35 protein-coding genes and 2 pseudogenes are annotated in these 42,115 nt (G+C 65.8%); 25 read left to right on the top strand and 12 right to left on the bottom strand.

Annotated elements, in window-relative coordinates:
- Both D9X30_RS23565 and D9X30_RS23560 read left to right on the top strand, forming a co-directional pair.
- Positions 1-308, top strand: a pseudogene (locus tag D9X30_RS23565) (hydrolase); the annotation flags it as partial.
- A gap of 1,101 nt (positions 309-1,409) precedes the next feature.
- Positions 1,410-3,047 carry a phage integrase family protein gene (locus tag D9X30_RS23560; protein WP_249641069.1) on the top strand — a complete coding sequence of 546 codons (1,638 nt, stop codon included), beginning with the start codon at positions 1,410-1,412 and terminating at the stop codon, positions 3,045-3,047.
- Here the strand turns inward: D9X30_RS23560 and D9X30_RS23555 are convergent.
- Together D9X30_RS23555 and D9X30_RS23550 are read right to left on the bottom strand one after the other, a co-directional pair.
- A complete protein-coding gene (locus D9X30_RS23555; RefSeq protein ID WP_153950245.1) occupies positions 3,039-4,055 on the bottom strand; it encodes a ParB/RepB/Spo0J family partition protein in 1,017 nt (338 codons plus the stop codon). The genes D9X30_RS23560 and D9X30_RS23555 overlap by 9 nt on opposite strands.
- 5 nt (positions 4,056-4,060) lie before the next feature.
- Positions 4,061-4,717 (bottom strand): AAA family ATPase, encoded by a 657-nt coding sequence (locus D9X30_RS23550; RefSeq protein WP_249641068.1) that lies wholly within the window; start codon positions 4,715-4,717, stop codon positions 4,061-4,063.
- Positions 4,718-5,133: 416 nt separating this feature from the next.
- Between D9X30_RS23550 and D9X30_RS23545 the strand changes: the two genes are divergently transcribed.
- Positions 5,134-5,337 (top strand): cold-shock protein, encoded by a 204-nt coding sequence (locus tag D9X30_RS23545; protein ID WP_006159056.1) that lies wholly within the window; start codon positions 5,134-5,136, stop codon positions 5,335-5,337.
- 142 nt (positions 5,338-5,479) lie between these two features.
- Here the strand turns inward: D9X30_RS23545 and D9X30_RS23540 are convergent, their stop codons facing one another.
- Positions 5,480-6,574, bottom strand: a complete 1,095-nt coding sequence (locus D9X30_RS23540) for a replication protein RepA (protein ID WP_153950243.1) — start codon at positions 6,572-6,574, stop codon at positions 5,480-5,482.
- 1,602 nt (positions 6,575-8,176) lie between these two features.
- The gene (locus D9X30_RS23535) at positions 8,177-8,380 is read right to left on the bottom strand and encodes a cold-shock protein (RefSeq protein ID WP_029051093.1); all 204 of its coding nucleotides are present in this window, start codon (positions 8,378-8,380) and stop codon (positions 8,177-8,179) included.
- Positions 8,381-8,692: 312 nt separating this feature from the next.
- Here D9X30_RS23535 and D9X30_RS23530 point away from each other — a divergent pair, with 312 nt between their 5' ends.
- The 3 genes from D9X30_RS23530 (at position 8,693) to D9X30_RS23520 (ending at position 12,643) form a co-directional block, all read left to right on the top strand.
- The gene (locus D9X30_RS23530) at positions 8,693-10,051 is read left to right on the top strand and encodes an NCS2 family permease (RefSeq protein WP_153950242.1); all 1,359 of its coding nucleotides are present in this window, start codon (positions 8,693-8,695) and stop codon (positions 10,049-10,051) included.
- Positions 10,052-10,667: 616 nt separating this feature from the next.
- Complete coding sequence (locus D9X30_RS23525; RefSeq protein ID WP_153950241.1) at positions 10,668-11,141, top strand: hypothetical protein; 474 nt, start codon at positions 10,668-10,670, stop codon at positions 11,139-11,141.
- Positions 11,142-11,269: 128 nt separating this feature from the next.
- Positions 11,270-12,643: a sigma-54-dependent transcriptional regulator gene (locus D9X30_RS23520; RefSeq protein ID WP_153950240.1), complete on the top strand. Its 1,374-nt coding sequence runs from the start codon at positions 11,270-11,272 to the stop codon at positions 12,641-12,643.
- 162 nt (positions 12,644-12,805) lie between these two features.
- Here the strand turns inward: D9X30_RS23520 and D9X30_RS23515 are convergent, their stop codons facing one another.
- Positions 12,806-13,141 carry a hypothetical protein gene (locus D9X30_RS23515; protein ID WP_153950239.1) on the bottom strand — a complete coding sequence of 112 codons (336 nt, stop codon included), beginning with the start codon at positions 13,139-13,141 and terminating at the stop codon, positions 12,806-12,808.
- 357 nt (positions 13,142-13,498) lie between these two features.
- On the opposite strand from D9X30_RS23515, the gene D9X30_RS23510 reads away from it, so the two are divergent.
- Complete coding sequence (locus D9X30_RS23510; RefSeq protein WP_153950238.1) at positions 13,499-13,726, top strand: hypothetical protein; 228 nt, start codon at positions 13,499-13,501, stop codon at positions 13,724-13,726.
- Between the two features lie 333 nt (positions 13,727-14,059).
- Here the strand turns inward: D9X30_RS23510 and D9X30_RS23505 are convergent, their stop codons facing one another.
- Positions 14,060-14,284 (bottom strand): hypothetical protein, encoded by a 225-nt coding sequence (locus D9X30_RS23505; protein ID WP_153950237.1) that lies wholly within the window; start codon positions 14,282-14,284, stop codon positions 14,060-14,062.
- Between the two features lie 272 nt (positions 14,285-14,556).
- On the opposite strand from D9X30_RS23505, the gene D9X30_RS23500 reads away from it, so the two are divergent.
- From D9X30_RS23500 to D9X30_RS23480, 5 genes are all read left to right on the top strand, one after another.
- Positions 14,557-15,558 carry a YihY/virulence factor BrkB family protein gene (locus D9X30_RS23500; protein WP_153950236.1) on the top strand — a complete coding sequence of 334 codons (1,002 nt, stop codon included), beginning with the start codon at positions 14,557-14,559 and terminating at the stop codon, positions 15,556-15,558.
- Between the two features lie 134 nt (positions 15,559-15,692).
- Positions 15,693-17,285, top strand: a complete 1,593-nt coding sequence (locus D9X30_RS23495; protein ID WP_249641067.1) for a peptide chain release factor 3 — start codon at positions 15,693-15,695, stop codon at positions 17,283-17,285.
- A gap of 201 nt (positions 17,286-17,486) precedes the next feature.
- Positions 17,487-18,782 (top strand): MFS transporter, encoded by a 1,296-nt coding sequence (locus D9X30_RS23490; RefSeq protein WP_153950235.1) that lies wholly within the window; start codon positions 17,487-17,489, stop codon positions 18,780-18,782.
- Positions 18,783-18,916: 134 nt separating this feature from the next.
- Positions 18,917-19,813, top strand: a complete 897-nt coding sequence (locus D9X30_RS23485; RefSeq protein WP_153950234.1) for a helix-turn-helix domain-containing protein — start codon at positions 18,917-18,919, stop codon at positions 19,811-19,813.
- A 186-nt stretch (positions 19,814-19,999) separates the two neighbouring features.
- A complete protein-coding gene (locus D9X30_RS23480; protein WP_153950233.1) occupies positions 20,000-20,911 on the top strand; it encodes a mechanosensitive ion channel family protein in 912 nt (303 codons plus the stop codon).
- A 196-nt stretch (positions 20,912-21,107) separates the two neighbouring features.
- Here D9X30_RS23480 and edd read toward each other — a convergent pair whose 3' ends face one another.
- Positions 21,108-22,934: a phosphogluconate dehydratase gene (gene edd, locus D9X30_RS23475; protein WP_153950232.1), complete on the bottom strand. Its 1,827-nt coding sequence runs from the start codon at positions 22,932-22,934 to the stop codon at positions 21,108-21,110.
- Between the two features lie 328 nt (positions 22,935-23,262).
- On the opposite strand from edd, the gene zwf reads away from it, so the two are divergent.
- The 5 genes from zwf to D9X30_RS23450 are packed head-to-tail and all read left to right on the top strand — an operon-like array spanning position 23,263 to position 28,543.
- Positions 23,263-24,711, top strand: a complete 1,449-nt coding sequence (zwf, locus tag D9X30_RS23470) for a glucose-6-phosphate dehydrogenase (RefSeq protein WP_153950231.1) — start codon at positions 23,263-23,265, stop codon at positions 24,709-24,711.
- A gap of 52 nt (positions 24,712-24,763) precedes the next feature.
- Positions 24,764-25,453, top strand: coding sequence for a 6-phosphogluconolactonase (gene pgl / locus D9X30_RS23465; RefSeq protein WP_153950230.1), 690 nt, complete (start codon positions 24,764-24,766; stop codon positions 25,451-25,453).
- 28 nt (positions 25,454-25,481) lie between these two features.
- Positions 25,482-26,471, top strand: coding sequence for a glucokinase (locus D9X30_RS23460; protein WP_153950229.1), 990 nt, complete (start codon positions 25,482-25,484; stop codon positions 26,469-26,471).
- A 12-nt stretch (positions 26,472-26,483) separates the two neighbouring features.
- On the top strand, positions 26,484-27,209 hold the full coding sequence (locus D9X30_RS23455; RefSeq protein WP_153950228.1) for a response regulator transcription factor: 726 nt from the start codon (positions 26,484-26,486) through the stop codon (positions 27,207-27,209).
- Complete coding sequence (locus D9X30_RS23450; RefSeq protein WP_153950227.1) at positions 27,209-28,543, top strand: sensor histidine kinase; 1,335 nt, start codon at positions 27,209-27,211, stop codon at positions 28,541-28,543. The genes D9X30_RS23455 and D9X30_RS23450 overlap by 1 nt, the downstream gene beginning before the upstream one ends.
- Here D9X30_RS23450 and D9X30_RS23445 read toward each other — a convergent pair.
- The gene (locus D9X30_RS23445) at positions 28,540-29,475 is read right to left on the bottom strand and encodes a 2-hydroxyacid dehydrogenase (RefSeq protein ID WP_153950226.1); all 936 of its coding nucleotides are present in this window, start codon (positions 29,473-29,475) and stop codon (positions 28,540-28,542) included. The genes D9X30_RS23450 and D9X30_RS23445 overlap by 4 nt on opposite strands.
- Before the next feature lie 499 nt (positions 29,476-29,974).
- On the opposite strand from D9X30_RS23445, the gene D9X30_RS23440 reads away from it, so the two are divergent.
- Positions 29,975-31,729 carry an OPT/YSL family transporter gene (locus D9X30_RS23440; RefSeq protein WP_153950225.1) on the top strand — a complete coding sequence of 585 codons (1,755 nt, stop codon included), beginning with the start codon at positions 29,975-29,977 and terminating at the stop codon, positions 31,727-31,729.
- 10 nt (positions 31,730-31,739) lie between these two features.
- Here D9X30_RS23440 and D9X30_RS23435 read toward each other — a convergent pair whose 3' ends face one another.
- A complete protein-coding gene (locus tag D9X30_RS23435; RefSeq protein ID WP_153950224.1) occupies positions 31,740-33,128 on the bottom strand; it encodes an aminotransferase-like domain-containing protein in 1,389 nt (462 codons plus the stop codon).
- A gap of 145 nt (positions 33,129-33,273) precedes the next feature.
- Between D9X30_RS23435 and cyoA the strand changes: the two genes are divergently transcribed.
- Genes cyoA through cyoD form a run of 4 tightly spaced genes read left to right on the top strand, consistent with a single transcriptional unit; the run spans position 33,274 to position 37,333 of the window.
- Positions 33,274-34,254: a ubiquinol oxidase subunit II gene (cyoA, locus tag D9X30_RS23430; RefSeq protein WP_153950223.1), complete on the top strand. Its 981-nt coding sequence runs from the start codon at positions 33,274-33,276 to the stop codon at positions 34,252-34,254.
- 6 nt (positions 34,255-34,260) lie between these two features.
- On the top strand, positions 34,261-36,261 hold the full coding sequence (gene cyoB / locus D9X30_RS23425) for a cytochrome o ubiquinol oxidase subunit I (protein ID WP_153950222.1): 2,001 nt from the start codon (positions 34,261-34,263) through the stop codon (positions 36,259-36,261).
- A 2-nt stretch (positions 36,262-36,263) separates the two neighbouring features.
- The gene (gene cyoC / locus D9X30_RS23420; protein ID WP_153950221.1) at positions 36,264-36,959 is read left to right on the top strand and encodes a cytochrome o ubiquinol oxidase subunit III; all 696 of its coding nucleotides are present in this window, start codon (positions 36,264-36,266) and stop codon (positions 36,957-36,959) included.
- Positions 36,959-37,333, top strand: a complete 375-nt coding sequence (cyoD, locus tag D9X30_RS23415; protein WP_153950220.1) for a cytochrome o ubiquinol oxidase subunit IV — start codon at positions 36,959-36,961, stop codon at positions 37,331-37,333. The genes cyoC and cyoD overlap by 1 nt, the downstream gene beginning before the upstream one ends.
- A gap of 117 nt (positions 37,334-37,450) precedes the next feature.
- Here cyoD and D9X30_RS23410 read toward each other — a convergent pair whose 3' ends face one another.
- Positions 37,451-37,645: a DUF1059 domain-containing protein gene (locus tag D9X30_RS23410; protein ID WP_029051378.1), complete on the bottom strand. Its 195-nt coding sequence runs from the start codon at positions 37,643-37,645 to the stop codon at positions 37,451-37,453.
- 147 nt (positions 37,646-37,792) lie between these two features.
- Between D9X30_RS23410 and D9X30_RS23405 the strand changes: the two genes are divergently transcribed.
- Positions 37,793-38,458: a DsbA family oxidoreductase gene (locus D9X30_RS23405; RefSeq protein WP_153950219.1), complete on the top strand. Its 666-nt coding sequence runs from the start codon at positions 37,793-37,795 to the stop codon at positions 38,456-38,458.
- A gap of 9 nt (positions 38,459-38,467) precedes the next feature.
- Here D9X30_RS23405 and D9X30_RS23400 read toward each other — a convergent pair whose 3' ends face one another.
- Both D9X30_RS23400 and D9X30_RS23395 read right to left on the bottom strand, forming a co-directional pair.
- On the bottom strand, positions 38,468-39,544 hold the full coding sequence (locus tag D9X30_RS23400; RefSeq protein WP_249641066.1) for a porin: 1,077 nt from the start codon (positions 39,542-39,544) through the stop codon (positions 38,468-38,470).
- A gap of 629 nt (positions 39,545-40,173) precedes the next feature.
- Positions 40,174-40,821, bottom strand: coding sequence for a response regulator (locus D9X30_RS23395; protein ID WP_228771135.1), 648 nt, complete (start codon positions 40,819-40,821; stop codon positions 40,174-40,176).
- Between the two features lie 256 nt (positions 40,822-41,077).
- Between D9X30_RS23395 and D9X30_RS23390 the strand changes: the two are divergent.
- Positions 41,078-41,344, top strand: a pseudogene (locus tag D9X30_RS23390) (helix-turn-helix domain-containing protein); the annotation flags it as partial.
- Between the two features lie 40 nt (positions 41,345-41,384).
- On the top strand, positions 41,385-42,115 hold a 731-nt coding region (locus tag D9X30_RS23385), incomplete at its 3' end, for an IS30 family transposase (RefSeq protein WP_249641065.1).

The raw sequence follows: 42,115 nt of genomic DNA, 5'->3' as shown, positions 1-42,115 counted from the left end.
ATTACGAGATCTACATGGTGGCCGACGCCTCGGGCGGCACCACCAAGGAAGCGCACGACTACGCCATGCAGCGCATGATCCAGGCCGGCGTGGTACCGGTGACGTGGCAGCAGGTCCTGCTGGAATGGCAGCGTGACTGGAAGAACAAGGAAACGTACGACGCGGTGACGGGCCTGGCGAAGGAACACTCGGGCGCCTACGGCATGGGCATCGACTACGCCTACACGATGGTGCACAAGGCCGCCCAGCGCACGCAGAGCGCCCATCCGTCGATCGCCCCGGTGCATGCGCCGGTGATCGAGTACTGATCGAAGACTTCCAACAGCTCCCACAAAAGCGGGCACGTGAGCGCCATCACCCACCGGGGTGGCGCTCGCGTGCCCGTGTTCGTTCGACGCAATTTATTCGGTGGATTAGTGATGCGATCGCTCTGGAGCCTGTGAAAAATCATTCGAACGAATGATGCGTATTTTGCGGTTTTTTCCGTTGGGTGCGCCGTCACGGAACCGGGAGGCTAGGCGGTAGCGGAATGCGTATACGCGTATACGTATACGCCTGTTGCGTTGCGAGAGACGCGCTCGCCGCGCACTTCCATGCGTCGATAACCACGTCACCGGACCCAAAGCGTACTCACTGCTGCGTATGAAATTCCTTTTAAATCAACGCTGCGGAATGACAGGTGCAACGACATGTTTTTCTCCCCTGCAGGGCATTTAGGCAACCCGTGATCCATTACGGAAAAGCGGCTGCTGCGCACTCACAGTGGCCGCAACGACGCGGGTGTCTGCTGTAGGCGAAGCGCATTGCGCGGCGGATGTCTTGTCCCGGTCCTCGCAACGTTCGCATGCACCACGAATGAAGGGCGCCGCTGAAACCGGGCTCACATTCGTTAGCTGGATTTGAGGCGCACGTCCGGCATGCAGATATGTCCCGCCGGGGGCTGTGGGCGTGCCACAGGCATTTTTCCGGACCATGAAGGTGTCAGCTTGTTGTCGCGACGGCGCTCGGCCTTCCTGGCCGTGCTCGCGCCCTACGCAGCCGCTAAGGCGCCTTGGGGCCGCCTGGCTTCTGGTATCGTCCGAGCCAGGATCATTCGGCCATATGGGGCCTCAGCCCTTCAGAATCGGTCGCCGTGCTGCCTTCACCTTGTCTCCGCCGAAATTTCCCCATGTGCGCGGGCTTGCATTAAAATAATTTGCATTGCATTTTTATGTGCAGAATGGGCCGGCCAGGATTGGGGATGAAAACTTTTGGTTGCAAATCAGTCACTTACGTAGCTGATCCCATATGCGGCGGCTTCGGCGCTCCGTTGCGCCACGGGGCTGCTTCGGATGCCGTGGGAAGTCGACAACAGCGATCGATTCCAGGTCTAAATGTGCTCCTAACGGCACAGTATCTGGAGCCCAGGCGTGTCCGCTGATCATGACACCCTGGCGGCGACAAAGCTGACCCGCACCGAATTCGCAGTGGTGCGTGCGTATGCGCAGGGCATGCGCCCGATCGATATCGCCAACCGCTATCTGCTGGATCCCGATGACGATGATGACCTGACCGAGCATCAGGCGATCCAACGCATTCTGTCGCTGCGCGACCGGCTGGTCCAGTTCGCCCTCCAGCACGACCGCCCGGATATCGCCGAGATGTTCGAGGCGCTGCGCGGCCGGTCGGACACAGGCATGTCCCGCCGGGTCGAGGCGCTGTCGTCGATCGAACAGCTAGGTCAGGGGCGGCCTCTGCCGTCCCACCGTGTGACGCTGTGGTTCGGGCCTAGCCTGGCCCGCCGACTGATGGCCGCGGACATCCATACCATCGCCGATCTCATGACCTTGGCCAATCGGCGGGGAAGCAGTTGGTGGCGTCACGTCCCCCGAATCGGTAGGAGATCCTGCGAAACCGTGGTGCGCTGGCTGGCCGGTCAACAGGCAACGTCCGATATCAAGCTGCGGGATTTTGTACTTCTACCTGATGATTTTGTGGCGCGAAAGGCGCTTTTGTCTGCGCCGTTATCTCCGACCATGCGTGTGCCCGTCCCATTGGAACTGATGCGCATGGACGGCGGGCGCACTGCCCTCGAAAGGGAACTGGCCGAAGATCTGCGCTTGGTACGGCATTGGTTGAAGGCGAAGGAATCATCGCCGAACACGTGGAAGAGCTATCGGCGCGAGGCCGAACGTTTGCTGCTCTGGGCCGCGCGAAAGGGCAGTTCACTGCGCTCGCTATCCGCTGCAGACCTTATGGCGTACCAGTCGTTTCTCGCAGACCCCCAACCGGCTGACTTCTGGTGCGGCCCCGCCAGCGCACGCGACAAGGTGCATTGGCGGCCATTCGAAGGGCCTTTGCGTACCAGTTCCTGCGAAGCTGCCCTGCGCGTTGTCCGGTCTCTACTTGGCGCGCTTCTTAACGAAGTGCCGCGCAAACGTGGCCGGCAGCCGCGCGAGCGAGTTCCCTTGAATGCGCACGATGCGCTCACCCCGCCGCAGGCCTTGTCGGCAGACACCTCGGCGGCGGAGGTGCCGCCGACTTCGCCCGAAAAGCCGCGCGCAGTGTCGACGATTCCGGTCGATCGCTTCCTGGACTGGCTTGCGAACGACACGCCGTCGCCGCAGCAGCGCGCAGCGCGGGCCGCGGCCTTGCTGATTGCACGGCACGGACTGCGCGTGATCGAACTGTCGTCGCTTCGCATCGCGCATTTGGCGCCCGGTGTCGCCGGCGTCCATCTGGCACTGGAGGCAAAGAGTGCCGCAAGGGCGGGGGACATCTCACTGGACGCCGATGTGTGGCAGGCGCTGCTGATGCACTGGGGCGATCGCGAGCTGGAATGGGATGGAAGTTTTTCAGGCGAGCGTCCCGACGCCGCCTTGCTCGCGCCGGTTGATTTCCCTGACACCGAACGGGGTCGGGCTAAGCGGTCGCAGACGGCGGCCGGCTACTCTTCGAGCGGGCTGGAGCGGCTGTTGCGCGTCAGCTGGCGGCGCTTCGTTGCCGCGAACGATGATGTGCCGGCGGCGTTCACACCCCGCCAGCTCAGGCTCCCGAGATCAGAGTAGCGTCTTGTCCAGGCCGAAGCGGGCCTTCAGGACTTCCAGCAGATCTTCCCGGGCATTGCGATCGGTCAGCTGGACATCGAGCATGATGCGTCCGGAATCCCATTCCTTGATCGTCCCCAGCAGTTGACCTGCCTCGGTGCGAATCTTGTACTGGCGGCTGATTTCCTTGACCTTGCGAGACTTGCCTTCTTGCGCGTGTTTCCGGATCGATTCCACCTCGCGGCTCGACAGTCCGTCGTTCATGATGCGCGTGGCCAGCTCGCGGGTGCGATCCTCGCCGGCGATCTTGCAATAGAGGGTCAACTCGTAGCCGGCCGAAATGCCGATGGCGCTGGGCCGCTCGCGCATGACAGCGAGCACCGATTCAGGCAACTTCAGTAGTGCCAGCGTCTTGTTGACCGTGCCGGCGGACATCCCGGTCAGTTCACAGATCTCTTCTTCTTTCTGAACCTTGCCTTCGTCCAGCAGTTGACGCCAGGCAATGGCGTTGTCCAGTGCAGACTGGTCCGATCGCTGCTCGTTAAGCAGGAACGAGAGCCGGTAAAAATCGAGGTCGCTAAGATCGTCCTCGATAAAGCATTCCATCTCCAGCTTGCCAGCGGATGCCAGGGCGCGCTTTCGATAGTGCCCGTCGATCAGGATGTATTGCCCCGGCCGCGCAGGATCGGGGGCAGCCAGGCCCGGCGTCTTCTGGCCATGCGTGGCGATCGACGCGGCGCGCTCCTGCACCACGGCAGGATCGTAAATGCGTCGCGCGTTGAATGGGTTGTCGTGCAGGTTCGCGATAGGCACGCGAATCAGCATGCGCCCTTCCGCATTGGCGACCGTACTTTCAGCGCTGAAAGTCGCCGACGCCTGCGGGGGGCGCTGGTTCTGCAGAAGGCCGTTCGGATGCTCGGAGAGCGCGGCTTCCGCACGTGCGAACCGGTCGATCGCGTCGCTGCGGGTCTTTTCCGCGGCCATGCCGGCGAGCATGCCGGCCTTCAGGCTTTTCAGTTTCGTTGCCATTCGTATTACTCAATCAAGGACAGGACCTCGTCCACCATCATGTCGACTTCCTGGATCGCCTCCCGCGCACCCGGAACTCCATGGACCGTGCAGCCGATCGCCTGGCACTCGCGAAACGCCGAGCGCGAGCCGATCATCGAATTCAGCAGGGGCACTTCGCCGTCGTCGCCAAGAATCTCGATAGCCTGTCGCGCGATGGAGACGCGTCGTTGGACCATGTTCGCCATGACGCGAATCTGCAGGGTCTCGTTCTGTACCTGCGCATGCTGCGCCAGCGTCTTGGCCGCAACGGCGGCCCACAAATCGGGCGGCGACGGGACCACGGGAATAATCGCCAGGTCGGATATCAGCAGCGCGCTGGACGGAGCCGCCGAGTGTACGGCCGGCGGGCAGTCGACAAGAATGTAGTCGTAGTCATGCACGAACTTGCGGACTTCCCGATGCATGGCGCCGCCCGACGGCGCGAGCCCGATGACAGACGCCGGGAAGGGCCGTTCATCGCTGGCCTGCGCTGCCCATCTGGTGGCTGTGCCCTGCTCGTCCATGTCGACGAGCATCGAGCGCGCGCCACGGAGTCCCAATGTGCCAGCGAGATGCATGCTAACGGTGGTCTTGCCGCAGCCGCCTTTCTGGTTGAAAACGGTGATGATCTTTGCTGCCACTTGGGGCCTCACTTTCAGCGCTGAAAGCGCGAATGATGGTGTTCAATCAAGGCGAAACTTTAGCCAATCCCACAGTGCGCTACAACCCATTTTCGAAAATTTAAATAAATTGGAAACCTTGGGAAAAGAGGCAGCGAGGGCGTGTCGAAGCGCTAGAAATGCCAGGGTGGGAGAAACCCGCCTATATCAACTTTGGGGATTCTTCTTCTTGAAAAGCGGTACAGACTCCGCCTAAAGTAAAGGTAGTGCGCATTACGGCGCACATGACACCGCAACACAATGTGGTTATGATGCCCGTTACAGTCGAGTCAAGTCGTGTCAACTCGTTGACTTCCGTTCGGTATCTACGAGACCCCAGCGTGCTTGAACGGTTGTTTGCGTTGTGTAAAACGAACTTGCTTCGAAAGGACTTTCTTATGGCAACCGGTACGGTCAAGTGGTTCAACGAGACCAAGGGTTTCGGCTTCATTACTCCCGACGATGGCGGCGCAGACCTGTTTGCCCACTTCTCGGAGATTCAGGGCTCGGGTTTCAAGACCCTGAAGGATGGTCAGCGTGTGACGTTTGAAGTCAAGCAAGGTCCGAAGGGCCTGCAGGCTTCTGCGATCAAGCCGGCCTGAAGCGAACCGCTGCAGTTTCCCGGCGGTCGTCGAGATGACTGACCGGTAAGCAAGAAGGGCAAGCGCAAGCTTGCCCTTCTTGCTTTACAGCCGGCCCGTCCCGCCTGGAGCGCCACGCCGCGCTGGCCCCTGCCGCAAGCCCTTATCCGAGCTTGCGCACGCTCGTACGCGACGGCTGGAGGATCAGCGCCTTGGAAGAGTCCGCATCGACCTTCGCGCCAGGATAGACAACGAGCACGTCCTTGAGCGCCTTGCGGAACAGCGCCCGGAACTTGCGTTCGCTCTCCGTTTCGGTCCCGAACTGCATCTGCAACGCTTCCCACGGGATTTCCGTCCGGCGCTGGATCGTGAAGAACCGATAGGTGAGCCACGAATACACGTCGAGCGCGAACGGCGACTGCTTCAGCGCCTTGAGGGCGCGCATATCGACCGGTACAGGCCGGTTGACCAGTTCGTTGAAGAACGGCTCCGACAGCACGACGAAGCTCTCAAACATCGAGCCCTGCCCGGGCTGCATCGGGTCCCACCAGGTCGACAGCTGATCGGCCAGCAAATAGCCGACCCGATCGATCGACAGGGGTTCATGATTGGGTGCCTGATTCGGCACTGGCACCGACTTGTTCTGGACGATGGCGATCGTGGCCGAAAACAGCCGGATCATCTGCTGCCGAACCAGCGTCATCGTGCCGCGCTTGCCCCCCGTGGCCATCGGAATGCCAAGGTTGTACATGAACTCCGACAGCGAGTTGCCAAGCGAAATCCGACGGTCTTCCACCGTTCCGGTGAACTCGCCGCGCTTCTTCTTGGCCATGATCTCCTTGCCGATCCAGGCAAGCATCAGGCGCGGGTAGGAGCCGTACGGATATCCCAGCGACACGGTTTCCGAGACAAGCTTCTGCCGGCCATTCGACGCGCGCTCGGAGCGTTGCTGTGTGAAGTAACCAGGCTGAATCATCAGCGAGATATTGCCGCTGGTGCGTGTCCACACGGGCGGCGCACCCTTCGGTGCGCGATACGGAAGGGTGACCTGCACGCTTGCACGACTCAGGAAGCCTACTTCGCCACTTTGCCACGCGTCTTCGCGCTCCATGGCCTGGGCTTCGTCGAAAAGACGCTGGAATTTCTCGGACGGCGCGAGGGCGTTCTCGTTCCCGGGAATGATGATGCGGGACGGTTCCGCGTCCGCTTCCAGGACGGCACGTTCTCCCTCGGAGGCCATAGAGCGTTTGATCGACATATTGATGGGCTTCGGATTACCCGCCTTTTTACGCGATCACGTATACGTTGTCACGCAGAAACGGGTACGTATACGTGTTTATCTGGCGAGGATGCCGTTTGCCGTTCCCTGCGCGTCGGGCGGTACGTCGCTTGGCCAACTAGTGGCCCGTCCTGCAGCTGGTTGTGTTGACTGGCCTGTTATCTGGCGATTGGTGAGATGGCGGCCGCACGGTGGGCAACCCGCTAGGGTTGTCCACGGTTGGCTGCTCATCCACTACAAGTAAACGATACCGATACGGGTTAACTACTCGTAAACCGTATACGGAGCGCCAAGGCCATTGATTGCAAAGCGTTTTTCGACCCCTTCCGTACCCGATTCTGCGGGCATACGTACTCGTTTCTGCGTAGCCCCGAACCCGAATCTGCGACCAGGCGAACCCGTTTCAGCGAAATCGGCGAACCGAAATCTGCGGGGATAAGTCACTGATCCCACAGGCTTTTCCACAGAAAGCCGAGCACAAAGCGTACCCGTTTCTGCGCAGCATGCGCCGAACCGGCAGTCACCGCGGCTTGTCCGGGGCGATTGAAGGCCTTATCCCCGCAGAATCAGGTACGCCTTGGCGGCCTCGCGCCAGGTTCGGGGTGCCTTGCGTACCCGTTTCTGCGTCTGGACGGCAAGAAAACGAACCCGATTCTGCGTATACAGGGTTGGAAGCCGCCATGATGCCTTGTCGAACCTGTTTCTGCGACGTACCCAAATCTGCGGACGTTGACTTCCAGGCGCCCCTTCCGCCAAAGCGTACCCGTTTCTGCGTTCTGCAAAGCAGTCCGTTTCTTGCCGGCCGTACCCAATTCTGCGGGCTGCCCGCGTGGTGATACGGTGACCGAGCGTATACGCCAACGCTGTATCAACGCGTATACGCAAAGCCAGCCCACACTTTGCACACCTCCTAATCAAGCATGCTGAGGCAGCCTGCGTACCTGTTTCTGCGTGACTGGAGGCCATCGAGCGAACGTGGACGGACAATCGGCAGTGCCTTCAAATCCCTTGCGTACCCATTTCTGCGGCCTCCGGTGGCCGTAAACCGTACCCATTTCTGCGCCGCGCCCGCGTCCCAACCACGTATACGTGGGCGCCCGATCATGCGAACCAGATTCTGCGGGGAAAACTGCCTTGCCTAAACATTAGGCGGGATAAGTGCCCATGCCAGGTGCTGCAAAAGCCATGCGAAGCGAAAAAGCGTACCTGTTTCTGCGTTGCACAAAATGTTGTAATCCGGTCACAAGGAAGGCGTGGCGGTGCCGGTCCGTACCCATTTCTGCGCGACGCCTACGACGGGCGTACCCGTATCTGCGGCGGGTCTGAGGGGCCCTCGGGAACGCGTACCCGTTTCTGCGAGCCGCAGCCGACGGGAGCGTGCACGGATAGGTTGATGTGCGGAGGCGGACCGTGAAGCCGGTGTTCTACGCGAGGAGACGACCGCGACCGCGGCCGCTTGTCGCGGATACGCCGTATCGGCAACAGCGGCCGGAGCTGTCCGCCGGGGACGGACGAAAAAAAACCCGCCAATGGCGGGTTTCTTGGACGCGACGCACGCCGAAGCGTGCGTGCAGCCTGGACTTACATCGGGGTGATGTTAGCCGCTTGCAGGCCCTTCGGGCCGTTCTTGACTTCGAACGACACGCGTTGGTTTTCTTGCAGCGACTTGAAGCCCTCGGCGCGAACTTCCGAGAAGTGCGCGAACAGATCGTCACCGCCAGCGTCCGGCTTGATGAAACCGAAGCCCTTGGCGTCGTTGAACCACTTTACGATACCGGTTTGCATGGTATTGCTTTCCAAAAAAAATAAAAAAGAAACCGATGGTGCGCACACCACCGTATTGCCAACTCAAGGAAAGGACACCATGGACAACCGAAGTACCAAGACGTTGGCTAACGAATGAACTGTTGCCTCGTCGCTTGAATCTGGCGGAGATTTATACGGGGGATTGCCGGTCTCGTCAAGGCAGGGATTCCCCGGCCGGGGCTGGAAGCACCTGGCGGCTTGTGGGATGATCCGGCCTTTTCCGTATTGTCGAGTCAACACGGCACCCGGCAACGCGTGTCGCACGCGCCGCCCGAGCACCCCGGAGACACCATGTCCACCCCTGAACAGGCCCGCCAGCCAAGCCAACCATCCGCCGCATCCCCCTCATCGAGCCTTGTGGAGCGCCTCTTCCGCCTGCGCGAACACAACACCGACGTGCGCACCGAAGTGCTGGCCGGCGTCACAACGTTCCTGACGATGGCCTACATCATCTTCGTGAACCCGAGCATCCTGGGCGATGCCGGCGTGCCCAAGGATGCCGTTTTCGTGGCCACGTGCCTGGCTGCCGCTATCGGCACGCTGATCATGGGTTTCTATGCCAATTACCCGATTGCCATGGCGCCTGGCATGGGGCTGAACGCCTACTTTGCCTATACCGTGGTCAAAGGCATGGGCCTGCCGTGGCAGGCTGCGCTCGGGGCCGTGTTCATCTCGGGCTGCCTGTTCCTCGTGGTGACGCTGTTCCGCGTACGCGAAGCCATCGTCAAGGGCATTCCCGTCGCGATTCGCGGCGCCATCACCGCCGGTATCGGTCTGTTCCTTGCCATCATCGCGTTGCACAGTGCGGGCATCATCACCGGCAATCCCGCAACGCTGGTCACCATCGGCGACCTGCACCAACCGCAGGCCGTGCTGGCCATCATTGGCTTCCTGGCGATCGTGGCGCTGGACCGGCTCAAGGTGAAGGGCGCCATCCTGATTGGCATTCTGCTGACCACGGTGCTCAGCTTCGTTTTCGCGGGCAACCGGTTCCACGGCGTGGTGTCGGCGCCGCCGTCGATCTCGCCCACGCTCTTCAAGCTCGATATCTCCGGCGCGCTGTCGATCGGCATCGTCAACGTGGTGCTGGTGTTCTTCCTGGTGGAGCTGTTTGACGCCACGGGCACGCTGATGGGGGTGGCCAACCGTGCGGGGCTGCTCAAGGCCGGCAAGATGGACCGCCTGAACAAGGCCCTTATGGCCGACAGCACCGCGATCATGGCGGGTTCGCTGCTCGGTACGTCCTCCACCACTGCCTATATCGAAAGTGCGTCGGGCGTGCAGGCGGGCGGCCGCACGGGCCTGACCGCCGTCACTGTGGCCGTGCTGTTCCTGGCGTGCCTGTTCATCGCGCCGCTGGCCGGCACGGTCCCGGCCTATGCCACCGCGCCGGCGTTGCTGTACGTGTCGTGCCTGATGTTGCGCGAACTCGTCGACATCGACTGGAGCGATGTCACCGAAGTGGTGCCCGCCGTGCTGACCGCGCTGGCCATGCCGTTCACCTACTCGGTGGCCAACGGCGTGGCTTTCGGCTTCATCTCATATGCCGCGCTGAAGCTGCTGACGGGCCGCGCCAGGGACGTGCCCGTGATGGCATGGATCATCGCCGCGGTGTTCCTGTTCAAGTTCTACTACTTGCCTGGGCATTGAGCGGCGCGCAGCACGCGAAGGTTTCATGAAACAAGTGGGGATGGCCGAAACGCCATCCCCTTTGCATTGGCGGGTGCGGTTTGACACATTCAAAATGAAAACGATGACATCCGGCGCTGCCGCTGAATGTACGCGTACCTGTTTCTGCGTATCAAACGGATGTGCGGCAGCGCGACGGCGTACCCGTTTCTGCGACGAATGTAAGTGCTCATTAACCTAGCAAGGCGCAGTCGAAAGCCGCTTCCAAGTCTCATACAAAAGTATGAGACTTGGCTGACAGCCAACATTCCGGGCTGGACAAAAGGGGGGAAATGCACTGAACTAGAGGCGTGGCAAAAATTTGAGGGCGCGCAAGAGCGCCCTTTGTTGACTCCGGGATCCGGGCGCCGTCGACGTGCATCGACCGCACGCGACAGCAAATTGGCGAGGCCCGCCGGTAGCACCAGAACGGGGCCAGCCGATCATGAGACCGTCCTCGCAGGACGGCTTCGCCACCACGAAAGAAAGAGTGCGCGAACATCCATGCGCACCGGACAAAGACAGCTCAAATCCAGAACAGAAAGTGGTAAACGCGAACGTGTAGTGCCGGGGGATGTTGTTCAACGGGGAACAGATCATGACCGCAGGAGAAATCCGGCGTCCCGCCATCGGGCCCATCAGCCAGCCCGGCAGTCAGCCGGCGCAGGGCCAATGGAAAGCCTTGGGAGAAGCCTCCGCAGACTTCGCGCTGCATGAAGGGAGCGATGCAGGGCACGAGGACTACGCCATCACCGACGTTGCCGCCGTTCTTGCCGAAGACCACGAACTCTCGCCGCGCACGCGCGCCGCAGTCGAGGGGCTGTTGCAGCGCCATCGCCTGCTGGCCAACGAACTGTGCCGCCAGCGCCTGCTGCTGCAGGAATGGATCCTGAGCCAGCTGACGTACAAGGCGCTGTACTACCAGTATTCGGGCCAGAAACCGGAGTCGCCCAGCATCGAGCTCATGCGCGAAAAAGACATGGTGCGCCGACGTATCCGCGACGAACTGTGCGCGGCCGGCGATCGTGCCAGCGTGCTCGAAGACCCATCACGCAGTTTGTCCACGCCGTGATCCCCCAGACGTTGCGCGCGGGCCAGCCCGCGCAGCCGGCGGAACCGGGCCGGGCCGAATGGCCCTCGGCCGCGCGTGCCGCCGGTTCCGTTGCGACCAACAAGAAGCCCAACGTCAGGGAGAACGTCATGGACCGACTGTGCAAGGCGCCCGCACGCACCGCACAGATCGTGCTCGTGTCGCGCTATGAGGATTTTGGTTTCAGTGCATCCCAGTTCGGATCGGGCTGGGAAATCCGGCGTGTGCAACAGGTGCGAGACCTGGAGCGCACGGTGCGCGGCAGCGCGCCGATGGCCGGCATCATCGACCTGCAGGCGCCGTACACCGACGCCGAGCTGACCCAGCTCGAGCAGGGACTGCAGCATCTGCATGTCATGTGGGTGGCCATAACTTCGACGGCCATGCTCGAGGACGAACGCGTACGTCGGCTGATCCGCGACTATTGCGTGGATTACGTGCGCACGCCGTTTTCGTTCGACGAACTGCTCTACACGCTCAAGCACGCCCACGGCATGGCCAGCCTGCACGGCGCGCGCATGCCCGAGCAGAACACGCGCGGACCCATGATCGGCGAATGCCAGCCGATGCGTGCCATGTTCCGGTCGCTGGCCAAGGTGGCGCACAACGATGCCCCGGTGTTTATCTCCGGCGAATCGGGCACCGGCAAGGAACTGGCCGCTCAGGCCATCCACGAAGCGTCGAGCCGTCGCAAGGGGCCGTTCGTGGCCATCAACTGCGGCGCCATTCCGTCGCACCTGGTGCAGTCCGAACTGTTCGGCTACGAGAAGGGCGCTTTCACCGGCGCCAACCAGCGCAAGATCGGCTGGATCGAGCAGGCGCAGGGCGGCACGCTGTTTCTGGATGAAATTGGCGACCTGCCGCTGGAAAGCCAGGTGGCGCTGCTGCGGTTCCTGCAGCAGGGCACCATCACGCGCCTGGGCGGCCACCAGTCGATTCCGCTGGACCTGCGCATCATCTCGGCCACGCACGTGGACCTGGTGGCGGCGCAGGGCGATGGCCGCTTCCGCTCCGACCTGTTCCACCGGCTCTGCGTGCTGACGCTCACCATCCCGCCGCTGCGCGAGCGCGGCGAAGACATCCTGCTGCTGGCCAACGCCGTGCTGGCCGAACATGGGCACGAGGCGCATCGCCGCATCCGCGGGTTCTCCACGTGTGCGACGCAGGCCATGATGCAATACAGCTGGCCCGGCAATGTGCGCGAACTGATCAACCGCGTGCGGCGTGCGATCGTGATGACCGACAACCGCAAGATCACGGCCGAGGACCTGCAGCTGCATGGCGGGGTGGAAGTCCCGCGCAAGACGCTCGACGCCATTCGCGAAGAAGCCGAGCGCGAAGCCATCCGCACGGTGATGGCCAGCCATGGCTTCCACGTGGTGCCGGCGGCGCGCGAACTGAACGTGTCGCGCGTGACGCTTTACCGGCTGATGCACAAGCACAATATCCGCGTGGACTTGCAGCCAAGCGCTTCGGGAGACTAGCGGGAACGTCGCGGATGACCGGCAAAGGAAAACGCGCCAGGACGTAATGGCGCCAAGGGGGATCCGGCGACGTCCGCTCGCCGGATCCCCTTCGTCCTTTCGCCCGGACAGCGGCGGAAGGCTGGCGCGGCTTGGCCCGCGCAAACTGGCCGGCCAGCGGCCCTAGCTCATGCTGACCTTGCCACGGCGCCCGCGAGGCGGCGCGCTGTCGTCATGTTGCAGACGCCCCGGCGACACGTCGTGGGGATCGGTGATGTAGTCGCGCGCCTGCCGTTCGGCCGGTTGCGCGGAGTGTGCCGGCGTCTGGTCGGGCTTGAAGCGCACGTCGCCCCAGGCCCAGCCGAATGCCCGCACATAGATATCGTTGCTGACTGCCGCGTGACTGTTCAGGTCTGCATCCTCCGGCCGGTCGAAATAGGCGTAGTTGCCCGCCAGTGCGGGCGCGGCCGCGGTCGAGAGCAATGCCACTGCGATGGTGGCTAACACTCTGGCGTACATGGGTTGCTCCCTCCCTTCCTGGAAAAAGGTGCCCGCCGGGGGACGGAGCACGTAAACCTGTTTAGGTGCAGGCGCGCCAAAAAGCAACGGGCGCGTGCCCGAAAGCCTGTTTCACGTCATCTGCCAGGCCAAATGCATCGGTCAGGCGCCTGTCAGCAGCCAGGATGCCCGTTGCGCTGGCGGCTGGCTGGCGCGGCCGAACTGCGATGGGCAGTGGCGCAAAACGACGTGACCGGCCGCGTGGCCTGCCGTGGAGACGGAAGCAGGGGCGGCGAGAGCAATTCCCTGACGGACGGGGGCGGGCCTGCAAGCCGATAGGCGCGGCGGCGCGCCGTCATTCGGGCGGGTGGATGACGCATGGCAGTGTCTTCTCCTGCGTTCTGGCTTTCTTTGTTATTTGACTCGGACTTCTCCCATGCGAAACAGAGCGACAAGCGTGCCAATCGGGTGCAAACGCTTGTTTTACAAGGCTTGCCGGCAAGCGCCGCGCTGTATGTCGCGCGCCATGAGGCCCCGGCGGCGGCAATCGGTTACGCCGGTGTTACGACAAGCGGACGCCAGGTCGCGTGGACCCGTCACGCATGAAACCCGGCTTGCCGGATGCACGGCGCCGGCCGCGAACGCGGCAGCGAACGAGCGGGTGCCACGGGGGTGTCCACGGGTGCCAAGGTGGGACAGGGGCAGCCTGGCAGCCGCCAAACCTGCAGGCGTGTCTGCTTTTCGGGGCAGAACTGCCGCACGCCGATAGAAACGCCGCAGGTCCGGCCGCGCCGGATATTGCGCGCCGACCGCGCGTGCATCCGGTTGCATCCCTGATACCGGCGAGAGTCCGCAGAAATGGGTACGCAGGGGTCGCGGCGGATACGCAACGACAGCCCGCCGCCGGGGTGCCGCAGTGCGTCGGCAGCGGTGGGCGCGTCAGCGCGGCGCGGCCTGCGTGCCGGAGGCGCCGTTCGTGACGGGGGTGGGGGTCGTTGTGGCGGCGCTGCCCGATATCGGCTTGGGGCCCGGCCCCGGCGGCTGGTTGCGTTCGCAGCCCGACAACATCGCGAGGCAAAGGATCAGGCCGGGCACCAGCCGGGACGGAACGCGGCCCGCGTGAGCGGTCAAGGGCTGGGGCTGGCCGTTCTTGGTGAAGATCACGTATGGCTCCTGTTCGGGCCGGACACGCGGCGTGCCCGGCGGATATACCGGGCGCGGGCGGTACGGCATGTGTGCCTTGATCAACTGTAGCAGGCAGACGTGTCGGCTGCGGCCCGAGCGCACTATGATGAACGCACGCATCAGACTTCGGCTGACAGACAGGATGCGTCACAGGGGCGATGTTTGGGGCCAGGGTCCAGGGCTCCAGGCCAGCCTCGTTTCCTGTCGGCCCGAACCTGCCCGACGCCAGCCCACTCCAGGACACCCCCGGCATGCCTTCAGAACACGTGCCCGAGAAGCCCGACCGCTCGCCGCCCAGCCCCCGGCGCGGGCGCTGGCTGCCCGATCGCCATACCGGCAGCCGCACCGTGCGCGTGGTATCGGCCGCCATCATGGCGTGGTTCGATCACCGCGCGGCCAGCAAGGGCGCGGCGCTGTCGTTCTACATGCTGTTCTCGATGGCGCCGATCCTGGTGCTGGTCATCTCCATTGCCGGCCTGTTCTTCGGGGCCGAAGCCGCGCGCGGTGAAATTTTCTCGCAGCTCAACGGACTGGTGGGCGAACAGGGCGCGGCAGCCATCCAGAGCATCCTGGCGGCGACGCACCGCGCCGGCGGCAGCGGCATTGCGGCGACGATCGCGTTCGGCATCCTGATCGTCGGCGCCACGAGCGCGTTCGCCGAGCTCAAGAGCAGCCTCGACGATATCTGGCAGGCACCCCCGCCAATCGGGGCCGGATGGAAAAAGCTGCTGCGCGCACGCATGCTGTCGTTCAGCATCGTGCTGGCGTTGGCGTTCATGCTGCTGGTGTCGCTGGTGATCAACGCGGCCCTGGCCGTGGTCAACCGGTTCTGGGGCCAGCTCTGGACGGCCTCGTGGTTCGCGCCCGTGGCCGACGCGATTTCCACCGCCTTCTCGTTCGCCGTGGTCACCGCGCTGTTCGCCACGATTTTCAAGATGCTGCCAAACGTGCGGATCGCGTGGCGGGACGTGCTGATGGGCGCCATCATCACCGCGCTGCTGTTCTCGGTGGGCAAGCGGCTGATCGGGCTGTATCTGGGCAACAGTGCCGTGGCGTCATCGTACGGCGCGGCGGGATCGGTCGTGGCGCTGATGCTATGGGTGTATTATTCGGCACAAATTTTCTTCTTCGGCGCCGAACTGACGCGGCAGTACGCATTGCAGTTTGGCAGCCTGCGGGGGCATGATCCAGCGCGCGAAAACCGCCCGCCGGCGACGCACGCCCCCGGCCGGCACCGCGAACCGGTAAAATAGCGCCCCAATCCGATCCCCGGGACACGTCCCGGGTTGCTCCCAGGCCGCTGGCGCCCGCCCGAACGTATGCCAGCGGCGCCAGCGCCCAGCCCGGGCGCCTTTCGCCCATCGCCCCTTACCCGATTCCTGAAGCCGTGAGTTCGCTCGTTTCCGAAATTGCGCGTCGCCGCACGTTTGCCATCATTTCCCACCCGGATGCGGGTAAGACCACGCTGACCGAGAAGCTGCTCTGGTTCGGCGGCGCCATCCAGGTGGCCGGCGAAGTGCGCGCCCGCAAGGCCGACCGTCACGCCACGTCCGACTGGATGGAGCTGGAAAAGCAGCGCGGCATCTCCGTGACGTCGTCGGTGATGCAGTTCCCGTACCAGTCGCGCCCGGACGCGCCGGAAAACATCGTGAACCTGCTCGACACGCCGGGCCACGAGGACTTTTCCGAAGACACGTACCGGACGCTGACGGCCGTGGACTCGGCCGTGATGGTGATCGACTCCGTCAACGGCGTGGAAGCCCAGACCATCAAGCTGCTGAACGTCTGCCGCCTGCGCGACACCCCGATCCTCACGTTCATCAACAAGCTCGACCGCGAAGGCCGTTCGCCGATCGAGCTGCTCGACGAAATCGAGGACGTGCTCAAGATCCAGTGCGCGCCGATGACCTGGCCGATCGGCATGGGCAAGGCGTTCCGCGGCGTGTATCACATGATCGACGACAAGGTGCAGCTGTTCGATCCGAAGGGCGAAAAGGGTACCGCCGCCATGCTCGATGGCCTCGACAACCCCGAACTCGACCGCATCCTGGGTTCGCAGGCCGACGAACTGCGCATGGAGATCGAACTGGTGCGCGGCGCGTCGCACACGTTCGACCGCGAGGCCTTCCTGGCCGGCAGGCAGACGCCCGTGTACTTCGGTTCGGCGATCAACAACTTCGGCGTGCAGTCGCTGCTGGACGCCTTGTGCGAACTGTCGCCGCCGCCGCTGGCGCGTGCGACGGAATCGCGTACCGTCGAACCGCAGGAAGGCAAGTTCAGCGGCTTCGTGTTCAAGATCCAGGCCAACATGGACCCGCGCCACCGCGACCGCATCGCGTTCGTGCGCGTGTGCTCGGGGCGCTTCGACCGCGGCATGAAGCTGCTGCACGTGGCGCAGGGCAAGACCGTGGCCATCAACAACGCCATCACGTTCATGGCGCAGGACCGCAACACGACCGAGGAAGCCTACGCCGGCGACATCATCGGCGTGCCGAACCACGGCACGATCCGCCTGGGCGACGTGTTCACGGAAGGCGAGCCGCTGCGCTTCACGGGGATTCCGTCGTTCGCGCCCGAATTCTTCCGCCGCGCGCGCCTGAACAACCCGCTGAAGGTCAAGCAGCTGCAGAAGGGCCTGCAGCAGCTGGCCGAAGAGGGCGCCACGCAGATGTTCCGCCCGCTGATGTCGAACGAGCTGGTGCTGGGTGCCGTCGGCATGCTGCAGTTCGACGTCGTGGCGCACCGCCTGGAGCACGAATATGGCGTGGATGCTATCTTCGAGTCGCATGAATGCGCCACGGCGCGCTGGCTCAAGGGCGATCCGGCCGAGATCGAGAAACTGATCGACAAGAACGGCCACAACGTGGCCATCGACGGCGCCGGCGATCACGTCTACCTGGCCCCAAGCCTGGTCAACCTGCGCCTGACGCAGGAGCGTTTCCCGAATATCCGCTTCCTGGAAACGCGCGAGATCGCCTGATCCGACCTCGGCTGGCCCACGGCGGGCCTGATTCCGCGACGGGGTCGGGCCGCCTTGGCGTGCTGTGTTGATAACTTCATTGTGTCGGCAACGATACAACACCGGCGCGGCGCAATGCCGGCGTCTGGGCTAGAATCCTGAGCTTTGTACGCGACTGCGTACATTGCCTGCCTCCTGCGCCCTCAGGGCGCTTCCAGCCCCATGTCCAACGCCTCCGCGCTGCCGGCCGACGAGCCGGATTCCGTCTTTCGCGACCCCGCCTTCCGGCATTTCTGGTTTGCCCGGCTCTGCACCACCATCGGTTATCAGATCTTCACGGTCGCCGTGGGCTGGCAGATGTACGACCTGACGCGCGATCCGTTCATGCTCGGCATGGTGGGACTGGTGCAGTTCCTGCCATCGATCGCGCTGATCTTGATGTCCGGCCATGTGGCCGACCGTTTCGACCGCCGCATCATCGTGCGGACCTGCCAGATGCTCGAAGCGGTGATCGCGGCGTCGATGGCCGTGGCCAGTTTCTCGGGCTGGGTCACCAGCGAGCACATCTTCTTCTTCGTGGCGGCCATGGGCGGCTGCCGGGCCTTCGAGACCCCCACGCTGCAGGCGCTGCTGCCCAGCGTGGTCACGCCCCGTCAGTTGCCGCGCGCCGTGGCGCTGGCCAGCTCGGCTGCGCAGACCGCCATCATCATCGGACCCGCGCTGGGCGGATTTGCCTATGTGGCGGGCGCGGGCGTGGTCTACGCGATCAGCGCCGTGCTGTTCGCCATCGCCGCGGCGCTGGTGTTCACGCTGAAGCTGCGCCAGGCCGCGCAACGCCTGACGGCGCCGGTCAGCATCAAGACGCTGTTCGCCGGCTTTGCCTATATCCGCAGCCACCAGGTGCTGCTGGGCGCGGTGTCCCTGGACCTGTTCGCGGTGCTGCTGGGCGGCGCCACGGCGCTGTTGCCGATCTATGCGCGCGACATCCTGCATACCGGCCCGTGGGGCCTGGGCCTGCTGCGGTCGTCGCCGGCCATCGGGGCGCTGGCGACAGCGCTATGGCTGGCCCGGCATCCGCTGAACCGCCGCGTGGGCCGCGTGATGTTTGGCGCGGTGGCCATTTTTGGCGTGGCGACGATGGTGTTCGGCGTGTCCACGTGGCTGCCGCTGTCGATGGTCGCACTGGTGGTGCTCGGCGCGTCGGACATGATCAGCGTGGTGGTGCGCCAGACGCTGGTGCAGCTCGATACCCCCGACGACATGCGCGGCCGCGTGGGCGCGGTCAACTCGGTGTTCATCGGCGCATCGAACCAGCTTGGCGAGTTCGAGTCGGGCGTGACGGCGGCGCTGCTCGGGCCGGTAGGCGCGGTGCTGCTGGGCGGCGCCGGCACGATCCTGGTGGTGGCGGCATGGATGAAGCTGTTCCCGATGCTGACCAACCGCGACCGCCTGCACGACCATCCGACCGGCCCTCACGGGGCGGACGCTTCCGGCAACAAGGCGGCGCCGGCACGCTGATGCGGCCCGGCGCGAACCTTCGAAAGGGCGGCCTGGCCGCCCTTTTTCCATGTCGGCGCGCACGCACCGGCGTACCCGTTTCTGCGTGGCGGCGATCCGTCCGCAGGCCAGCCGGATTGGATTAGAGTCACGCCATGGCAGACACCTACCGGCCGCTCACCGACAACGCCGTGTTTTCCGCGCTCACCCAATCGCGTGCGTCGCTGGAGCGCGCCTGCGTGCTGGGCGATGGCCTGGGGCTGGCGCTCTGGCGCAACCGCCACGACGACACCGCCTACGCCCGGCCTGGGCACCACACGATGTCGATGTACCTGGAAGGCGGCTATTCCACCTATCGCCGGGATGCCCCCGATCGCAAGGGCGGCCCGGACCGCCTTTGCCTGCTGCCGGCCGGACACGAATCGGCCTGGCATGTGGGCGGCACGCAGCGATTCCTGCATCTCTACTTCCAGCCGGAACACCTGGCCTGGCACTGTGTGCGCGTGCTCGACACCGAGCCTCGCGCGCTGCAGCTGCAGGACCGGCTGTTCGTCGAGGATGCCGGGCTGGCGGCCCTGTCGCGCCAACTGGTGGCGCTGGACTGGCAGGACACGGACAGCCGCATGGTCGGCAACGCCATGGCGCACGGGGCCGTGACCCACCTGCTGCTATCCCATGGGGCGCGCCAGCCTGCGGCCAACTGGCGCGGCGGGCTGTCGGCGCAGGTCAGACGCCGCGTGGCCGACTGGATCCACGCCCATCCCGCAGAAAATCCGACCCTGGGCGACCTGGCTGCACTGGCCGGCCTGTCGGAATTCCACTTCGCGCGCATGTTCCGGGTGTCGTTCGGCATGGCGCCGCACGCCTGGGTCATGCGGTCGCGGCTCGACCGCGCGCGGGCGCTGCTGGACGACGGGCGCTTGTCCCTGCAGCAGGTGGCCAGCCGCGCCGGCTTTGCCTCCGCCAGCCACTTCAGCAACCGCTTTCGCGCGGCCTACGGCGTCACGCCGGGCCAATGGCGCACGGCGGCAGGAATTTCAGGCAAGTTGTAAATCCTGCACACGGACGGCCCCCGGTGGGGACCGTTGTGACGCCCGAGGCCCGCCCGGAACAGCACGCCGCCAGCCATTGCGCCGTCGGCGATCACGCAGAAACGGGTACGCTTTTGCCGCCGGGTGTGGTCCGGCTGGCACGTCCTTCGCAAGTCTGGCGGGGTTTGACACCCTGGAGCCGGACGCATGGACCTGAACCTCATCGATCACGCCAAGCTGGAAGCCACCTGGGCCTACCTGACCCAGTTCGCCGTCAGCCAGGGCCTGAACTGCCTGGCCGCCCTGACCATCCTGATCATCGGATGGTGGGTGTCCGCGCGGGCCGCCCGGGCGGTGCGGCAGACCCTGCAGCACACCCATGTGGACGATACGCTGCGGCCCATGCTGGCCAGCATCGTGCAATGGGTGATCCGCGTACTGACCGTGGTGCTGGTGCTGTCGCAGTTCGGCGTGCAGACGGCCAGCATCATCGCGATGCTCGGCGCGGCCGGGCTGGCCATCGGCCTGGCACTGCAGGGCACGCTGCAAAACATCGCCGCGGGCATCATGCTGGTGCTGCTGCGGCCGTTTCGCGTGGGCCAGTACATCGACGCGCAGGGCGTGGCCGGCACGGTGCGCGAGACGGGGCTCTTCATGACCGAGCTGCAGACGTTCGATGGCGTCTGCCTGCGCGTGCCCAACGGCAAGATCTGGGGCAGTCCGATCATGAACTACAGCGAGAACCCCACGCGCCGGATGGACATGGAGGTCACGGTGACCTTCGACAGCCCGATCCAGGCCGGACTGGACGCACTGGCGGCCATGCTCGACAGCGAAAAGCGCCTGCTGCCCCAGCCGAAGCGCGAAGTCATGGTGGTGCGCTACACCGAGCGCGGCGTCACGCTGAACGCGCGCTACTGGACGTCGAACGACGATTTCTGGAGCGTGCAGTTCGCGCTGTACGCGCGACTGAAGGCCACGGTGGAGGGCGCTGGCTGCCGCATTGCCGTGCCGGTGCAGGAGGGGCGGGTGCCGGATCTGGAGGAAGCCGAGACTGCGGAGGCGGGGCACGGAGAGGGTTATCGAGGCCGTGCGCCGGGGTCGGGACGCCCAAATTGAGGTCGCAGAAACGGGTACGCCTTGCTTCTGATTGTGCCGGTTGCTCGGGTTTGCACCCCGCTCCCGCCTTGCTGGAGCGGGGCAGGGGGAGAGGGCCCGGCGGTTCAAATCGCGACATGTCGGCAAGCAGAAGCTCGATGCCCTCTCCCCCAACCCCTCTCCCGCGTGGCGGGAGAGGGGAGCAAAACCGAAGCCGCTAACCTTCGTCCGCAAACAACGAACAGGCCCCGGTTTCGGCCGTCCCCACATGCTTGCGGAAGCCGGCGAACAGGTCGCGGCCCACACCATGGCGGTTGGCGGTCAGGTCGGGCACTTCGTGGGGGCGCGCCGCCCAATCGGCATCGCTGACCTTCACGGTGAGCACGCCGGCCGGCGCATCCACCCGCACGATGTCGCCGGTGCGGACCCTGCCGATGGCACCGCCCGACAGCGCCTCGGGGCACACGTGGATGGCGGCGGGCACCTTGCCCGAAGCGCCGGACATGCGTCCGTCGGTGACCAGCGCCACATGGAACCCGCGATCCTGCAGCAGCGTCAGCGTGGGGGTGAGCTTGTGCAGTTCCGGCATGCCGCAGGCGGCCGGCCCCTGCCACGGCAGCACGGCCACGAAGTCGCGTTCCAGTTCGCCGCGCTTGAAGGCATCCAGCACGTCGTCCTGATGATGGAACACGATGGCCGGCGCCTCCACCACCTGGTGCTCGGGCTTGACGGCGGAAGTCTTGATCACGCACCGGCCCAGCTTGCCGTCGAGCAGCTTGATGCCGCCATCGGGCGCGAACGGCGCATCGGCGGGGCGCACGATGGTGTCGTCGAGCGATGCTTCGGGGCCGTCGACCCATGTCAGCTTGCCATCGCGCAGGGCGGGCTCCCGCATGTAATGGGCCAGCCCGGGGCCGGCCACCGTGTTCACGTCGTCATGCAGCAGCCCCAGCGACAGCAGGCCGCGGATCACCAGCGACAGACCGCCGGCCGCCTGGAACTGGTTCACGTCGGCCTTGCCGTTCGGGTACACGCGCGCCAGCAGCGGCACGGTGGCCGACAGCTCGTGGAAGTCGTCCCACGTGAGCTGGATGCCGGCCACGCGGGCCATCGCGATCAGGTGCAGCGTATGGTTGGTGGACCCGCCCGTGGCCACCAGCCCGACGATGCCATTCACGAACGCGCGTTCGTCCAGCACTTCGGCAATCGGCGTGTAGCGTTCGCCGCCATGCACCAGCCGCAGCGCCTGGCGGGCCGATTCGCGCGTCAGCGCCTCGCGCAGCGGTGTGTTCGGATTGATGAATGCCGTGCCCGGCAGGTGCAGGCCCATGATTTCCATGAGCATCTGGTTCGAGTTGGCCGTGCCGTAGAAGGTGCAGGTACCGGGGCCGTGATAGGACCGGGTCTCGGCCTCCAGCAGCCCCGCGCGGTCGATCTTGCCTTCGGCATAGAGCTGGCGGATATGGGCTTTCTCGTCGTTGCTCAGGCCCGTGGTCATCGGGCCACCGGGTACGAACACGGCGGGCAGGTGCCCGAACGACAGCGCACCCATCACCAGGCCGGGCACGATCTTGTCGCAGACGCCCAGGCACAGCACGCCGTCGAACATCTGGTGCGACAGCGCCACGGCGGTGGCCATGGCGATCACGTCGCGCGAGAACAGCGACAGGTCCATGCCGTCCTGGCCCTGCGTCACCCCGTCGCACATGGCGGGCGTGCCGCCCGCAAACTGCGCGGTGCCGCCAGCTTCCAGGGCCGCTTCCTTGAGCCATTGCGGGTAGGCCTGCAGCGGCTGGTGGGCCGACAGCATGTCGTTGTAGGCCGAGACGATGGCCAGATTGGGCCGCTCCTGCGCCTTGAGCCGGATCTTGGCTTCGTCGGGCATGGCGGCCACGCCGTGCGCCAGGTTGGTACACGAAATGTTGGCGCGCTCGACCTTTTGGCCGGCCATGGCGCGCGTGCGGTCCAGATAGGCCTGACGGGTGGGGGCGCTGCGGGCCACGATGCGGGCCGTGACTTTCTCCAGTACGGGGTGGCGGGGCATGGGGATATCTCCTGTAGGGCGCTTTTCAGCGTAGCCGAAAAATCCGGACGCCACCGTCATTGCGGTGTCATCGCCATGGGCTATCAGCAGATGGGATCGATGATCGGCCAGGATGTTCCGGATCGGCTTTCCGTCACACCGGCGGCACGCAGAAACGGGTACGCCCGTGCTGCCTGGCGGCGCCCCTGCCTGTCCAAGCGGCCATGAGTGACGTAACATCACTGGAACCAATGCGCCGCCCGGCGGCACTCAGTAGAGGCCGGGGCGCGCATTGCCCCACGCATTCCGCACGCAATCCGCGATACCCCGCAAGGAGCCCAGGGTGAGCATGCCCGATTTCGACATGGTGCTGTTTGGAGGCACCGGCGACCTGGCGCGGCGCAAGCTGCTGCCGTCCCTTTTTGACGCCCACCGCTGTGGCGTGCTGCATCCGTCGGCGCGCATCCTGGCCACCGGCAGCCATCCGCAGACCACCGAGCAGTACAAGGCCATGCTGGAAGACACCGTGCGCCCCGGCCTGGAACACGCGCCGCCCGAAGCCTGGGCATCGTTCCTGGACCGCATCTGCTATGTGCAGGCCGACGCGCGCCAGCCGGCCCACTTCGACGCGCTGGCCGGGAAAGTGCTGGCCCGCAAGCCCGAAGTGGTGGTCTGCTACCTGGCCACGGCGCCGCACATCTTCGTCCCCATCTGCGAGCAACTGGCCCGCACCGGCCTGAACACGCCCAACGTGCGCGTGGTGCTGGAGAAGCCGCTCGGCCATGACCTGGAGTCGTCCGAGGCCATCAACGCGGCCGTGGCGCAGTACTTTGCCGAGGACCAGATCTACCGGATCGATCACTACCTGGGCAAGGAATCGGTCCAGAACCTGATGGCCATCCGTTTCGGCAACGCGCTGTTCGAGCCGCTGTGGCGCCGCGAATGGGTGCAGGACGTGCAGATCACCATCGCCGAGGAACTGGGCGTGGAAACGCGCGGCGACTTCTACGACCGCACCGGCGCGCTGCGCGACATGGTGCAGAACCACCTGCTGCAGCTGCTGTGCATGGTGGCGATGGAGCCGCCGGCCAGCCTCAGCGAGGACGCCATCCGCGACGAGAAGATCAAGATCCTGAAGGCGCTCAAGCCGATCCAGCCGGCCGACGTGGCCGAGAAGACCGTGCGCGGCCAGTACCGCTCGGGCGCCATCGCCGGCAAGCCGGTGGTGGGCTATCTGGAAGAGCAGGGCATTGCCCCCGACAGCCGCACGGAGACCTTCGTCGCCATCAAGGCCGAGATCGCCAACTGGCGCTGGGAAGGGGTGCCGTTCTACCTGCGCACGGGCAAGCGCATGCAGTCGCGCGTGGCCGAGATCGTGGTGCATTTCCGCGACGTGCCGCACGCCATCTTCCCCAAGCCGCTGGGTTTGTCGCCGCAGAACCGGCTGGTGATCCGGCTGCAGCCCGAGGAAAGCATCCGCCTGTATTTCCTGGTCAAGCAGGCCGGCGACACGCTGGAACTGACGCCTACCTCGCTCGATCTGGACTTTGCCAACTCGTTCAAGGCGCGTCGCGCCGGCGCCTACGAGCGCCTGCTGCTGGACGTGATCCGCGGCCGGCTGGGTTTGTTCGTGCGGCGCGACGAGCAGGTGCAGGCGTGGCGCTGGGTCGAGCCGATCATCGATACCTGGGAAGCCAGCACCGTGCCGCCCAAGCAGTACACGGCCGGCACCTGGGGCCCGGCGGCGTCCACCGCGCTGATGTCGCGCGACGGCGCGCTCTGGCACGAGGAAGTCTGACGCCTGCCCGGCCCCAGCCCCTCCACCCGTTGACCGACAAGGAGCCCGCGCCATGCGCCAGTTCGAACATGCCACGCTGATGGACCAGGCCGAGTCGCTGGCGATCTCGGTCAGCCATGCACTGGACCTCGTCATCAAGGCCCGGGGCTGGGCCGTGCTGGCGGTGTCGGGCGGAAAATCGCCGGTGCCGATGTTCGAACGGCTGCGCTATCGCCCGATCCGCTGGGAAGCCGTGACCGTCACGCTGGTGGACGAACGCGCGGTGCCGCCCGACCATCCCGACAGCAACGGCGCGCTGGTGCGCCGCCACCTGCTGCGCGAAGGGGCGGGCGTGGCGGGCTGGGTGCCGCTGATCCGCGACGAGGCCGAGGCCGCCGCGCCGCTGCAGGCGGTGCAGCGGCTCAATGCATCGTTCCAGCAGCCCGATGTGGTGGTGCTGGGCATGGGCGAGGACGGCCATACCGCGTCGCTGTTCCCCGACGCGCCCGAGCTGCAGACCGCGCTGTCGGAGCCCGATCCGCGTTACCTGGTCACGCATCCGACGATGGCACCCCACGCGCGCGTGACGCTGAACCTGGCCGCACTGCTGGCGGCCGAGCGCACGTTCCTGGCGATCACCGGCGAAAAGAAGAACGCCGTGCTGGAGCGCGCGCTGCAGGCCCCGACGCCGGCGCTGCCGGTCAGCGTGGTGCTGGCGCGCTACCGGCGCGGTGTCGATATCTTCCGGACCGAGGCGCAATGACGCGCCATCCCGCAACCCTGTCTCTGCCATGACCTATCCGCGCCTGCTTGCCGACGTCGGTGGCACCAATGTCCGCTTCGCCCTGGAATCCGCGCCGATGCGCATCGGCGAGGTCACGGCCTACAAGGTGGCCGACCACGCATCGCTGGAAGCGGCGATGCGCCTGTACCTGTCGACGCTGGCGCACGGCGAGCGGCCCGGCCACGCGGCCATCGGCCTGGCCAACCCGGTGACCGGCGACCACGTCAAGCTGACCAATCACAACTGGGCGTTCTCGATCGAGGCCACGCGACAGGCGCTGGGCCTGGACACGCTGGTGGCCATCAACGACTTCACCGCGCTGGCGCTGGCGCTGCCGTACCTGCCTGCGGCCGATCTGGTGCAGGTGCGTCCGGGCAGTGCCGTGGCCACTGCGCCGCGCGCGCTGCTCGGGCCGGGTACCGGCCTGGGGGTGTCCGGGCTGGTGCCGGCACCCGGCGGCGGTGCCGTGGCGCTGGCCGGCGAGGGCGGCCATATCGAAGTGATGCCCGCCACCGATGACGAATGGATCGCCTGGCGCGCGGCGCATGACCAGCTTGGCCGGGTGTCGGCCGAGCGGCTGTTGTCGGGCATGGGCCTCTCGCACATCCACGCGGCCTTGTCCGCAGAAATGGGTACGCTTCTGGCCGAACCGCTGACGCCCGCGCAGGTCACGGAGGGCGCCCTGAAGCAGAACGACCCGCTATGCCGCCGCGCGTTCGATGCCTTCTGCGGCCTGCTGGGCTCGGTGGCCGGCGACGTCGCGCTGGTGCTGGGGGCGCGTGGCGGCGTGTATATCGGCGGCGGCATCGTGCCGCGCTTCGTCGATGCCTTCCACGCGTCGCCGTTCAACGCGCGGTTTGTCGACAAGGGCCGCATGGGGCAGTACCTGGCCGATATCCCGGTCTACGTGATCGCGGCCGAATTCCCGGCGCTGCCCGGGCTGGCCCGTGCCCTGGCAGACCGGCTCGAAGGCGATATGCGCCACGCCCAATCCTGAATCCCGACGAACATGCGTGTATTGCTGGTGGAAGACGACGCCATGATTGGTGAAAGCGTGAAGGTGGCGCTGCGCCAGGAGGGCTTCACGGTGGACTGGGTGACCGATGGCGACGCGGGGCTCGACGCCGCGTCCGACCAGCACGGCCCACGCGCCGATGGCGGCTACGACCTGGTGCTGCTGGACCTGGGCCTGCCGCGCCGTTCGGGGCTCGACGTCCTGAAGACGCTGCGGGCGCGCAATGTCCGCACGCCGGTGCTGATCGTCACGGCGCGCGACGCCGTGGCCGACCGCGTGGCGGGCCTGAACGCGGGGGCCGACGACTACGTGATCAAGCCGTTCGACCTGCAGGAACTGGTGGCGCGCATGCATGCGATGGCGCGCCGCGCCGAAGGGCGGGCCGAACCGGTGCTGCGCTATGGCGACATCGTGCTGAACCCGGCCACGCGCGAGGCCACGCAGGCCGGCACGCCGGTGCGGCTGTCGGCGCGCGAGTACGCGCTGCTGTCGGCGCTGATGGCCAGGCCGGGAAAGGTCTGGTCGGTGCCGCAACTGCAGGAACGGCTGTACGGCTGGGACGACGAGGTGGGCAGCAACACGGTGGAGGTCTATATCCACGCGCTGCGGCGCAAGTTCGGCGCGGCATTGATCCGCAACATCCGGGGCGTCGGGTACCTGATGCCGCAACTGGACGGCCGGGAGGAAGGCGCCGCCCGCGGGGAAGGAACGCCGGACTGATGCGATCGATTCAACGTACGCTGCTGTGGTGGCTGGCGGCCGGTCTGGCGGCCGGCATCGCCGTGGCCACGGGGCTGATCTACGGCCAGGCCCGGCAGGAAGCCAATGCGCTGTTCGACTACCAGATGAAGCAGGTGGCCGCCGCGCTGCCGAGCCAGTTCAGTGCGCCGGTCGCGCCGCCGTTCGCGCCCGATAGCGCCACCGGGGCCGACCTGCTGCACGCCGACGAGGACGTGGTGATCCATATCTGGGATGGCTCCGGGCGCAGCCTCTACCTGTCGCATTCGCACCCGGCGTTGCCCCAGCGCGCGGAGCTGGGCTTTACCGATGCCCGTACGGAATCGGGCGAATGGCGGATCTACAGCGTGCAGCTGGGGCCGGCGGTGGTGCAGATCGCGCAGCCGCTCAGCGCACGGCGCACGCTGGCCGCGCATATGGCGCTGCGCACCGTGGCGCCGCTGCTGCTGCTGTTGCCGCTGCTGGCGTGGCTGGTGTGGATGGCCGTGGGACGCGGACTGCGGCCGCTGCGCGAGATTGCCACCGAAGTGCGGGCGCGCGATGCCAATACGCTGGCGCCGCTGGCCGTGCGCGACATGCCCGATGAAATCGCCCCGCTGTCCGATGCGCTGAACCAGCTGCTGGCGCGGCTGGCCCACGCCATCGACACCCAGCGCGCGTTTGTGGCCGATGCCGCGCATGCGCTGCGCACGCCGCTGACTGCCCTGCAGCTTCAGGCCCAGCTGGTGGAGCGCGCGCCCAGCGCCGAGGCCCGGCAGGCGGCGATGGGGCAGTTGCGCCAGGGGCTGGAGCGGCTGACGCACCTGGTGGCCCAGTTGCTGACGCTGGCCCGGCAGGAACCGGGCGCCGCGCCGCCGCCGCATGAGCCCGTGGACCTGCGCGCGCTGGCGGGCGATGTGGTGGCCGAGATGTCGCAGGCGGCCATCGACCGCGATATCGACCTGGGGCTGGAGGACAACAGCGCCAGCGGGCCCGTCATGATCCGGGGCGATGCCGATGCGCTGCGCATCCTGCTGACCAATCTGGTGGACAACGCGCTGCACTACATCCCGCGTGGCGGCCGCATCGACGTGGACGTCACGCACACCGCGCACGGCGTAGAGCTGGTGGTGACCGACAACGGCCCGGGGATCGCGGCCGACGAGCGCGCCCGCGTGTTCGACCGTTTCTATCGCGTACCCGATGCGCCGACGGGCGGCAGTGGGCTGGGACTGGCCATCGTTGACGAGGTGGCGCAATCCCATGGCGCGCGCGTGGCGCTGGAAGACGCGGCGCCGGGCTTGCGCGTGCGCGTGGTCTTCCCGGCGGTGGGCTAGTTCACGGGTGCCACCAGCGGCTCGCCGGCAAAGTGCCGGCGGGCGTTCTCGATGAACTGGGTCACCGACGCCAGCACTGCCTCGGGCGACCAGCCGGCCACGTGCGGCGTCAGCACGACGTTCGGGCAATCGAACAGTTCGACCGGCGGCTTCGGCTCGCTTTCATAGACATCCAGGCCCGCGCCGCCGACTTCGCCGGCGCGCAGCGCATCGGCCAGCGCCGCCGTGTTCACCACGCTGCCGCGGGCAATATTGACCAGGTAGCCCGACGGACCCAGCGCGCGCAGCACCGGGGTATCGACCAGATGGCGCGTCTCGGCGCCGCCGGGTGTGGCGATGACCAGATAGTCGGCCCACTCGGCCAGCGCCATTACATCGGCAAAGTACCGGAACGGCGCGTCGGCGCGCGGACGGCGGTTGTGATAGCCGATTTCCAGGTCGAAGCCCTGGCCACGCTGCGCAATGCGGCGGCCGATGGTGCCCAGGCCCACGATGCCCAGCCGCTTGCCCGACAGGTTCGGCGGCAGCGGAATCGTGTTGCGCCAGACGCCGTCGCGCGTGGCGCGGTCCAGTGCCGGCACGCGGCGCACGGTGGCCAGCAGCAGGGCCATGGCGTGATCGGCCACGCAACTGTCGTTGGTGCCCGCGCCATTGCCCACGGCAATGCCACGTGCGCGACAGGCGGCGATATCGATGTTCTCGTAGCCGGCGCCCAGTGCGCAGACCAGTTCGAGCCTGGGCATCGCGTCGATTTCGGCGGCCGTGATGCCGGTGGTGCCGTTGCTCAGCACGGCGCGGAACGTGCCGCCGGCACTGGCCACGGCCTCGGCGCGCTGGGCCGCGCTGGGTGCGTAGACAACGTCGTATTGCTGGGAAACAAGGGCGAGATGGTCCGGTTCGAGCTGGACCAGGACGAGCAGGGCGGGCTTCATGCGTGACAGCGGGACGAGGAGGTGTTGTTGTTGGAGGTCGGCAGGCCGACGCCACATTCTATGCCTGCATGGGGTGGCCCGCTCGGGACCGCCTGGCGGTTCTGGGCGATTATCAGATGCCAGGCCACCGTGTGGCGGCGTACGCAGAAACGGGTACGCTCCACGATTTTTCGCTGGGGCAATCACGCAGAAATGGGTACGCTTTGAGCGTGTTGGTGATTGACCGGCCCACCCTCTCCCCCAACCCCTCTCCCGCGTGGCGGGAGAGGGGAGCAAACCGTTGGAGACTGTGATGCCCCTGATGTTCTCCCCTCGCCCGCCAGTGGGAGAGGGCCGGGGGAGAGGGCGGCCGCATCCACCGCCCGTCACGCCAATTTTCCACCCTCAATGCCGTCGGAGACCGTTATGCCCGCGGTGTTCTCCCCTCTCCCGCTGCGCGGGAGAGGGGCCGGGGGAGAGGGCAAACGCATCCACACCACTACGCCTACCTTCAACACGCATGCGACTGCCCATTCCCAACACCTGGCCATACCACGCGCTGCTCGGCGCCGCCGGCATGCTCGTGCTCGGGCCGCTGGGCGGCATCGCGGCGGCCTATATGAACCTGTCGCTCGGCTTCTTCGTCGGCGGGCAGGTGCTGGCGGGCATCCTCGGTTCGGCGGTCACCGCCGGGTACGGCGCGGCGGGCCGGCACGGTGCCAACTACATCCAGACCGCGGCGGCTTCAGTGGCCGGCATGGGCGGCATGGTGGTGGTGATCCAGGCCATGGGCTGGATGGGGATGCCGCAGCCACCGTGGTGGCAGCTGATCGGCTACATGCTGTGCATCGGCATGTATGGCGTGGGTGTGGGCATGCTGTACACGCCGTTGCTGGTCGATCGGATGCAGCTCACGTTCCCGTCGGGCCTGGCGGTGGCCAATATCCTGCGCGCGTTGACCGACCCTGTGCTGCTGCGCCGGTCGATCGCGCGGCTGGCCGGCGGGATGGGGCTGGGGGTGCTGGCCAGCGTGGGCGCCGCGCGCATGGCATGGCTCGGTGCGATCGACCTGTCCGCGTCAACGTTCGGCGCGGGCATGATCGTTGGCGCGCGCATCGGCATCGCCGCGCTGGCGGGTGGCGTGGCCGGGTGGGCACTGACGCCGTATTTCGTGTCGATCGGCTGGCTCGCGCCCGGTGATCCTTATCGCAAGATCACGTTCCTGTTTGCGCTGGGCATGATCATGGGCGCGGCGGCGGTCGATGTGCTGCGGTTGCTGGGGACGGCGTGGCAGCGGACCCGACAGCCGGCGAGCAGGGCGCCGGACGCCCCGGGCCATGCGGCGGCCCTGCCGCAACGCTGGATCGTGGCGTGGGTCGTGGTGTGGGGACTGGCGGTCGTGGCGGCGGGCGCCGCGTGGTTCGGCCAGCCGGTGGGCTACCAGCTGATGGCCGTGCTGCTGGTGCTGATCTTCGCGCTGGTCAACGGCATTTCGGTCGGCATGGTCGATCAGAATCCGATCTCGTCGGCGTTTGTGCTGACGGTGATCCTGATGGCGGCCGCGGGCTTGCGCCAGCCGCATATCGGCCTGATCGCGGCCACGGTGCTGCTGGTGTCCACGGCGCAAGCCTGCGACATGCAGCAGGACCGGTCCACGGGCTGGCGCCTGGGCACCCACCGCATGGTGCAGTTCGGCTATCAGGTGGCCGGCGTCGTGGCGGGGGCGATCCTGGCGGTGTTGCTGGCGCGGCTGTTCATGGACGCCTATCCGGTACTGCGGCTCGACCAGACCGTGCTGCCGGCCGATCAGCAGCCCGCCCGGTGGACATCGGCAATGACCTACAAGATCGTCGGCGCGCTGCGCAGCATGACCGACGACCGGCCCTACCAGCGGCTGGCCGTATGGATCGGCCTGGGCATCGGTCTGGTCACCGAGCTTCTGCGCAAGGCCATCTTCGCGTCGGCGCGCTATCGGCGCTTTGCCGATCAGAGCCGCACGGGCCGCACGTGCGATTTCGTGCTCGATGCGGTGATCCTGCCGTCGCCCTACGCATCGTCGTTCGGCGGTTTCGTTAACCTGCCGGCCGCCGCCTGGATGGCCGCCGGCGGCATGGTCTCCAGCCTGGTGGCAAGCCGCGAGCGCCCGGTCTCCCGGGATGCCGCCATGCCCGACGACATGAGCACCACGTCGCTGATCGGCGGCGGCCTCATCGCCGGCGACGCGCTGGCCGCGCTCGGGTTCGGCGTTGCGGGGTTGCTGGGGGTGGTGGGGTAGGTGGCGTGCCTCAAATCACCGCCATCGACGCATTGGGCGGCTTGCGCGCCAGCAGGCCGGACAGCTTTTTGAGGGCCATCGACAATTGCGTGCGTTCGGCCACGCCGCCCAGCGAGATGCGGATGGCGTTGGGCGGAGTGGCGCCATCGTAGAACACGTCCGATGCGGTGACGCGCAGCGATTCGTCCTGCGCCGCGCGGCTGAAGCCGGCCGATGACCAGTAGCTGGGCAAGGGGTGCCAGACGTGGATGCCGGATGGCGCGTACGGGCCGCTGGCCGCCAGCCATTGCCGGGCGATCTGCTGCCGCGCGGCGGCTTCGGTGCGGATGCCAGCCAGCAGGTCGGCCGCCGAGCCGTCGCGAATCCATTGCGTGGCCAGTGCCGTGGCAATGGGGGATGCCATCAGCGTGATCGCGCGCAGCGCGGCCAGGATCGACTCCTGCAGATCGCGGTCGGGTGCCACTACGTAGGCGGTGCGCAGGCCTGGGCTCAGGCATTTGGCCAGCGTGGCGATGTACACCGTCTGCGCCGGGGCGATGGCCGCCAGCGGCGGCGGGGCGTCGGGCGTGAGCAGCCAGTAAGGGTCGTCCTCGACGATCAGCACGCCGTGCTGCCGGGCCACGCGGGCAATTTCGTGGCGGCGTGCCGCGGGCATCGTGTGCGTGGTGGGGTTCTGCAGCGTCGGGTTCAGGTAGATCAACTGGACATTGCCGGTGCTGCACGCGGCGTCCAGCGCGTCGGGGCGCATGCCGTCGTCGTCGGTGGCGATGGGCACCACGTGGCGACCCAGCTCGGCGGCCGCGCCGCGTACACCCGGATAGATCAGCGGCTCGGCGGCAATCGCCGCGCCCGGCGTGGTCCGGCACAGCATCAGCGCCGCCAGTGCCGACTGCGCGCCCGGACTGGCGATCACGCGATCGGGCGGGACATCGCCCAGCATCGGCGCCAGCCACTGGGCGCCAGCCACGCGGTCGGGCAGCGTGCCGCCGCCAAGCTGGTAGGTCATCAGCAGGTTCGCATCGGCGCGCAGCGTGACCTGCGCCAGGCCGCGTCGGAGCATGTCGGCGAAATCGATGCCTTCCGGCGGCGGCGGCACGTTCATGCTCAGGTCCACGGCCTGGGCCAGTTCAAATGCTGGTGCGGCGATAAAAGTGCCGAGCGATCCACGCGGCTCCACCAGCCCGCGCCGTCGGGCCTCGGCCAGTGCCCGGGTCACAGTGGTCAGATCCACCCCAAGGAGCGCCGCCAGTTCGCGCTGCGGCGGCAGGCGGTCGCCGGGGGCCAGCACGCCATCGGCCATTGCGCGCTCCAGGAACCCGGCGATCTGGACGTAACGCGGCCCGCCGGCAGCGGCGAAGGCGCCGATCCAGCCGGGTTTGTCTTCCAGGTTCGAAGGCATAGACGGATTCGTTGTACGCAAGACAAGCCTCATCTTGTATGGATGTTGTCTTACCTTAGCATTCCGCGCAACTCAGGCAAATCCATACAAATACCGGGATGTTGTCTGGGCCACCCCGCCTGTGCCCCTGTAAGAAGGTGTTGAAATGCGTGAACAACCGGCCGACCCCAGACCTCCGCGTCGGCGCCCCCCGTCCTTGCGTGCCCCCCGTGCGTGGCTATATGCCCTCACGCCCCTGATCCTGACCGGCTGTTCGTGGGATCTGCTGAACCCGAGCGGGTCGATCGGCGTGCAGACGCGCAACCTGATCGTGCTGGCCACGGCGCTGATGCTGCTGGTGGTGATCCCCGTGATCATCCTGACGCTGGTCTTTGCGTGGCGCTATCGCGAGACGAACACCAAGGCCGAGTACGCGCCGCGCTGGTCGCATTCCACGAAGATCGAAGTGGTCGTATGGGGCATCCCGTGCGTGATCGTGGCGCTGCTCGGCGTCATCATCTGGGACACCACCCACAAGCTCGATCCGTTCCGGCCGCTGGAATCGAAGGTGACGCCGGTGGAAGTGGATGTCGTCGCGCTCGACTGGAAATGGCTGTTTATCTATCCGCAGTACGGCGTGGCGTCGCTGAACGAGCTGCCCATCCCCGTGGGTACGCCCATCAATTTCCGCATCACGGCCGAGTCCACGATGAACGCGCTGTTCATCCCGCGCCTGGGCAGCATGGTCTATGCGATGGCCGGCATGCAGACGAAGCTGCATCTGATCGCCGACGAAACCGGCGTCTTCGATGGCCGGTCGGCCGCCTATAGCGGGTCGGGCTTCTCCGACATGCACTTCCGCACCGTGGCCACCTCGCGCGCCGACTTCGACGCGTGGATCGAACGCGCACGCGCCTCGGGCAACACGCTCGACGCGGCCACCTACCGCAAGCTGGAGCAGCCCAGCAGCAAGGACGCCGTCACGGTGTACGCCAAGGTCGAGCCGCGCCTGTTCCAGGGCGTGGTGGACCAGTACATGGCCAGCAATGGCGACATCTGCCGCGCCGACAGCCCGGTGACCCTCGGCGCCATTGCCGGCGCCAACATGCCGCCGCTCCCGGCGCAGCAGACGACCCTGGAGCGTTAAATCATCATGTTCGGAAAACTCTCTCTCGACGCCATCCCCCTGCACGAGCCCATCATCATGGGCACGCTGGTCGTGGTGATGCTTGGCGGCGCGGCGCTCCTGGGCGCCATCACCTACTACAACAAGTGGCACTATCTCTGGCGCGAGTGGATCTGCTCGGTCGATCACAAGCGCATTGGCGTGATGTACATCATCCTGGCGCTGGTCATGCTGCTGCGCGGCTTTGCCGACGCCATCATGATGCGCACCCAGCAGGCCATTGCCGTCGGCGAGGCGGTCGGCTACCTGCCGCCGCACCACTACGACCAGATCTTCACCGCGCACGGCGTGATCATGATCTTCTTCGTGGCCACGCCGTTCATCCTGGGCCTGATGAACGTGATCGTGCCGCTGCAGATCGGCGCGCGCGACGTGGCCTACCCGTTCGTCAATTCGCTGAGCTTCTGGATGTCGGCGATGGGCGCGGTGCTGGTCATGATGTCGATGTTCGTCGGCGACTTCGCCGCCACGGGCTGGGTCGCGTATCCGCCGCTGAGCGGGCTTGGCTATAGCCCGACGGTCGGGGTGGACTACTACATCTGGTCGTTGCAGATATCGGGGCTGGGCACCACGCTGACCGGCATCAACTTCATCGTGACGATCCTGCGCATGCGCGCGCCGGGCCTGAACCTGATGAAAATGCCCGTGTTCACGTGGACGGCGCTGATCACCAACATCCTGATCGTCGCCATCTTCCCGGTGCTGACCGCCACGCTGGCGCTGCTGGCCGCCGACCGCTACCTGGACATGCACTTCTTCACCAGCGAGCTGGGCGGCAACGCCATGATGTACGTGAACCTGATCTGGATCTGGGGCCACCCCGAGGTCTACGTGCTGATCCTGCCTTGCTTCGGCGCGTTCTCGGAGATCATCTCCACGTTCTCGCGCAAGCCGCTGTTCGGGTACACGTCGATGGTCTACGCTACGTCGTCGATCGGCGTGCTGTCGTTCTTCGTCTGGCTGCACCACTTCTTCACGATGGGCTCGGGCGCCAGCGTCAACGCGTTCTTCGGCATCATGACGTCGATCATCTCGATCCCCACCGGCGTGAAGCTGTTCAACTGGCTGTTCACGATGTACCGGGGCCGCATCCGCTTCCACTCGTCCACGCTGTGGACCATCGGCTTCATGGTGACGTTTGCCGTGGGCGGCATGACCGGCGTGCTGCTGGCGGTGCCGGGCGCCGACTTCGTGCTGCATAACAGCCTGTTCCTGATTGCCCACTTCCACAACGTGATCATCGGCGGCGTGGTGTTCGGCTGCCTGGCTGCGATGACGTTCTGGTTCCCGAAGGTGTTCGGCTTCACGCTGAACGAGTTCTGGGGCAAGGTCGCGTTCTGGTGCTGGCTGATCGGCTTCTACCTGGCCTTCATGCCGCTGTACGCGCTGGGCCTGCAGGGCATGACGCGCCGCATGAACCACTACAACAACCCCGACTGGCAGCCGTACCTGATCGTGGCGCTGGTGGGGGCCGTGGTCATCGGCTGCGGCATCCTGGCGATCCTGTGGCAGCTGTTCGTCAGCGTGCGCGACCGCAAGCAGAACATGGACGTGACCGGCGACCCATGGGACGGCCGCAGCCTGGAATGGGCCACGGCTTCGCCGGCGCCGTTCTACAACTTCGCGCACGTGCCGCAGATCACGTCGCTGGAGCAGCACTGGGACAACAAGCAAGCGGGCACGGCCTACGTACCGCCCGCGCAGTACGAGGACATCCACATGCCGCGCAACACGTCCACCGGCTTCCTGGTGTCGGTGTTCGGGCTGGTGCTGTGCTTCGCGCTGGTCTGGCACATCTGGTGGCTGGCCGGCTTTGGCCTGGCCGCGATGATCTTCACGTTCATCGCCCGCGCCTATGACCGCGAGGTGGACTACTACGTGCCGGCCGCCGAAGTGGAGCGCATCGAGCGCGCCCGCTTTGCGCTGCTGGGCTCGCAGCCCACCGCCAACCCGACGGGGGCCCACTGATCATGACAACCACCACCCTGAAACTGCGAGGCGACGCCGCCGCACTGCCGCCCGGCGCCGCGCCGGACGCCCACGCGCACGACGCCGCCCACGACCACGCCCACGACCACGCCCATCACGCCCACCAGACGGAATCCACCCTCAAGCTCGGGTTCTGGATCTACCTGATGAGCGATTGCCTGATCTTCGCGTCGCTGTTTGCCACGTTCGGCGTGCTGCTCAACGGCACGGCGGGCGGCCCCACGGGCCGCGAACTCTTCGACCTGCGCTTCGTACTGGGCGAGACCATGCTGCTGCTGACCAGCAGCCTGACCTTTGGCGTGGCGATGCTGAAGCTGCACGAAGGCCGCGACGGCCAGGGCAACCCGCAGGCGGTGATCCGCTGGCTGGTATTGACGTTCGCGCTCGGCGCGGCCTTCGTCTGCATGGAGGTCTACGAGTTCCGCGAATTGCTCCACGAAGGCGCGGGCCCGAACCGCAGCGCCTATCTGTCGGCGTTCTTCATGCTGGTGGGCACGCACGGCCTGCACGTCAGCGCCGGCCTGCTGTGGATCATCGTGATGGTCAACCAGGTGCAGGTGTTCGGGCTCGACGCCGTGGTGCGCCGCCGCCTGGCCTGCCTGAGCCTGTTCTGGCATTTCCTGGACCTGGTGTGGATCTTCGTGTTCACCGTCGTCTATCTGCGGGAGTTCCTCTGATGTCCCATCCACAACACGCCCACGCTCACGCTCACGCCAACGCGCACGGCAGCCTGCGCAGCCACCTGATCGGCTATGCGCTGTCGCTGGTGCTGACCTTCCTGTCGTTCGGTGCGGTGATGGGCCGGGTGCTGCCGCCGCGCGCGGGCCTGGCGCTGATCGTGGCGCTGTGCGTCATCCAGTTGCTGGTGCAACTGGTGTTCTTCCTGCACCTGGGGCCGCGCAAGGGCCAGCGCGGCAACACGGCGATCTTCGCGTGCACGGTGTTCCTGATCGCCATTGTCGTGTCGGGATCGCTGTGGGTCATGCACAACGCCAACCTGAACATGATGCCGATGCAGTCCGTGCCAGCCGGGGCCGGCGCGGGCCGCTGAGGCATCTGTAGCCGGACTCGGGCTGGGGCCGGTTTCTTGACAGGACAGACGTGCCCTGGGCACGGTCTGTCCTTTTTTGCGTTCCACGCCAGTCGGCGCAGCGGCGCATCGGCCAGATCAGGCAGGCGGGGCGCCTTCCTTGAACAGGGTCTTGAGCTGCGAGCGCAGCTCGGGGGTGTCCTGGTGCTGATGCACCTGGACGGCGTGCTGCACCGCGGCTTCCAGCAGTTCGTCCTCGGTGTCGGCGCTCAGTGCGACCGTACAGTTGGTATCACTGGGATAGTCGCGGCAATCGATGTATTTGCGTCCCATGGCAGGCCTCCTGGCGCGCATGGAGGGCGCGCCTGATCCAGTATAGGGCGCGGGGTGATTGCGCGGACGCCTGCAGCCATCGGCAAATCGGGCTACCCTGTCGGGCTTCAACCTGTTTGTCCCCTACCCGCCCACTGGAAGAAAGCCATGACTCAATCACTCCGGATCGACTTTGTCTCGGATATCGCCTGCCCGTGGTGCGCCATCGGGCTGTCGTCGCTGATGCAGGCCGTCGAGCGCACGCGCGACGTGGTGGATGCAGAGGTCGTCATGCACCCGTTCGAGCTCAATCCGCAGATGGGGCCGGAAGGCGAGCCGGTGCTCGACTACATCGCCCGCAAGTACGGCCGTACGCCGGAACAGATCGCCGAGACCCAGAAGATGATCCGCGAGCGCGGCGCCAGCGTGGGTTTCACGTTCGGTCCGCGCAACTTCATCTACAACACGTTCGATGCCCACCGCCTGCTGCAGTGGGCAGCCACGCAGGGCAAGCAGCTGGCGCTGAAGCAGGCGCTGCTGCAGGCCTATCACGGCGACAGCAAGGACCCGAGCAACCACGACGTGCTGATCGAAGCCGTGCAGGCGGTGGGCCTGGACCCCGCCGAGGCCCGCAAGGTGCTGGACAGCGACGCCTATGCCGACGAAGTCCGTGACGAGGAGCGCGAATACCAGGGCATGGGCATCCAGTCGGTGCCGTCGGTAATCTTCAACAACCGCTACCTGGTGACGGGCGGCCAGCCCGTCGAGGCGTTCGAGCAGGCCATCCGCGAGATCGCCAAGGAAGCCAGCGAGAAAGGCACCCAGGGCGCCTGAGCCCGATCCTCAGAAGTGGTGGCGCATGCCGAGCATCGCGCCCACCCGCGTGCTGCGGCTGACATCGGTCACCGGGGTGCCGGCCCAGTATTCGGTCTCGCGCCCCACGGTGCCGCCGCGCGCACGCACGACATCGGTCTCCAGGTACACGCTGGTGCGCTTGGAGAACGCATAATCGGCCACGAAGGCCACGCTGTCGGCATTGCCGCCACCCAGGTGCACCGGCGTGTCCTGGAACTGCGTGGTCACGTCGCCTGACTGCTGGTAGCGGTAGTAGGCGCCAGACAGGTGCAGCGCCTGCGTCACCTGGTATCCCAGCCCGACGAACGAGATGTTGTAGCGCGCACCGCTGGCCGATTCGCGCCGGCCCATGTGCCCGACGTAGCCCGTGGTCTTGCCGATCGTGTAAGAGCCGCCCACCGAATAGTTGCGGACCGTGTTGCTGCCGTCGTCGCTGCGGCGCTGGTCATAGGCCACGCCCAGCGCCAGCGGCCCCTGGCTGTACTTCACGCCGCCACCGAGCGTGGTGCCATGGTTCATGCTGCCCGGCTGCTCGCCGGCGCCGTAGTCCAGCTGCACCGAAAACGGCCCCACCGTACGCTGGTAGACCACGCTGTTGTTGATGCGGTAGTCCTGGAAGAAGATGTCGCCGCCGATGTAGAGCGGATCGGACCAGAAATTGCCCCAGCCCTGGTCCAGCGGATCGAAGGCCCAGCCGATGTTGTTCAGCGCGTTGTACTGCCGGCCGAACGTGAGACTGCCCCAGTCGCCGCTCAGGCCCACCCAGGCCTGGCGGCCGAAGAAGCTGTTGTAGGCCGCCTGGCCGGTGTCGCTGCCGAAGCCCGATTCGAGCTGGAAGATCGCATGATTGCCACCGCCAAGGTCTTCGGAGCCCTTCAGGCCGAAACGGCTGCCCACCATGCCGCCCGATACCAGCGCCACCTGATCGTGATGGCGGGCGTCGATATTCGACGTATAGCGCACCGCCGAGCTGACGACGCCATACAAGGTCACGCCGGGGTCGGCGTATGCAACACAAGGCAACAGCCCGGCCGCTAGCAGCCAAAGGCTGGCTGGTTTCTTCACGAATTGTCCTCCGGAAATACGGATCCGCCCGGCGCGCGCAAGCGTCGGCAAGGGTCGGTTCAGGCAACTACCTGAGGGGGTTCCAGTCCCGCGCGGCAGCCCTTCTGGCGAAGGCGCACGGGGCGTTATCCGGGTTGCGGCCGCCAGATGCAGCCAGAGGCGCAGGGCCCGGATCGAGGGTCGAAGTCAGAAGGCGAATGCTGCGGGCAAGGCGCAGGCAAGCCGGGGGCGGGCGCAAGGCCCTAAGAAATATCCGATTTCCGCCGCACCACTTCGACAAGGGCGATGGCCGGGGTGCCTGAAAGGCATCAAACGGCCGAGCCTGTAGCGACGGAAGGGCCGTAGTTTACAGCATGGCGCGTTGACCGCTCAGATGCAGCGTTTGCGGCACATCGTCGATCGGGCAGGGGCCCGCAGCATCGCGCGGGCTTGCCAACGATCCATCGCGGATTTTCGAAATCCTTCCATGTCGGGTCTGCCGCCGCCCCGGTAGCCTTTGCGTCGAAGGCCCTTTCCGGCCTTTGGCATCGCGGTCTGACCCCTCGACCGCGTATTCCGTTCCCACCCCCAGGCCGGTCCGTCGCGGCTCGGGGGTTTTTTTCGAAGGGCCGCTTCGTTTGAGGGATCGGCTATCCCTTGAGCCCGTGCTCAATCGCGTAGTCGAACAACTCCGCCTCGTTCTTCACGCCAATCTTGCGCATGGCACTGTGTTTCTGCGTGCTGACTGTGTTGATGCTGCGGTTCAGGTGGCGGGCAATGTCCGAGGTGGTCATGCCGCCGACGTAGAGCCGCAGCACTTCGATCTCGCGCGGACTGAGCCTGCCGATGGCAAGGGCCTCCGGGCTTGCGGTGCCGAGCTTGGCCAGTGCCCGCCTGACCGATGGACTCAAATGCTCGCGACCCTGGAACGCGGCAATGACGGCATTGGACAGCTCCTGCATGCCGTCGCGCTTGTTCAGCAATGACAGTGCCCCGGCCTTGCGCATGCAGCCGAGCAGGGCGGGATTCTCGAGCATGGTCAGCACCACGATCCGCACCTTCGGAAACCGCGTGCGAATGGAATGCAGCAGTGCCAGTCCGTCCGGCGCATTTTCACAGGGCATCGAGAAATCGGTTATCAGCACATCGCATTCGATGCGTGCCAGCTTTTCCAGCAGCATTTGCGGATTGGCCGCTTCAGCCACCACACGGAAGCCAAGCCGTTTGCCCAGCATTTCGCGCAGGCCGAACACAATGAACGGATGATCGTCAGCCAGCATGACGCGAATGGTGGTCATAGTGCGATTCCCCGGAATGTCCCGGTGTGATTTGGCCTGGCGACAACGCGCCATCCGCCAATTGCATGGAGTGGCCGGCTACTGCAAGCGCCGATATCTCGCCGCAAGTATTCGATCGCGCAGATCGCGACTTTCAAATCTCGGCGTGCGAGGCCACTGCCCAGACAGCGCAAATAAGAGCGTAGATTTTCTGCATCCCGTGCAGGATGGGCGGTCTCTAGAATGAAGTGCAACACCCTGATGTTAGGGTGTTGGGATGGGACAAAGCTACAGTCAACTGGGTATCGAAGAGCGTAACTGGATTCATCGCCTACTAAACGAGGGGTGCAGCCTGCGTCAGATCGCGAGAGTGGTGGGGCGAAGTCCGTCGACTGTCTCACGCGAGGTTGCCCGGGCCGGAAGTCATCGTTCCTACGATGCTGCGAGCGCGCAGGGTATGGCGCTGAGAAGGCGTCGACGTGGGCCGCGCAAGCTGGCAGCAGGCACGGCGCTGCTGAAACTGGTGAGAGCATGGCNGGCGGTCTCTAGAATGAAGTGCAACACCCTGATGTTAGGGTGTTGGGATGGGACAAAGCTACAGTCAACTGGGTATCGAAGAGCGTAACTGGATTCATCGCCTACTAAACGAGGGGTGCAGCCTGCGTCAGATCGCGAGAGTGGTGGGGCGAAGTCCGTCGACTGTCTCACGCGAGGTTGCCCGGGCCGGAAGTCATCGTTCCTACGATGCTGCGAGCGCGCAGGGTATGGCGCTGAGAAGGCGTCGACGTGGGCCGCGCAAGCTGGCAGCAGGCACGGCGCTGCTGAAACTGGTGAGAGCATGGCTGCGCGTGGGCTATTCACCGCAACAGATTGCAGGCAGACTCCGGCGCATGTATGCCCACCAGCCGGAGTTCCATGTGTCCCACGAGACGATCTACTGCGTGATCTACGCCACGCCGCGCGGTGAGCTGCGCCGCGAGCTAATCGGCAGCCTGCGTAAGGCCCAGAAGGAGCGTCGTTCACGGGGCGCGGGGAACGATCGCCGAGGCAAGCTGCAGGATATGCGCTCGATCCACGAGCGGCCCGAGGAGGTGTTCGACCGGCTGGTGCCTGGCCATTGGGAAGGCGACCTGATCAAGGGCGCGGGCAATCGCAGCGCAGTGGCGACGCTGGTGGAACGCAAGACGCGCTTCGTGGTGCTGGCGAAGATGGACGGTTGCGGGGCGGAGGCAGCGCTGGAGGCGTTGACCAAGAAGTTTCGTCGTGTGCCGCTGGCGCTTCGCAAGAGCCTGACCTACGACCAGGGCAAAGAGAT

It is taken from the genome of Cupriavidus sp. U2, from assembly GCF_009663685.2.
In the GTDB taxonomy this organism is placed as follows: domain Bacteria; phylum Pseudomonadota; class Gammaproteobacteria; order Burkholderiales; family Burkholderiaceae; genus Cupriavidus; species Cupriavidus necator_C.
Note: the sequence above shows the minus strand (reverse complement) of the source record. Positions and strands in the feature narration are given on the sequence as shown.

Excerpts from the sequence above, each read along its gene's own strand:
- D9X30_RS23540 (WP_153950243.1), bottom strand. The coding sequence starts at position 6,574 with ATGTCGATCAAACGCTCTATGGCCTCCGAGGGAGAACGTGCCGTCCTG.
- D9X30_RS23445 (WP_153950226.1), bottom strand. The coding sequence starts at position 29,475 with ATGAAGCCCGCCCTGCTCGTCCTGGTCCAGCTCGAACCGGACCATCTC.
- D9X30_RS23500 (WP_153950236.1), top strand. The coding sequence starts at position 14,557 with ATGCCTTCAGAACACGTGCCCGAGAAGCCCGACCGCTCGCCGCCCAGC.
- D9X30_RS23480 (WP_153950233.1), top strand. The coding sequence starts at position 20,000 with ATGGACCTGAACCTCATCGATCACGCCAAGCTGGAAGCCACCTGGGCC.
- D9X30_RS23455 (WP_153950228.1), top strand. The coding sequence starts at position 26,484 with ATGCGTGTATTGCTGGTGGAAGACGACGCCATGATTGGTGAAAGCGTG.
- cyoA (WP_153950223.1), top strand. The coding sequence starts at position 33,274 with ATGCGTGAACAACCGGCCGACCCCAGACCTCCGCGTCGGCGCCCCCCG.
- D9X30_RS23520 (WP_153950240.1), top strand. The coding sequence starts at position 11,270 with ATGGACCGACTGTGCAAGGCGCCCGCACGCACCGCACAGATCGTGCTC.
- cyoD (WP_153950220.1), top strand. The coding sequence starts at position 36,959 with ATGTCCCATCCACAACACGCCCACGCTCACGCTCACGCCAACGCGCAC.
- D9X30_RS23515 (WP_153950239.1), bottom strand. The coding sequence starts at position 13,141 with ATGTACGCCAGAGTGTTAGCCACCATCGCAGTGGCATTGCTCTCGACC.
- D9X30_RS23450 (WP_153950227.1), top strand. The coding sequence starts at position 27,209 with ATGCGATCGATTCAACGTACGCTGCTGTGGTGGCTGGCGGCCGGTCTG.
- zwf (WP_153950231.1), top strand. The coding sequence starts at position 23,263 with ATGCCCGATTTCGACATGGTGCTGTTTGGAGGCACCGGCGACCTGGCG.
- cyoB (WP_153950222.1), top strand. The coding sequence starts at position 34,261 with ATGTTCGGAAAACTCTCTCTCGACGCCATCCCCCTGCACGAGCCCATC.
- D9X30_RS23395 (WP_228771135.1), bottom strand. The coding sequence starts at position 40,821 with ATGACCACCATTCGCGTCATGCTGGCTGACGATCATCCGTTCATTGTG.
- D9X30_RS23535 (WP_029051093.1), bottom strand. The coding sequence starts at position 8,380 with ATGCAAACCGGTATCGTAAAGTGGTTCAACGACGCCAAGGGCTTCGGT.
- D9X30_RS23440 (WP_153950225.1), top strand. The coding sequence starts at position 29,975 with ATGCGACTGCCCATTCCCAACACCTGGCCATACCACGCGCTGCTCGGC.
- D9X30_RS23525 (WP_153950241.1), top strand. The coding sequence starts at position 10,668 with ATGACCGCAGGAGAAATCCGGCGTCCCGCCATCGGGCCCATCAGCCAG.
- D9X30_RS23405 (WP_153950219.1), top strand. The coding sequence starts at position 37,793 with ATGACTCAATCACTCCGGATCGACTTTGTCTCGGATATCGCCTGCCCG.
- D9X30_RS23510 (WP_153950238.1), top strand. The coding sequence starts at position 13,499 with ATGGCAGTGTCTTCTCCTGCGTTCTGGCTTTCTTTGTTATTTGACTCG.
- D9X30_RS23410 (WP_029051378.1), bottom strand. The coding sequence starts at position 37,645 with ATGGGACGCAAATACATCGATTGCCGCGACTATCCCAGTGATACCAAC.
- D9X30_RS23545 (WP_006159056.1), top strand. The coding sequence starts at position 5,134 with ATGGCAACCGGTACGGTCAAGTGGTTCAACGAGACCAAGGGTTTCGGC.
- D9X30_RS23435 (WP_153950224.1), bottom strand. The coding sequence starts at position 33,128 with ATGCCTTCGAACCTGGAAGACAAACCCGGCTGGATCGGCGCCTTCGCC.
- cyoC (WP_153950221.1), top strand. The coding sequence starts at position 36,264 with ATGACAACCACCACCCTGAAACTGCGAGGCGACGCCGCCGCACTGCCG.
- pgl (WP_153950230.1), top strand. The coding sequence starts at position 24,764 with ATGCGCCAGTTCGAACATGCCACGCTGATGGACCAGGCCGAGTCGCTG.
- D9X30_RS23460 (WP_153950229.1), top strand. The coding sequence starts at position 25,482 with ATGACCTATCCGCGCCTGCTTGCCGACGTCGGTGGCACCAATGTCCGC.
- D9X30_RS23490 (WP_153950235.1), top strand. The coding sequence starts at position 17,487 with ATGTCCAACGCCTCCGCGCTGCCGGCCGACGAGCCGGATTCCGTCTTT.
- edd (WP_153950232.1), bottom strand. The coding sequence starts at position 22,934 with ATGCCCCGCCACCCCGTACTGGAGAAAGTCACGGCCCGCATCGTGGCC.
- D9X30_RS23485 (WP_153950234.1), top strand. The coding sequence starts at position 18,917 with ATGGCAGACACCTACCGGCCGCTCACCGACAACGCCGTGTTTTCCGCG.
- D9X30_RS23530 (WP_153950242.1), top strand. The coding sequence starts at position 8,693 with ATGTCCACCCCTGAACAGGCCCGCCAGCCAAGCCAACCATCCGCCGCA.
- D9X30_RS23555 (WP_153950245.1), bottom strand. The coding sequence starts at position 4,055 with ATGGCAACGAAACTGAAAAGCCTGAAGGCCGGCATGCTCGCCGGCATG.